We start from the raw sequence: 48,490 nt of genomic DNA, 5'->3' as shown, positions 1-48,490 counted from the left end.
CCTGCGACGTCTATGTGCAGCCGATCAATTATCCGACGGTCGCCAAGAAGACGGAGCGGCTGCGCATCACGCCGACGCCGCTGCATACCGATGCCGATATCGAGCACCTCGTCTCGTCCCTCCACCAACTCTGGTCCCGATGCGCACTGGCAAGACAGGTCGCTTGAGCAGGGTTTACCGTAAGATCCTCATCCCTGTGCTTGTCACAGGGATCCAGTAGCGACGCGTCTGCGGCGCGAAAGGCTCTTGTCAGCCCAAAGACTTGGGCTGGCTGGATTCCTGTGACAAGCACAGGGAATGAGGATGGAGTGGGTAGCTCAAGCCGCCATTTCCCTTCGCGCGATGGTCTCGGCGGCGCGGCGCCGCGCTTCGGCATCGGCGGCGAAGACGTCGTCCATGGTGGTGGCTGCATCAAAGCCCACCATATCCTCCATGACCTGTTCGGCAATGTCTGCCATGTCCAGGAAGCCTATGCGTCCGGCACAAAAGGCATGGAAGGCGATTTCTTCCGCCGCATTCATGACCGCGCCCTGAACCCCGCCTCTTTCAAGCGCGGTGCGCGCCAATCGAAGGGCAGGGAAGCGCACCTCGTCCGGTGCTTCAAAATCGAGCCGGGCCAGTTTTGCAAAGTCCAGACGCTCGACATTCAGCTTCGGCCGGTCCGGGTAGGTCAGCGCATAGCCGATGGCAGTGCGCATGTCGGGGCAACCCAGCTGCGCCAGGACCGATCCGTCCTGATACCCCACCATGGAGTGGATCACCGATTGCGGGTGCACGATGACTTCGATCTGATCGGGCTTCAGGTTGAAGAGGTGCTTAGCCTCGATCATTTCCAGCGCCTTGTTGAACATGGATGCACTGCCAATGGAGATCTTCAGCCCCATGGACCAGTTGGGATGCGCACGGGCAATTTCGGCCGTCACGCCCGCCATCTGTTCACGGGTCCAGGTGCGGAAAGGCCCTCCCGATGCCGTCAGCACGATCCGCTCGACCGCATGATGCTGGTCGTCTTCGAGCGATTGGAAGATCGCGCTGTGCTCGCTGTCCACCGGGATGAGCCTTCCGCCGCCTTCCGCGATAGCCTTTAGAAACAGCTCGCCAGCCGACACCAGGCATTCCTTGTTGGCCAGAGCGATATCTGCACCGCGCCTCGCGGCGGCAAGCGTGGGGGCGAGGCCTGCTGTGCCGACAATCGCGGCCATGACCCAGTCCGCATCGCGCGATGCCGCCTCGATCAGGGCCTCGCGCCCCGCGGCTACCTCGATGCCACTGCCTGCCAGTGCCTGCGTGAGCATGCCATAGGCCGCCTCATCAGCGGTCACGGCAAGTTTGGCACCGCAGGCCTTTGCCTGCTCAGCCAGCAACTCGACATTGGCATTGCCTGTCACGGCGACGACATCGAAAGCGTCCCGGCCTCCGAGTTGCTGCACCACATCCAGCGTGTTGACGCCGATCGATCCCGTGGACCCGAGGATGCTGATGCGACGTCCGGCGGTTTCGGCCATGGTATTTTCCGTTTCCTCAATCTCGGCATGATCTACTCGCGAAAACTTCGCCTCACAAGCATGCGGTTGATTTCGGACGGCTGCGACCAAGTGCAGCTTGCATCCGATACCGTCTCACAGGCACATAGGGCGATGAACCAGATCAGCGACATCACAACCACTTGCGTGATCGCCGGTGCCGGGCCAGGCGGCCTTATGTTGGGCCTCCTCCTGGCGCGGGCCGGTGTGGACGTCACGGTGGTCGAAAAGCATGGCAACTTCCTGCGCGACTTTCGCGGCGATACCATTCATCCCTCGACCCTGGAAGTGATGGGGGAGCTCGGGCTTGTCGATGAGTTTCTGCGGCTTCCACACACTCGCGCTGCCAAACTGACGGCGGAGATGGCCGGCCGAACCATCACCATGGCTGATTTTTCTCGCCTGCCGGTCAAGCACCGCTTCATTGCCTTTATGCCGCAATGGGATTTTCTTAATTTCCTGGCGGCACAGGCCGGTCGCTATCCGAACTTCCGGCTGATCATGAATGCCAGGGTCATCGAGTTGATCGAGGATCGGCAAACGGTCGGGGGTCTGGTCATCGAGACGCCCGAGGGCAGGTCAAGCATCCGTTCGGAGCTTGTGGTGGGCGCCGACGGGCGCAATTCCGTCGTGCGGGAAAAAGCCGGACTGGAGGTCGAAAGCTTTGGAGAACCAAGCGAAGTCGTCTGGATGAAGCTTTCCAAACAGCCGGGCGATCCGAACGAGGTGATGGGCCATGCCGGTCCCCGCCAGGGACTGGTGCTGATCGACCGGGGCGATTACTGGCAATGCGGCTATGTCGTGCGCAGGACGACCTTCCTTGAGATCCAGCAAAAAGGTATCGAAGCCTTCCGCAAGGCGGTGGCGGAGATTTCGCCCCTGCCTGTCGACCGGATGCAGGAAATCTGCTCCTTTGAAGACACAAGCCTCCTGGTCGTCAGGATCGACCGGCTGAAGCAGTGGTGGCGTCCGGGCCTCATCTGCATCGGGGACGCGGCCCATGCCATGTCGCCGATCGGGGGCGTGGGTGTGAACCTTGCCATTCAGGACGCGGTGGCAGCGGCCAATATCGTGGCGGTCCCGCTTCGGGAAGGGCGTCTGTCCAACGCGGATCTCGCCGCCGTGGAAAAGCGCCGGATGTTTCCAACCAAGGCAACGCAAAAGCTGCAGTTGATGATGCGCAGCAGCCGCCGCACGGACGAAGGCAACGACCAGCGTCGCAAAGGCCCTCCGGCCTTCATCCGCGGCATTGCCCGCTGGCCGGTCCTCGCGCATATCGCCGGCAGACTGATGGGGCTGGGGTTCCGCATGGAGCATGTGTGCGCCAGCCAACGGTAGGGCCGGGCTCTCCCATATTGGCAACTTTTGATTGCCTGGCTCGTTAACGCGGAAAAGGGGAGCAGGCCATGCTGATGATCGGACGAATGCTGACCATGGCGATGGCCATTCTCGGAGGGATCTTCTTTTCCCAGGCGCCGGAATTTGCGCAGCAATACCGTCAACGCATCGGCGGCGCTCTTGATGAGCTGCGGGCGGTCATTAGCCGTTTCGATAGCGAGGCGACCCGTAACGGTCTCGACCGGGATAAGGCTTTGGGACTTTATTCATCGTCAGGTGAGCAGTTCCTGCGGTCGCAGGGCGACTCCATGCGCTACAGCTTCGACCGCTACCAGGCGCTGGAACAGCAGAGCCGCGACCTCAGCCAGGCGTCGCCGCTTGGAAAACCCTTCGTCATTCTGCGCAATCCAGACCCTGATCTCGTCACTAGCGCCTGGGCCGACTTTAGCCCCGGCATACCTGTTACCATCGCTGGGCTTGCCTGGACGGGCATAGGCTTGGTGCTCGGCTGGCTTGCCGCTGCCCTTCTGGGGACGGCATCGCTGCGCGCCGCCCGGAAACGCCACCATGTTCCGAATTCGCGTCAAAGGCGCGTGCTGGAACAAGGTAAGGGCGCTCAATATATCGAGGAGGCACGGCCGCTTCGTCATCAGGAGGTTCCGGCGCACCCTCTGCCGGAGCCGGCTCCGGCGCGTAGAGAGGATGGGCGTCGGACCGTTTGACGGCGTCACCCCAACAGGTCTTGTAGATCGTCGAGCATGGGCTTCTGCCCCTTTAGGATCTTCACCGCGGCGGGGCCGAGATTGAACCAGCCCGCCTTGTCCACTTCGGGAAACTCCTGCATGCGTCCCGATTTCGGCGGGTATTCCATCGTGAAGCTGTTGCTGACGATGCGGGTGGCATCGATGTCGGCACCGTCTTCCACGCACCAGGCCAGCACGCGTTTGCCGCCCGGCTGACGGTACTCCCCCAGCCACTGGCATTCGCCATCGATCAGGATGCCCGTCTCCTCCTGCACCTCCCGCCTTGCAGCTTCCAGTTCGTCCTCGCCCTCTTCCACCAGGCCTTTGGGGATGGACCATGCGGCCTCGTCCCGGCGAGCCCAGAAAGGACCGCCGGGGTGGACGAGCAGAACCTGCAGGTCTTGCTCTACGCGCCGGAAGATCAGCAGGCCCGCACTGCGCTTTGCCGCCATTGCGGATCTCCCTACGCGTTAAACCGGGTCCGACCAGGTCCAATTCTGGATCTCCGGCATGTCTTCGCCGTGTACGCCCACATAGTGGCGGTGTTCCTGGAGCTTGCCGCGCAAGGCTTCCAGCACATGGACCACCTTGTCCTTCAAGCCAGGGATGCGTTCGATCGCTTCGATGGCCAGATGGAAGCGGTCGAGTTCGTTCAGCACCGTCATGTCGAAAGGCGTGGTCGTCGTCCCTTCCTCGATGAAACCGCGGACATGGATATTGCGGTGGTTGGTACGCTTATAGGTCAGCCGGTGGATGAGGTAGGGATAACCATGATAGGCGAAGATCACCGGCCTGTCGGTCGTGAACATCCGATCGAAATCCTCGTCGGATAGTCCGTGCGGATGCTGGTCCGTGGATTGCAGCGCCATGAGATCGACGACGTTGACGACGCGGATCTTGAGCTCGGGAATGGCCTCCCGCAGGACCATGACGGCGGCCAGCGTTTCCATCGTCGGCACGTCGCCGGCGCAGGCCATCACCACGTCCGGCGCCACGGCATCGCCTTCGGTGCCTGCCCAGTCCCAGATACCGGCGCCTATCTCGCAATGGGCGATTGCCTCATCCATGTTCAGCCATTGCGGCTCCGGCTGCTTGCCGGCGACGATGACATTGACGCGATCCCAGGTCTTCAGGCAGTGGTCGCCGACCCAGAGCAGCGTGTTGGCATCCGGCGGCAGGTAGACGCGCACGGTGTCGGCCCTCTTGTTGGCGACAAGATCCACGAAGCCCGGGTCCTGGTGCGAGAAGCCGTTATGATCCTGCCGCCAGACATGGGAGGTGAGGAGGTAGTTGAGAGACGAGATCGGCTTGCGCCATTCCAGTTCCCGGCTCACCTTCAGCCACTTGGCGTGCTGGTTGAACATGGAATCGATGATGTGGATGAAGGCTTCGTAGCAGGAGAACAGGCCGTGCCGGCCGGTCAGGAGATAGCCTTCCAGCCAGCCCTGGCAGAGATGTTCCGACAACACTTCCATGACGCGGCCGTTGCGGGACAGATGCACGTCATAGGGCTCGATCTTTTCCATCCAGACCCGGTCCGTCACCTCGAAGAGGCTTCCAAGGCGGTTTGATTCCGTTTCGTCCGGGCCGAAAATGCGGAAGTTGGCCTGATCCGCATTGAGGGTCATCGTGTCGCGCAGGTAGTGGCCCAGGATCTCCGTCGACTGAACCATGGCAGCGCCGCGCTTTTCGATCCGGACCTGGTAGTCGCGGATGGCCGGCGTTACGAGTTCCTTGCGCAACAGCCCGCCATTGGCATGGGGATTGGCGCCCATGCGGCGTTCGCCGCGAGGCGCAAGGTCGCGCAATTCCTGCTTCAGACGGCCATCGGCATCGAACAGATCTTCCGGGTCGTAGCTGCGCATCCAGTCATCGAGGATCTTGCGGTGTCCCTCGTCACCACGGCAATTGGACACCGGCACCTGATGCGCACGCCAGAAGCCCTCGACCCGTTTGCCGTCCACCTCCTTGGGACCGGTCCAGCCCTTGGGGCTGCGCAGCACGATCATCGGCCAGCGCGGAACGCCGTCCACCGTCGTGCCGTCGCGAGCTTCCTTTTGTATGGTGCGGATGCGCGCAACGACGACGTCCAGGGTTTCCGCCATTTGCCGGTGCATGGGCTCCGGGTCATGCCCCTCGACGAAGAAGGGCTCGTAGCCATAGCCTTCGAACAGTTTTTTCAGATCCTCGTCGCTGGTTCGTCCCAACAAGGTGGGACCGGCAATCTTGTAGCCGTTCAGGTGGAGGATCGGCAGAACCGCGCCGTCGCGGACGGGATCGAGGAATTTGTTGGAATGCCAACTGGCGGCTAGCGGGCCGGTTTCGGCCTCGCCGTCGCCTATCACGCAAGCGACAAGCAGATCGGGATTGTCGAAGGCGGCGCCATAGGCGTGCATGAGAGCGTAACCGAGTTCACCGCCTTCGTGGATGGACCCTGGCGTTTCCGGCGCCGCATGGCTCGGAATGCCGCCAGGGAAGGAGAACTGCTTGAACAGCTTCTGCATGCCTTGGGCGGATTCGCTGATATCCGGATAGATTTCGCTATAGGTGCCTTCAAGATAGGTGTTGGCGACCATTCCCGGTCCGCCGTGCCCGGGACCGCAGATATAGATGACATTGGCATCCTGCTCACGGATAATCCGGTTCATATGAGCGTAGATGAAGTTGAGACCCGGCGTGGTGCCCCAATGGCCTAGCAAGCGCGGCTTGATGTGCTCCGGCTTCAAGGGGTCGCGCAGGAGCGGGTTGTCGAGCAAGTAGATTTGGCCAACGGACAGGTAATTGGCGGCGCGCCAGTAGCGGTCGATGAGGGATAGCTCGTGAGCGGTCGTCCTGGTCGCGGACATCGAGGCATCTGATGGCATGACGTGATCCTTTGGAATTCGCGCCCACCTTAGCCAACCACCACTGCCCGTCTGTGACAAAGATCAAGGGAGCGACTTCATGCGCCGCAGGCGGGAATGCCGGGGCGAAAGGGACGAATAATCTGAAGGCGCGTTCGGCCCTTGAGCGCGCCCGACAAGGCAGCAGGCTGCACCAGCCCACAGCACCTCCAGCCTGGCTATGTACCGATTGACAGAGAATGCGGCCGCTTATTCGCGATGCCGACAGACAGCTGTCCGTCTCAGCTGGAGAACATAGCAGTTGCCGTCGCGACTTCCGTTCGCATTGCATCGAGCGATCCGCGCAGCACGCGAATATCGGCGCTCAAAGCGGGTGCCGCATCCTGTTCCTCCCAATAGAGAAGGGTATTGTGCCAACCGGTCGTCGTCTCGATCAGCCCGCGAACACGCTGCATGGTGCGTTCGTCAACGGGGACGGCGGCCCTTTCGGCGTTCCGGGCTAGTTCGACCAGGTCGTTCGCCTCTACACCCCATATGGGCAGAGCCGTGCGAAGCTTCAGGATTTGCTCGTTAATGTCGTCTATCTGGGTCTTTTCCATCGTGCTTATATGTCCGGGTAAGCGGACATATCAATGGGTCGCAAAAACTAAAGGTTGACTTTCAAAGCGATCCTCCTTATCTAGGGTTCATCGATCTTTTGCTTGCTGAGCTTTGGTTACCGCGCGATTAGCACCGCGCCTGAACGAACCTTCCTTTCAAAAATATCGTTATCACTATCTGCGTAGCTTCAAGCTGCGCGGTCCTTCACTTCTGCTTTGAAAGGGTTCATCATGACCACTGGCACAGTAAAATGGTTTAATTCCACCAAGGGCTTCGGCTTCATCCAGCCTGACAATGGCGGCGCTGACGCGTTCGTCCACATCTCGGCCGTCGAACGCGCCGGAATGCGCGAAATCGTCGAAGGCCAGAAGATCGGCTACGAACTCGAGCGCGACAACAAGTCGGGCAAGATGTCTGCTTGCAACCTGCAGGCTGCCTAATTCGAATTCTGCTTTCGCTTTGACCACGGATGTACTGGCACTGCTGGAAGCAAGTTGATTGAAAGGCCGGACCATGAGTCCGGCCTTTTTCGTTTGTGCTGGGGCATTGCCGTCTTACAATGCTTGAGAAGGTATGAGGGTAAAATGACCGCAGACCGCGAAGCCGAATATCCCGAATGGGGGCTCGAACAATTGCGCGATGCAATTCGCGCGGCGGGCGTGGCTTTGTGGTCCTGGAACGTAGACACCGATGGCCTCTCGATGGATGGGCACGGCTACACGCTTTGGGACGTGACCCGGGATGGCGAGCTCACATTCGAGCGTCTCTCGGAGAAGATTCATCCCGCCGACCGGGATCGGGTTCGGGCAGCCTTTGCCGCGACCCGGGCTGTGATCGGCCCCTATGAAATAGACTTTCGGATTCTTGTCGGGGAGGACGTTCGCTGGATTTCGGCGCGCGGACAGGGAAATGATTCAGGCATCAAGCAGCGTCTGATGACGGGTATCTTCCTGGACGTTACGGGCCGCAAACAGGCTGAGGAAAGCCATGAACTCATGGCAGGAGAAATGAGCCACAGGGTGAAAAACCTGCTGGCTATCGCATCCGGTCTGACCTTGATCACGTCCCGATCCTCCGCCTCCATCGAGGACATGACAAAGCAGCTGACCAATCGCCTCACGGCGCTCGGCCGCGCCCATGATCTCGTCCGGCCCTTGCCGAGCGGGCAAGGAAATGCGGCGTTGCTGGGAGACATTTTCACGGTGCTGCTTACCCCTTATGACGATGACGGCGCCTTCGCTGGAAGGATCAGGGTGGCGGTGCCGCGCCTGGGCGTCGGCGAGATGGCGGCGACAGGGCTGGCGCTGGTGATCCATGAACTGGCGACGAATTCGATGAAATACGGTGCGCTTTCGGTTCCGGAGGGAACGCTCGACGTGTCGGGCTCGATGGTCGGGGATGACGTCGAAATCCGCTGGACGGAGCAAGGCGGCCCCGAAGTCGCCAAGCCCGAGGGGGCGGGAGGGTATGGGAGCAAGCTGCTTCGTCGCACTCTGGCGGGCCATCTCAACGGAACTGTGGAACACAAATGGCCGGTTGAAGGTCTGCTTGTGAGGCTGCGAATAGACGGACGCCGCCTGTCCCGATAAGGAGACGGCAGAGCTCACATCTATGTGGCTGCGGTTCGGCAATCCGAATTTGCCGAATTATGGTGATCCCAATTGGATTCGAACCAATGGCCTCAGGATTAGGAATCCGCTACATCGGCTTATTTTGCAGAGTTTCAGGTGTCTCATGTCGCATCCATGTCGCGTCATGCCAGAAACGCGCGCTCGGCCTCGGCCATCTCTTCAGCGTCGTCGCCCCGCGGGAACAGGTGCCCGTACACATCCATGGTCATGGCGATCGTGCTATGCCCTAAGCGCTCTTGCACGACCTTTGGGGGCAGTTCCAGGCCACCGTCTTTGCGCCTGTTGATGCACCACGAGGCATAGAAGTGGCGCAACGCGTGCAAGCCCTTGTACTTCGCATCGAGGATCGGCTGACTGTCCTTGTCGACCTCGCCGGTGACGACCGTCACACCGGCCGCGATCCACGCTGGGTGCAGGCCGCGGCGGAGGTAGTTGTTGAGGGTTTCAACGTTGCCGGCGCCAGTCGGAAAGACGAGCTCGAGAACCTTGATTTTCTCACCGGCCGCATCCGTCTTCCCGGTGTCCCGCTTCGGGCAAACCAATTTCCATTGCTTCAGGGCGTTCATCACCATAGGCGGGGCAGGTAGCGACCTTTCGCCAGCAATCGACTTCGGCTTGCCGATATCGTTGTACCGATCGGCGCGCTGATGAACGCGTATCTCGTTCTTTCCGAGATCTACATCCTGCCAGCGCAGCCCGCGCAACTCCGACGAACGCAAGCCGCAGAAAATGGCCGTTAGAAAGAGCGGCCGATACCGTCCCTGCAGGACGCCTACGAGGGCTTTAGCTTCCTCGCGCGTCGGAATATCCACGCCAACCTTGAGGCGGCCCTTCTGGCGTCTCTCTTGGCGTTTCTCCCCTGATCCCCTCCTACCTTTTAAGTCGCGTACGATGTTCCGGGCCACGAGCCCGCGCTCCTGTGCGTCTGCGATGAGTGTTCCAAGGCTTACGACGACCTTCTTGATCATGATTGCCGTTCGGCCCGCTTCTCTCAGAGCATCCTCGAAGGCTCGTACCTTGGCTATCGATATTGAGGAAAGCTTGAGCGCACCGATGAACGGCACGATATGCAACCGTAGATGACGTTCGTATTGGTCGATCGTCGATCGTTCTAGGTTTGAAGCTTTGCATCCCGCGATCCACAGTTTGCCAGCCGCCTCGACAGTCGCGCTGGCGCTGTCGGCAACATGCACACCCTCGCGTACCTCGACCGACGCCGTTGCGGCAAAATGGTCGGCTTCCTTTTTCAGCCGAAACGTTTTCAGCCGTCGGGTACCGGTCATGTCGGTATAATCAACCACCCAAGCCGATTTTTGAGTGCCGTTCGGAGTGGTCCATTCGCGCTTCCGGACTGACATCGCTAGTCCCTCTTCGTGAGATCATCCGACTTGCTGATCAAGGCTTCAAGTTTTTTCAGCTCGCTCTTCGCCTGATCTAATGGTGTCTCTTGCGATAAGCGTTCCTTTGTTTCGGAAGCGGCTGCTTCTAGTCGCGTAGCCAAATCGATAGCATCCGGCGGCGGCGGTCCTTCAAGGTTCGTGATAATGCTTGCTAGTGACTTCACCAATCCGACGTACTGCAGGAGCTGTCCGCGCACCGTCGCTAGGATTGTCCGGTAGTTCATTGCTACATCGAAGGTGCCGTCATAAAGCCGTTCCATCCGACGGTACGCGTCTTGCTCTTCCGCAAAGCGGCGCTTCCAATCTTGGCCGACATCTCCGCCAGCCTCGTACGCTTCCAGTCGAGCTACGATCTCAGCATTTACGGAGCGGCCGTTCGCCTTCGCAGCTTCAGTGATCCGGCCCTTCATGTCCTCTGTCAGTCTCAGCTTTAGCTGCGGATCTTCTCTACCCATTACTCGCCCCATCCATTTTGTCCCCACATAGCACCACCGTGGTCTTGACAGCAAGTCACCACGGTGGTTACGTGATCACCGTGGTTACGAATGGTCCACTTACGAGAGGCTTGGTGAATGGCAGAGGCAGAAAACAAAATGGATTTGATATGGGGTGGAGAGGAGATCGCTAAGGTCATTGGCCGCTCGCCAAGGATAACCTTTCACCTGCTTGAGAAGGGCGAACTGCCGGCAAAGAAGGTAGGCGGGCGGTGGGTAGCGGAGCGCGGTCAGCTCGTAGCTTTTTTTAGGGAGGCTGCATGAGCGATCGTAGCCCCTCCGATATCCAACATTCCGCCTCCGTCGAGCGAGCCGCTATGTGGCTAGCCGATGAGCAAAGTCCGCCGCAACCGATTATCCCGGAACTTCGCCAGCGGTTCGCGCTGTCGGCCCTGGAGGCGAGCGAGGCGTGTGCCATGGCACAAAGGTTCCGGATCTATCGGGGGGCGCATGGATGACGGCTGAGCTATCCGAGAAAGAGGTTCAGAGCTTCACTTCTTGGAAGCTCGATATCCTCGACGCTATCTCGTGCGATCCATCTTTGCAGGACGTTGATGCTCGCGTTGCCTTCCGGCTTATGCAGCACATCAACGCCAGGACCCGGGACGCAAACCCATCTATCGAGCGCCTCGCTGCGCAGCTGGGTTGTCACCGCGACACAGTGCGCCGCAGCCTTGATCGCATGTCAGATCCGACTGGTAGCTGCCTATGGCTTTTTCGACAACGTGGCAGTCGGACAGAAACGTATCGGTACAGCTTCATTGCTGATCGGTGGTCCAGCGTGATTGACGGCAAAATCGACCGCGAGGACAGAGCACGAGAGGCTTCGAACGAACGTCGCCTAAGCCGTCTCGAAGTTGCACCTAAGCAACCTCGCGAAATGGCAGCGGTGCAGTCTCGCGACGTTGCAGCGCTGCAATCCTACGAAGTTGCAGGCGTGCAACCCAAACACCTACCTGAGAACTACCTTAAAATAACACCTTCAGATTCTTGCTCTGACGATGGTGAGATTCTCCATAGCTATTCTTCCGATCAAATCAGCGACGAAAGCAATATGCCATTGCCGAAGCCTGGAAGCGCAATCGAGGCCGATGCGATGATCGACGCAATTTGTGAGGGGCTGCCTGTCAACACTTCGACAAGGGACCTTTTGTTGCGGTTCCTCAACAAGGGAATCTTGACGCCGAACATGGCGATAAACCTCACGGCGCCAGCTAAGGAGGCAAGAGGTGAAGCAGCTTGATCTGTTCAAATGGGCCGAGAATAGGCCCACGAACGTGATCCCCGCTCAAGCACGTTTCCAGGATCGAGCGATTGCGTTCGTGAGGCAAGTGATGGCGTCGGGGGAGATGCCGGCGCCGATCGACGGCAAAGTCATCGAGCACGAATTTCGTCCCGAAAGGAATGTCGCATGACCTGCGAACAGGTAGTGAGAAAGCCGCTTATCGCGAGCACTTCGGCCGTTGATTACCGTCTATTCGAGATCATCGGATGGGCCATGACGCATGCGCCGACACGCGAGGCCTACCGCCGCTGCTCTGGCGAGGACATTGGGCCGGCGCTCGATCGGTATCAGGCATGGCTTAAGGAGAATATCCTTGGCACGGGTGAGGATGGCGATTGCTGATGCCAGCCAACCCCGAGCGCACCGGTGGCGTGCAGTCGTCGTTCCTTCGGGACGATGACTTGGCGCGCGGGCGTGACGGTGATCGGAAGGTGCCCGTGCCGATGATCGGGAGCGAGATCATCCATATCGAAAGCGCCTGCTGGTATGCGGATGTCTGTGACAAGACAATCCGCGAATGGGCGAAGCTGGACGGCATTGGCCGGCAGGCTGGGAAGAGCGCCACGTTGAAGGTCAGCTTGCCGGCGCTGCTGATGAAGGTGGATGGTCAACTGGAAACGCTGGAACGGCTCCGCTCGGGGGACCGGGATCATCCGTCCGTCGAATTCTACCTTCGCCGCGCCATCAGGCTCCAGGAAGAAGCGCGGGTTGGCGCCGAGCGCCGCAGGCTGGAGTCCGTTCGCGCCGAGATGCGCTTGAAAACCTCCACATAGTTCCACATTCTTCGAATACCGCGAGTGCCGTGGAAATGGTCTGATCCTCCTCAACAAAGGAGATCAGCATGGCCGCCGCCGCCAAAACCATTTCGATCCGGGAAGAAGTCCCAAGCCTTGACGATCGCATTGCCGATGCATTCGAGGCCTCGATGTCGTCTGGCGATCTCAAGGCGCTCCTCGATGAGGTCGAGCAGACCAACGTCGACGCTCAGGCTCAGAGCAAGGCCGCAGCGGCCCGGGCGCTTGATCCGAAGCTTCGCCCCGCCGATGTAGCTGCCGCTCGCCAGCAGATGCAGGACGCCGATTTTCGCAGCAAGCGGATGGAAGCAGCCGCCGAGCAGTTGAAGGGTCTCCACAGCAAGGCCATCTCCCGCGAAGCTAGGCAGCGAGCCGCCGAGGAGTATGCTGCCGCTAAGGCAGAGCGGGATCAACTCGTGAAGGACCTGGTAGCCTACGAGGAGCATGCCGCCGCTATCGTCCAACTTCTCGATCGCCTGTCCAGAAACACCATACGCATCCAGAGCGCGAACAGCGGCGCATCTGCCGAGACCTGGCTTTATTCGGCGCAGATGATCGCCCGGGGCGCCGACCATGAGTTCGGAATCCAGCACGACTCGTTGCTGCCGAACCTGATCGACGGCGTGAAGCTTCCCAACTTCCGGAAAAACCAGGCGCGCGCCCATGGCTACGTGTGGCCGCCGGCGTCGTACTGATCAGGAGAGAAACCATGTTTTTCAACCGAGATAAGAAAACGCCGGCTTCAGTGCGGCTTCAAGGTGAAAGCACAACGCCAGGTGTCCAGAACGATGTCTGGTCCTTCATCCGCAGACTGGCAGATGTCGTCGCCGGTTACGTCGAGGTGAGCGCGTTCGCCACAGCGCCTCTGCTCAATCTCTATACCCCCGAAGACGTCGCTTATTTCAAAGAGCAGGTCCAGCTAGGGATCGATGACATCGAGAGGGAGAAGATCGGCACCCGCGTCCAGGCTGAGGCCAAACTTGCGCAGATGATCGAGCTGATGGTTCCCGCCCTGCAGGATGGATCACCAAAGCCGAGCAGCAAGGACGGCACCCCCTTGGATGACGCGGAGATGACGCCCGGCCTCAAGGAGCAGATCGACGGAATCGTCCAAGGCTGGGGAGAGGTAACGCGGGGCCTTCGGGACGCACGCCCGACGCCAGATGAATCGCCGCTCAAGATTATTCGGAAGGCCGATGTCGCCTACTTCATGAAGGCGCTTGAGGACGAGGGCAATCGGATCGAGGGAGAGATTAAGGATCTGCTTTCCCGCCGCAATGCCGAGGTCGCTCAGAAAGACGCCGAGCGCGCCCATCTCCTACGGGAAAAGGACAGGCTGCTGGCAGACATGCAGACCAAAGCTGATGCGCAAGAGGCTGAGGTTCATCGCCGCGGTCATTCGTTATTTCTCTTGCACCGGACGGTTTCGAAGATCGATCCCAGGTTCGATGCTGGAGAAATGGTCGATGAGGCCGCCATCCGCCGGGAAGTTGTTCGCCGGAAGTTCGGTGACGCAGCCGTCAATGGCCGCTCGGAAGCCTATGTCGACGAGCGTTTCGAGAGCCTTGAAGCTCGAGCGAACGTCGATCCATTCGCGCAAGTTGTCGCTGATGGTTTGGCGCCGGTGCTGAGTGGCAACGACGCAGCCGAGAAGGCTTATCAGGACATGGTTCGAGGTCTCAGCGATGCCCACAAAACTCAACACTAGCGGCTGGTCGGTGATCCCGGCCGCAGGTGGGCGGGGGAGTTGTCTCCTTGGCTCTCCCGCCACAAACCAATGAGGAACAGGTCAATGCATCTTCACGACAAGCTCACGATCGACACCAAGCGCCGGACACGCGACGGCTACCTCACTGTCAATGCCCGCGTGGCCCGTGCCGACAACGTTCAGACTTATCTCGGTTCTGAGGTCGGCAAGCCTGATATGGCAAGCGTCCGCGTCTTTCGCCCGGCTGATGAAGTGTTCAGCAGCGACACCATGCAGAGCTTCGCGCACCGGCCTGTCACGCTTGGACATCCTAGCGCTGCCGTCTCCGCGACAAACTGGCGAGACGTAGCCAAGGGCTGGAGCGACGGGGAGGTGGCGCGCGATGGCGAGTTCGTTCGGGTGAGCATGCTCCTGGCAGATGCAGACACCATCAAGGCAGTCGAAGACGGCACGAGGGAGCTCTCGATGGGCTACGACTGCTCACTCGACTGGACGGCCGGCACGTCGCCCTCAGGCGAAGCCTACGATGCCGTTCAGCGGGGCATCCGCAGCAATCACATCGCCGTAGTTCAGCAGGCTCGTGGTGGGCCGGAGCTACGCTTCGGCGACAGCGCTACCCGGAAGGACCTTCCCATGATGACCGACGGCGAGAAGCAGACCATGCGGGACAGCGTTTGCGGCATGCCACTCGACCAGGCGGCCGCCCTACCAATTTACGACGATGTGCGCGGGATGGTCATGTCAGGCATGCCGGCGGAGCAGTATTGCGCGATCGGGCATGGTGCCGTTGTAGGCCAGCGGCAGATGGGAGATGCGGAAGCCAAGGCCGAAGCCGCCTATGACCAAATGGTCAGCGACCTCAGCAGCGCGCACCGTCAGGCGGTTTGATTGGTAGCGATAAACGGGTTTCTCGGGAGCGGCTATGGCCAACGACAAAATGACGCCAGAAGCGGTCGCGAACCTTGAATCCTATCGACGGCGGAAAGATGCCGAGCGAGCTGACAAGATCGATACCCGCTTCTTCAACATGAACCGGTCTCGGATCTTCCACATCCGGCCGTCCCTCCCGACGGAAGCTGTTCCAACGGTTGAAGGGCTGCCCGTCAACAACGCTTGCCTGATGATGATCGATCGGCAGCAGAAGAATGTCGAGCGTCACTGGATGCCTCTCAACCTCCTCAGTGTTCCAGATGAGGAGCAGTTTCTTGGATGGTTATGGGTAAAGTGGAAGCTCGCCAAAACCGAAGGAAACGATCTGGACATATCGGTGTCTGAACACAAGCAGGCTCTTGTCGAAACAGGCAACTGGAAGGAGCCTGTTGATGGCTGACATTGCAACACTAGGCATCGAAGTCAGAGCGCCAAATCTAGGCAAGGTCAAGAGCGATCTTGATGCTATGTCCGGCGCTGCCGCCCGAGCCGAGGCGGCAACAGAAGGTCTAGCCGGTGCAAACCGGGGTGCTACCGGAGCAGCAGCAGCGGCAGCCCATGCCTACGCGAACGAGGGAACCGCCGCGGCTTCTGCATCGAAGCAAATCGAGTTGATGAACCGGGCCGCCAATCAAAACCGTGGCGCCGGCGGGCGTGCCAACGTCGGCAACATCGCAGCTCAGTTCCAAGACATCGCCGTAACCGCAGCAATGTCGATGAACCCGCTTCAGATCGCGCTCCAGCAGGGCACTCAGCTTGTCGGGGTCCTTGGAGCGATGGAAAACCCGGTCAAGGGCTTGGCGACGGCCTTCCTATCTCTCCTGTCGCCGCTATCTCTGGTGACGATTGGGCTTGTTGCGGCCGCGGCTGCCGGTATTCAGATGGTCAACTGGCCAAAGGCGGCCGGAGCCGCGTTGCGTGGGCTCGCGGGGGTGCTCGGGACAATTGCCCCTTATGCGATCGGCGCGGCCGCTGCGCTCGCGCTGCTCTATTCTCCGGCAATCATCGGCGGAGTGATCCAGCTAATAGCTTTGCTTGGACGCTTGGTCGTCCAGCTAGCCGCCGTAACCATTGCGTTCGCGGCTGCGAACCCCGCTGTAGCGTTCGTTCTAGGGATCACTGCTGCCGTTGCTGCTGCAAACATCTTTCGCGATGAACTCGCTCAGATCTTCGGGCGCGATATTGTCGCAGATGCGAAGAGCGGGGTGAACGCGATTATCGGTGCGTTCATTGGGGGGTATCAAGGGATCAAGGCGGCTTGGTCCGCTCTGCCCAGTGCGCTCAGTGACGTGGTCTATTCGACTGCAACAGCTGTGATCAAAGGCATCGAGTCTATGGTCAACGCTGTAGCCTCAAAGATCAATGATTTCATCGCCGGCATAGAGGGCACCCTAAAACAACTCCCATTCGGCATGGGAGAAGGCGTCACCATGGGCCGACTGAATGACAAGATGGATTTTGGAGGTGTGACAAATCCAAACCCGGGAGCGGCGGCTGGACTGCAGGACGGCGTCATGTCCGCGATTAAAGGTGCTCAAGGCAAGGATTATCTTGGTTCGATTGTCGCCGGTATCGCCTCCGCTGCCGGGAAGGGGTCCGCGGCGCTGAAGGACCTGGCCGGGTGGATGACAAAGGTAGATGACAAAGGCAAAAAGAAGGGTGGCGCCGGCGGCAAATCCGAAACCGAGAAATACAGCGATATCGTAAACGGCGCGAACCGCCGGATCGCTTCTCTGAAGGCTGAAAGTGATGCCATCGGCATGACGGAAGAGGCCGCGGCCAAGCTTCAGTACCAACAGGACTTACTCAACGAGGCTCAGTCCAAGGGGATCACTCTTACCAGTTCACAACGTTCTGAGCTCAGCGAACTGGCCGGCAAGATGGCTGGCATCGAGAGTGAAACCCGGCGTGCCAAGGAAGCTCTTGATGACGCCAAGGACGCTACGAAGGGCTTCCTTGGCGATCTGCGGCAAGGACTGATGAACGGCGAGGGGTTCTGGAAGTCCTTTGGCAGCGCGGCGCTCAATGTATTGAACAAAATCTTGGATAAAATCGAAGGCCAGTTGGTCGACGCCCTTTTCTCCCTTGGGGGCAGCGGCTCATCTTCCAGGGGCAGCATATTCGGCTCCCTGCTGGGGGGCATCGGCAAACTTTTCGGTTTTGCCAACGGTACGCCATCCGCTCCAGGTGGCCTTGCGTGGGTAGGGGAACGCGGACCCGAGATAATCAACGTCCCGCGCGGTTCGCAGGTGGTTCCAAATCACCGGCTAGGTTCGGTTGCTCCGGCAAACAGCAACCACCCCGAAAAGGTAGATATCAACGTCAACGTGTCTGGAGCCCGCGGCAATCAGGAAATCCAGGAGATGGTATCTGCTGGCGTTCGCAATGGGATAGGCCAATACGACAAGGGCCTACCTACCCGCATAGGCGAGATCAATGAGCGGACAGGCTAAGAAAGGAAGGTCATGCCACAAATTGTAGGACTAGCGAGCTTGCTTGTCGCCATCGGCGTACCGGCCTCGATTGCTGGGCCCCTCGCGATGAGCCCGGGGGACACCTCAGTTGCGGAGGCGATTGAAGGGTTATGGTTGCGTCATGTCTGGCCGCATGACGTAAAAACCAGAAATGAACTCCTCTTGCGCCTATCGGGTCCAAATGGGGCCAGCGGCAAACTCACAAAGCACATCCGCGCCATAGCACTGCAGTTAGCAAAACGCAGTGGGGGGCCTCTACACTCTCGGAGAGGCCCGCTCTCGCCGTTGGACACCATCACGCCAGAGATGGCACTGGTGCGAGAAGAGATGGAAGGCGATAAACCAGGGCTGTTCATGCAGCTTCTGGGGGAGGGAAACTGGCCGCATCTAGCTCTTGGTCGATGCTTAGAGCCGATGGTTGTCGAGGGCTCACTTATGTTCACGGATAGCCGATTAGACATACGGAAGGGCGACCTTGTGGCTTACGCTTCACAAGGTCTGCCCGCACTTGGTTGCAAAGTCTTCTTGGGAGATGCGGCAGGAACGGTGTTCTTCTGGTCAAACCAGCCCGCCGCAGTCTACTGCTTTGATTACCGGCAGTTGGTTCACGTTGCGCGGGTTTCCTATGTCAAGACGCCTGGCAAACCGGTCGCTGATCCCCGTAACCTGGATTACGCTTCGCTGCTTCCGGAGCCCGCACGCGACGTGATCGCACGACTAGATGACCTACCTTTTCTAGGGCCAAAAGAAGCTGACCTCTTCAAGGCACTGGCGATTGTGCATGAAGGTATCGCAGATGCATTCTCGGCTTTGCCAAAGGAAAACCTGATGTTTTTCTCTAATCTGAGGTCGCGGAAATGACTAGTGATAATGGTCATTCTCGACAGCAGAAGATTGAGCGGCTTATTCGGCTGTCTGAGGGCAAGAAGCCCGCGGAGATCGACAAGGAGCTGGCTGTCGAATACGATCCTACACCGGATGAAGTCGAGGCCATAAAGGCGTTCCTCGCCGGCCGTCGGTTGCCTCAATACAAGGCCCTGAACGGGATCATCAAGTTGGTTATTGATCATCCTCGCCAGGAGATCGGGATGGCTGTCCTGATGCAGGCAATGGGCATCAGCGATGAACGTCTATTCTATGGCTTCATCGCCCAGCTCACCAATGCTGTCTCGAGCGATGGCGTAGCGGATATCACGGCACTCAACACCGCTATTGCGACCGTTGCTGGGATCGAGCCACGCGACAACCTGGAGGCCACGTTGGCTGTCCAGATGGCAACCGTCCACGTCGCGGCAATGCGGCACTCCCGGCTTATGCTAACTGCCGACACGGTGGAGCGCCTGGAGCTGCAGGAGCGTACCGTCAACAAACTCATGAGGACCTTCACGAGCCAAATGGAAGCTCTCCGCAAGCATCGCAATGGCGGTAGCCAGAAGGTCGTCGTCGAGCATGTCCACGTCCATGAAGGAGGCCAGGCCATCGTCGGAAATGTCACCCACGGGGGGGCGGGTAGAAAAGAAAAGGGTTCGCAATCCCATGAACAGCAAGATCTATCCGTATCAACTAGCGCCTCGGTGCTCAGCCACATCGAGGCGCACAGGATGCCCATGCCAAGCGCCAGCGGAGAGGGGAAAGCACGTGTGCCGCTTTCACGGGGCGAGGGCAGGGGCGCCAAAGGGTAAGCGTAACGGCGCCTACAAGCACGGTAGGTTCACCTGCGAAGCCTTGTCCGATCGGAAGCTGATTGCAGAGATCGGCCGTCGGCATCGCGAGATCCTGTCACTTATCAATGACAACTGAAATCGATTGGATTGCGCAAACCAATCAATATGGTTTATAGGTTCATCCTGCGACCACGGATGAACTGGCGCGAAAAATCGGGCCGGCCCTTCTGAGGGTTCGGCCTTTCTTTTTGCCTCGCGCCCGGAGATCCCCATGCTGCACATGAACATCATCGATCCCGTCTCGAAAGTGTCGATCGACGATCATCCAGAGCCTGAAAAGCTAAACACTGGGCGCGCTGCGCGGGTGAAAGCGGTCTGCGACGAGTTCGATATCGAGATCATCCCGGGCAACGATTATCCGAAGCCTGGACAGGTCCGCGCCACGGCGACGATCGACCGCATCATGGCGAAGTATGGGGAAGGCCATATGCGGCTTGTCCTGTCGACACTCAGCGAAACCAAGGGCAATCATGGCCTGATGACACAGACGTCGCTATGGGCAACCAGCGACCTCATACGGGCGTGTCAGGAATGGGTCGACGCCGATGTTTCCTCATGGCTTGCGGCATGGGACCAGATCCCAATGGGCTTCCTTCTCTGGCATTGCAATGAGCTTTCCGGCATTTCGCATCAGCGCCACGCCCTGGCCGGCGCCATGTACGTCATGCTCGTGCACTACAGCCGCGGACGGAAGGCAGGCAAGGATATCGACTACTCGTTTATGCGGCGGATCCAGAAGGCGGAAGGAATGCCGTCGCCGCGTGAGACAAACCAGCAAGAGGCCATCGCACTGGGTCTCGAGTTCATTCGCGTGAAGGAAAGCTTGCCAGCGGGAGAATGGCTCCCATGGCTGCGCGACAATGCCGGCGTGAGTTATGCAACGGCGCTAAAGTACATGAGCCTTGCGCGATCTGTCGCCGCTTGAATGGCCTGAGGCATCGGCCTAGTGGCCTGCGTAGTCGCGCGCCGCATTGCACTACTTGAAGAGAGACTTTACCCAATCGACCATCCCGGCAGGCTTGTCGGAAAAGACGACCGAAAAGCCGAATGTTTCCGTCTTATTGGTGAGCATTGAAGCGACTGGTAATGAGTAGGTGGCAGTCTTGCCGTCTTCCGAGAGCTTACCCGTCGTCTCGATGATCTGAGGGGCGGTGATCGTCCATTCAAGAACACGGCCTGACGTCGCCCCTAGGAGCATGGCCTGCATCCGTTCATCATCGCCGGCCTTCTTGGGCATCGGCGGAATAGCAAGCTCTAATCGCTTGTTGTCGCCCTCGTCGGTTAGCTTCATGGCAAGCTGTCCAGATTGCTTTCCGCTATCACCTGACAAGAGGTTTCCTTTGGCTAATGCCGCAAAGATCTTCTCGGTCGGTCCCTCAACCGATATCGTGCAGACCACATCTCCCTTTTCCGTGGAGCGTTGAGCGGATCCAGTAAAGCCTTCGGGCATCTTGCCGGGTCCAAGTTCAGCGCAGAATGTGTCCGCTTTGCCTTGAGAGGCCATTCCGATCAGCGCCGCGTCGACGCTCATCTCCCAGCGGAGCTTAGAGGTGCCGTCATCACCCACGATAATGTCCTGCTGCATCTCGAAGCAGCCAGGTAATACGAACAGCGCAGACAAGAGCGCAATAGTCTTGATTTTCATGAAATCCCCCAGGAACGCCCAAGCCTACTAAGGGCCGCAGGGACGTCTGTCGTCAAGGATCTTATCGTAGCGATAAAGACGGTTATCGCGAGCCATATGGTCGCTTGACCTTCACTTGCTGTTCGGCAAGTCTTACGCCAAGAGTTGGCTTCCGCACCAGCGTGTGGCCGCAGGGGGGGTGAATGTGCGTTTAAGGCGAACAGCAGTGGTCTGTGCAGCTATGATGCTGGTTGTTGCGTCTCAAGCACTCGCGGCTTCGGCCCCTAAGGGTGAGTGCCAGAACCTGGGGAAGATGTACGGGCTTTTCATGAGGGCATCGTTGCAATGCAACTTTCCAGAATCTGCCGCGATCCGGAAGACGATCAGTCGCCTTAAGAAGGTTTGCCCGAACGCTACAGAAAAACAGGCCCGCGGTTACGTGGCTTCTGGTTTCGCGGAATTTGACAATCAGCTGCGCAGGGATGGCGAGGCGAAAACCTGCCGTGAAGCCTACGTGTTCATGGAAGCGGTAGGGCGATGACAACATTTGAAGTGGTTCGAGACGTCCTGCTGTTGGGTCTCGGACTTTTTGGAACGGGCCTTTCCATCTTCAATTACATTGACGCGAAATCGAAGGACAAGCGACAGATCCGAGTGACCCTGTCGTCCGCCATCCCTACCTATCATGACGGGTCCCTCGGTCTCACGTACGCCAAGCTAGAAGCGACAAACGTAGGATCGCGAGACGTCGTCGTGAGCAGCATGTTTATTGAAGCGTCCCGTGGCGGCAGGCTCACATCATTTGAACAGGGCGTGTTCCCAGGCGTTGCCGATACGATCTTGCCTACCCCTCTAAGCGATGGCCACTCAGCGCACCGCTTCTATGCATACCGCGACATAGGCGAGGCATTGATCGGAAGTGGCCGCACTGGAAAGCAGACGATCACGCCGGTATGTGAGGATTCTTCAGGTGCTCAGCATCGCGGAGAGCCGTGGGAGGTAACGCCGGAGGAGCTTCTAGGGATGTGACTCCTAGAGGAAACCGTCGCCGGCATGGTCCTTGAAACGATCGGCCCGCCGCACGTATGTTTCCACCGTCCGCGGGTCGCGATGCCTGGTCACTTCCATGATGCGGCTGATCGATGCCCGGTTCTCGGCAGCCGACGTGACGAAGCCGGCGCGCAGCGAATGCCCAGATAGTTTCTCGAAGTCGAGCCCGGCCGCCTCCGCATACTTCTTCACGATCAGCGCCACCGACTGCGCAGACAAAGGCTCGTCCGTCAGGTGGTCGCCACGGTTGATGCGGCAGAAGATCGGGCCGGTGGTGATGCCGGCCGCACCAAGCCACTCAGCGAGCCTATCAGCGGGTTTCAGCGCCTTTCCATTCAGCACGGCCACCGACTGACCTTTCGCTTCCTGGTCGGTCTTGGACTTCAGCAGGAAGACATCCACACCCTCATCCGAGAAAGTCAGATCCTCGACGGTGATAGCCACCAGCTCCGACCTACGGAAAGCACCGGCAAAGCCTAGCAGCAGCAGAGCCCTGTCACGCTTGCCCTGGAGCGTCTCAGGCTTAATGCGCGCCATCAGCGCATGGATCACGTCAACAGTCGCTGGTGCCTTCTGGCGAGGCGCTGTGCCCACTGTGCGGCGGATGCCCTTGAGGATGGCGGACACGCCTGCATTGTCTGTCGGGTTCTCCTCGCCAGCGCCGCGGTGGAAGAACCGTATGGCGGCAAGCTTGCGGGCGATCGTCGGAACCTTCTTGCCGGAAGTCGCCAGCGTCGAGGCATAGTTCGCCACGGTGGCAGGTGAGGCCGGCAGGTGAGGGCGCTGCCGCGATGCGCACCAGCCTTCAAACTCCAGCCAGTCGCCGCGGTAGGCCCGCATGGTATTCACCGACAGTGCAGCGCGGCCGTAGTCGAGAGCATCGGCGCTGAGATCGGATGCAGCGTCCAAGCCAGGCTGCGGGCTCACCAACGTCAATGCGGACATATCATTCCCCTATAGTTAAACGCTCACAATGGTTGGGTATCGTCGCCCCAAAGATCAGGGTCGATGAGCCGATCAAAGTCGCTCTTGCGCCACACCCGGTATTTGCCTTTGCCGCTGCCATATTCCCGCCAAGGCAGCGGCCATTCTTTCCCAACGCGCTTCAGAAACGCCTCGACGGAGCTCTCTCCGACATAGGCAGCCGCGTACTCGTCTCGAAGCAACGCTGGCCACGCCCCTGTCGGAATAACTGTCTTTCTAGCCAATCTTGGATCCTTGATTGGTAGCGATAAGGGTTCTTCTCGCTACGGCTGATCGTCGTAGCTCTTGCGTATTTCATTGCGATAGTGAAGCCATTTTAACGGTTCACTGAACAGATCCGGCGCCACGGAATTAGGGTCACCCAATACCTGACGACCTATCTCTACTATCTCTTGCCGGTGCTTCTGTATGAGCATGAAAGCGTCGCGCCGCCTCAAGTTTGCAGTGGATGCGGTATTCTGCTGGAGAAGTGCAGAGATTTTGCTCTCTGTTTTGATCATCGCCTTGGCTACTTTATCGGGTAGGAGGAGGTAGGCAGTCGATATTGCCTGCTGGTAGCTGGTACGCGCGGCACTTAGTTCGTTCTCTGCTGCCTCACGGAGCTTCGCCTTTTCGAAATCGATGTAAGATTGAGGGCCTTCCTGCACTATTGTGAGAGCGCGCTCCATGCTGAGCAGGGCGTTCAGTATTTCACTGAAGGCAGCCTCTTTTCTCTCCCACGTCTTTTCAGTCTTGTGCCTACCGAGAGCCCAGCTGACAGTTAATCTTGCTACCAGGACGGCACCTACAAACTGGGTCCCAAGCTTGAGAACTTCAAAGCCTACATCATTCATTTGCTTGCCCTCGCGTCGACCTGCCAGCGATCTCTGCCATGGCCAAACGAAGTGCGACGACTGCAGTCTCGGGGGGCACCTTGAACCACTCGCCGAACACCCTCGCGCCCTTTAGCAGCTCCATCGTGCGGGCCTTGACCTTGTTGGCCGTGCCGACAGGAACTTGAACCGTCTCAATCACCGTAAGCGCGTAGTCGCTTACAAGCTGGAGGCTGTTCAGTTGCGCGCCAGGGCCAGTTGAGGCGCTTACGCGGCATATGCCGGCCTCGCTCGCCATCACATACAGGTACCGTTTGCCATAGATACCCATCGGTTCAATCCTTCGCCAGCTTGAGGCGTGCCCCTGTGTAGTCGCCGTTGGTGATCTCGACGTTATGAGCAGCGTAAGCGGCCTTGATCTTCTCCTTGGTGGCTCCTGTGGCTGTGCCGCTTGTCTCGAAACGGTGAACTGTCGAGAAGGCAATTCCAGCTTTTTCAGCGAGCTCACGCACCGACCATTTCAGGATCGCGCGTGCCGCTCTGTTCGCTTCTGGTGTGAGCTCAGCCATATAATTCCTCTTTTTGAATACAAGTGTATCTAATTCGCTTGACGATCACTACGCTTGTAGCTATGAATACACCTGTAGGCAAATCACAGCAAGGGAAAACATGCCATGACCCATAAGATCGTTAATGCTGCTTCGGCTCGCCTTTCCAGCCTCTTCACCCTCCCAGCCCTGAAGTCCGCATTCGAGCGTGCCGAGCGCGACAACGGCGCAGCACTTACAGTGCCGGCTCCTCGCCCGCCTCGGTTCATCGGTGGTGCTGGTGCCTCGATGCAATGGCGCCGCAACCTCGAAGCTCTTGAACTCGCATAAGCGCAAAGGTGCCTGTGTGATGCAGGTGCCTGACTGATCTCATCCTGACAATCTGGAGACCTATCATGCCGAACAATCCTGTTCAGGCCGCCGGCGAAGCTATGCCGGAAGGACCGTCATCTGCCTATGTCGAAGCTTGGGCGCTATGCCGCGCACTTGGCAACCAGCTTTCAGCCGCGCTCACCGAGGTCAACAAACACGGTAACAACGTCTTCGCCTACGTGCTTCCCTCAGGCCATGACCACACGCTGTGCTTCGGTGAAATTGACAGGCTGGACAGCTTTGTCGAACTTCCGGTCGATCGGGTTGAGCGGCTTTCCTTACAGCTCGCGACGGCTCTCGATCAGTGGAACGCGCAGACGAACACACCTTTCATGGCTCATGTGCCTCCGACGTCCAGCGGTCGGACCTTCTACTACGAGAACATGCATCGGGACCGGGAGCTGCCAAAAGGGTCTGAGGCGGCAACGCGCTTGGGGAAGATCCTTGCTGAGGCTGGCCGCATCATCCGTGACAATCCTCAGCTCACGATCGACCGCATCAACATTGATCGACACGGGGTTTACACAGCCCAGAAGGTCCCGGGCGTACCTCCTTTGACCGACGCGGAAGCGGAGGAGATGTTCAAATGACCAACCTAACCCGTCGCCAGTCGCTTGGCCTTCTTGCCGGCGCTACCATCCCTCCAACCGCTGCGCTCTCCGCTCCTATTGCGGCAGCCATACCGGTCGAGGAAAGCCCGGAACTCGTGCGCGCCTACGATGATGTGGTCGCTGCCAGATGCGAGCTGCAGGCCGCGCAGCAGGCCCTCGAATGGCTAGCTGATGAGTGGCGCCACCGTTGGCCATCGGCGCCCGAGCAAATTCTCGGGTTCGCCAATGCGGACAGAAGCAGTGGCAATGATTACGCTACGGCTGAAAAGGACATAGCTGGTCGGTTCATCTATAGGGACACCAGCGAGCTCACGTCCCGGATGCCGAAGAAAATGCGGCAGGAGATGCCGCGGACCTGCTTTGGCGTCGAAAGACCCGAGTATATCAGGGACATCATCGAGCTCTGGAAACGGCCGAACGTCGCGCGAACCGCTGCCGCATTAGCCAGGAGGGAAGCAGAGCAGAAGAAGGCAATAGCGAGACTTAGCGAAAAGCTTCGCTTGTCCGAGAGCTACTTTGCTGAGACTGCCCGCCTGCGCGAGACCTCTGGTGTCGATGCGGTACAGGAACGCATCTCCGCAGCGGAGAAGGCGGTTGAGGAAGCACTTGATAGGGTATCCCGTATCCCAGCGCTGACCCACTATGGCCTTCGTATAAAAGCCTGCGCCATCGGCAATGATCCGGACTTTGAACGCTGGCTGCGCATTCCTGGCACGATCGGAGAGCTCGCCCGCCTCCTGGACGCAATCCTCGCTATCTCCATGAGGCAATCAGCATGAACCAGCGTGTCATCATCACCACCCGCGAGCGGCTGGAAGCCAAGATCGAAGAACTGATCGGACTGCTCGATCTGCTAGACGGCGATCCGGACATCGAAGAAGAGAACGAACACGGCGGGAACATCCTCGACGTACCGCATGACGCGATCGACGAAGGAAACGATGAGCCTACCCTCGGCTGGGCAGAGAGGGACGGCCAAGGCCTTCGGATCGGGATAGACTGCGGGCCTGGTGATATCGCCCGCGATCCGAACGACACCGACGATATTGGCGTCACGGGGGAGCGGCGGGACCTTCGTTTCAACGGCGACGGCCACCACATCGGCCGAAAGCTGATTTGCGACAAGATCAAGGATCGGCGCAAGTTGGAAACTGCTTTGGATAAGACGCGGGTTTCGCCAGCCTACGGGAACTAGCTGTGACCATGGAAAGGTAACTGCTGGTTACCTTTTAGCTTTTCGCATTAAGGAGGGAATTCGTCACCTTTTACGACCGTCTCGGACTGGTCGCGAGAATACCATTTATCAACAGCTATCCAGCGATCGACCCAACGTTGCAAGCTCGCTTTTCCACTCGACAATGCTTTGATCTTCCACTTGGCTGTGTTCCCACAGCACCCCGAACGATTAGGGAAGACAGCACCGAAAGTGACCCTCACAACCTCAAAGAGGCAGTGACCTAAGTTTTGTCGTCCGCTTCATCGGCACTTCGTGCATCGACGGCGCTGCCAATATCTCAGTTAGCCTCTGCATTTCCGGCCAATGCCATAAGAGGTTTGACACCACCTGGTTATGCGGTGTCTTCTGATACCCCGGTGCGAGAATGAACCCATGAAGGCCAGCTGAGCGAAGCGCCGCTCGTTCGGCCGCATTTTTGAGAACACGCCCGTCGCCGGAAATGAAACTCCAGACTAGCCCAGAAGAACGAAGGTGATCAATCCATTCGAGGTCGGTTGAGCTCCGTCCTTTGGGGAGCTCCGCCAGGTCGCGGATGTGTACAGCTGAGTGACCATAATGGCTAACAAAGCCATGGAGCGTTGATGCGTACATTGGAGAGGTGCAATTGTCGAAAAGGACCTTCAATCTCCGCCACCGTCAGTTCAAGGAGTGCTCAAACTCTACAGCGCGACGAACCGAACTTTCCGGCACGTCGTAAGCAATAGAGGTCTCCTCGATCCCAAACTCACTAGCCGAGGTCGCGAGAACAGTTGTGGGGACACTTGTCACGCCGTCGATCGGCTGACCAAACGCTCGCAGCGGATCGATTATGATGTTGACACGCCGACCGGCCGGATACCAAAGCTTGGGTGAGCCGTGATCATCGAAATCTACGGTCTTGAGAAGGGGGTCTATGATCTCTTTGAATTCGTATTGACGCCGGAACAAGTTGAGCAACCGCTCGCGTTCAACTCCATCCGCATCCTTTTCAAAGACGCGCAGAAGAATGCTCCGACCATCAGTGCGGAAGCGCTCGGCTGACAGCGGGTATTGCTCACCTAAGATCTCCCGGGCATAATTGATCGCTGCCCGTACCTGAATGGAAGAAACACCAGCGCGAATAAATGCGTCTGCGACGCGGATTTCCATCAAGTCCCGAAATCCAAGAATAGTGCGGTCACTGTCATTCAGTTGGACGCTTGGCGTCCAGAGCGCAGGGTACTCCCGACCCTTTAGCGTATGGCCGTTTAGCCAGCGTGATATCTTCGCTGATGGCACATGCAGAAGCCTTCCAGCCTCTGCCGGCGTATACAGCCCAATTCCAATCAATCCATCCATCGAGCGACCTCGCAGAGCTTTAGTTCCAGTGCTACGGCGACATGTCAACTAGAGCCCGGTGCCGTATCGAAAATAATACGCGTTGTTGCGTATGCGAGACTGAGAGCGCTATCCCAAAAACGCGTCGAGCTCGTATTTGATTACCCCCACGCCTCTCATCAATGTCATCCGCTAAGTCCTGAAGGTGGACGTCCTTCGCGGGCCTTATGGCTGGGCTCGATCCGCACGACCGGCAACTTGATCTCCCCAACGCTCGCCTTGCGCGGGAAGCTTTCGACGGCGACGTGAGGGAAATAGTCCTTCACGACCGACACGACGGGAATGATTGCGGTGCCATTGTATGATGCCAATCAGCGGAAGCGTCGTGTTCAGGGTCCGCTCTACAAAAAAGATGTTGCATTTCATGTCGCATGGATTCGCCGGAACCCTCGGGAAGCCAAGGGAAATCAAGGGAAATGGACGCAACATCCTTGCGACATGCATAGCCGTGAAAATTCCACTAAGTGATTGATGATGCTGGTGATCCCAGATGGATTCGAACCATCGGCCTCAGGATTAGGAATCCTGCGCTCTATCCTGCTGAGCTATGGGACCACTCGGGCAGCATCCATACAAGACGCCGCCGATTTGGCCAAGCCCCTTTCCCGCTTACTCGGCAAGTCGTTGTTCGGCCAGCCGTATCCAGTAGGAGATGCCGTAGGCGAGAGCTTCGTCGTCGAAATCGTAGTTCGGATTGTGCAGCCCGGCCGTATCCCCATTGCCGATAAAGATGAAGGCGCCCGGCCTGCGCTTCAGCATGTAGGCGAAATCTTCACCCGCCATGCTGGGATCGACCTCCGTATCTACATTTGGCGCTCCAGCCACCTCGGTCGCCGCGGCGGCGGCATGCTGCATTTCGCGGTCGTGGTTGACGGTTACCGGGCAGTTGCGTTCGTATTCGATCGTCGCTTCGGCGCCATGGGCAGCGACCAAACCCGCGACCACCTGGCGGAGGCGGTTTTCGGCCAGGTCCCGCATCTCTTCGCTTAGCGTACGCACCGTTCCCATCAACATGGCCTTGTCGGGAATGACATTATGGGTGGTGCCGGCATCGAAGCGCGTCACCGACAGGACAACGGAGCGGACAGGGTCGGCATTGCGCGCCGCAATCGCCTGGAGGCTGCCGACAAGCTGGGAGCCGATGAAGATCGGGTCGATCGTCTTATGGGGTTGCGCCGCATGGCCGCCGCGGCCCTTGATGGTGATGGTGAACTTGTCGGGAGCTGCCATGATGCCGCCCTTGCGGATCGCGAACTGGCCGACCGGAATGCCGGGCATGTTGTGCATGCCGTAGACTTCATCGACCCCGAACCGCTCCATCAGCCCGTCTTCGATCATGGTCAGCGCGCCGCCTCCGCCTTCCTCTGCCGGCTGGAAAATCACGGCGACGTTGCCGTTGAAATTGCGCGTCTCGGCAAGATATTTGGCGGCGCCAAGCAGCATGGACATGTGTCCGTCATGACCGCAGGCGTGCATCCTGCCAGGAATTTTCGACGCCCAGGGTTTTTGCGTGAGTTCCGTCAGAGGCAGGGCGTCCATATCTGCCCGCAGGCCGATGGTGCGACCGCCGGTGCCGTTGCCGCGGATGATACCGACGACGCCGGTGCGGCCTATGCTTGTGGCAATCTCGTCCACACCGAATTCCTTCAGCTTCGCAGCGACGAAGGCCGCCGTGTTTTCAACGTCGTAAAGGATTTCGGGATTTTCATGGAGATATCGGCGCCATTCGGTGACTTCGCCCTGAAGTTCGGCGGCTCTGTTCAAAATCGGCATCAGTCTTTCCTGTCCTGCTCACGCACGCCCCAACCATCCTCCCGGAAAGATAGTGCCCGGCAAGATTGACGTAATCAATCTTCTTTGCCATTGCTTGGCCATATAGGCCGCTTATGCGCCACACTCGTTAAGCCATACAAACGAGGGACACCTTGCTCATCTCCCGCCTGCGACCTGTGTTCGCCCAGAGGCTTCTTTCGGCCGTTGCTGCGGCAAGCCTTTTCCTTTCAGCGCAAGCCGCTGCAGCCAATCCGCAAATCATCGTCGATGTGAAGACCGGTCGCGTCATCGCCCACCGGGATGCCTTCGTGAAATGGTATGGAGCATCGCTGACCAAGCTGATGACCGCCTATGTGGCGTTCGACGCATTGAAGAGCGGGCGCATCAAGCTCGACAGCATCGTAACGATGAGCAAGAAGGCGACCGACCAGCCGCCGAGCAAGATGGGTTTTACGCCGGGCACCACCATGACGCTCGACACGGCGCTCAAGATGATGCTGGTGAAATCGGCCAATGACATGGCCTATGCAGTGGGTGAGGCCGTTGGCGGCTCCATGGATCACTTCGTCGAGATGATGAACGCCGAGGCGATCAAGCTCGGCATGAATTCGACCAACTACATCAATCCGAACGGCCTTCCCGGCAAAGGCCAATATACGACGGCGCGGGACCTTGCGGTGCTGACGCTGCGGCTGAAGCGCGACTTCCCGGAATACCAGACCTATTTCGCGCTTGAGGGCATCGATACGGGCAAACGGCAATACCATAACTACAATACGCTGATCGGCCGGTTCGACGGTGCAGACGGCATGAAGACCGGGTTCATCTGCGCCTCCGGCTTCAACCAGATCGGTTCCGCAACGCGCGCCGGCCGCACCGTGATTGCCGTGGTGCTGGGCTCCGACAGCCTGGCTGGCCGCGCTGACGATACGGCAAACCTGCTGCAGCAGGGTTTGAGCGCATCCGCCACCGAGGGAGTGCCGCTGGTTTCGCTGCCTGCCTATGGCGACACCACCAATGTCAACGACGTCAGCGCCGACATCTGCAACCCCAAGGCTGCCAAGGTGCGCAGCGAAACCCGCGACGACGCGGGCCGGACGGTTCAGCACTCGCCCTATATTCACGAGATGGACCATCCGCCGCAGTATTCGATCGCCATGCCGCTGACCGGTGGCGAGCCTCCGCCGCCACCGCCCAAACCTCCGAAGAAAACCGTCGATAAAAAGTCGACGGACAAGAAGGCGGTCGACAAGAAACCGGCAGCGTCGCCGGCGGCTGAAAAGAAAAGTCAGACGGCTGCGGACGTGCCCTTGCCGAACGCCCGGCCGAACCTCTGACGCAGATTTGTTGATAGGGATCACATCATGCAAGCACCCGGTGAACGCATTCCGGTGTCGATCCTGACCGGCTTTCTCGGGGCAGGCAAATCGACACTTCTGAACCGGATCCTTCGGGATCCCGATCTCAGCGATACCGCCGTCATCATCAACGAGTTCGGCGAAGTCGGCATCGACAATCTCCTGGTGGAAACCTCGGGCGATTCGCTGGTGGAGCTTTCCAATGGCTGCCTTTGCTGCACGGTGCGCGGAGAACTGATCGACACGCTGGCGACATTGATGGACGGCGTCCAGACCGGCAGGCTGAAGCCGATCCGGCGCGTGGTCATCGAAACGACCGGATTGGCCGATCCGGCGCCAGTGATGCAGTCCGTCATGGGCAATCCGGTCATCGCGCAGAATTTCGAGCTCGATGGCGTGGTTACCGTGGTCGATGCGGTGCATGGCCTGTCGACACTGGAGCGCCATGGTGAGGCGGTGAAGCAGGTGGCTGTCGCGGATCGGCTGGTGCTCTCCAAGATTTCGCTTGCCGACCCGCAGCAACTGGCAGCGTTGAAATCCCGCCTGCAGGAGCTCAATCCACGCGCCTCCATGGTGGACGGCGACAGCGCGGAGGCCGGAACCGGCTCGATCATGGCCAATGGCCTCTACGATCCCGGCAGCAAGATCGCGGATGTCGATCGCTGGCTACGGGACGAACTGGCGCTGGATGCTGCGACCAGCCATGAGCATCACAGGCACGATCACGCTCAGCACGGCCATCATCACCATCACGACGTGAACCGGCACGGGGAAGACATCCGCTCCTTCTCCATCATTCACGACACGCCTATCGATCCGATGGCGGTTAACATGTTCGTGGACCTGCTGCGGTCCGCACATGGAGAAAAGCTGCTTCGCATGAAGGCGATCGTGGCGCTCTCCGACAATCCGGAGCGGCCTCTCGTGCTGCATGGGGTGCAGAGCATTTTCCACCCGCCGCAGCGGCTGCCGCACTGGCCGGAGGGTTCGGACCGGCGCACCCGCATGGTGCTGATCACGCAAGGATTGCCGGAAGCCTTCGTGCTGGACCTGTTTGCCGCCTTCACGGGGCAGCCGCGCATCGATCGCCCCGACCGGGCGGCGCTGGAGGACAATCCGCTCGCGGTTCCCGGCCTGCGAATGTAGGCACACGACCGTAACCCCCGGCGGTATCGGTCAGGCCTTGCGGACCACGAAGCGGTGGCCTGTCTCGGTGTGTTCCGACGACAGGAGCTGATGGCCTTCCTGATTGCAGAAATGGGGGATGTCGATGCCGGCCAGCGGGTCGCTGGTCTCGATCGTCAGTTCTGCTCCGGACGGCATGTTCTGGAGGCGGCGGCGTGTCTTCAGGACGGGGAGGGGGCATTTCAGCCCACGAAGATCATAGCTCTCCGCGAGCAAAACCCTAGGACCAATCGACATTCAGGTTTCGGGCGTGGCGCGAGCGGATTTTGTTTCTGAACAGGAGGGAAGGCTGCAGTGGAGCCTTTCCTCCACAAGGACTTTCCGACGTCTTCAGGGACAAAATCCGCCGCGTCCTGAAGGGATATGGTGGAAATCGCCCATTTCTGCGTCGCGAACCCTCGATGGATAGAGGATCCACCATCGGTTTCGCTCCTCGAACTGAACGATTTTCCCTCATACCGCGCTCCAAATCCTGAATGTCGATTGGTCCTAGTCCTTTGCCCAGAACTTCCAGAATGGCTTCTTGCCACTGTCCTCCGAGACCGGGGGTGCGGCATAGGCAAGCGGGTTCTGCTCGGGGATTGGCACAGTCGTCGTCTTGCCTTGCGCAGCCACGACGGTCGGGCCGGACGCAGCAGTCGCCGTCGCAGCTGGTGCAGGTCCGATGCTCCCCGTCATGGGCAGGCGATCCTGCTTCATCCGCTCGGTCGTGGTCGTCGGGCGGGGAGAAATTGCGGCGGAAGCGAGGATCGTATTGGCAGGCTTTGCTTCTGCCGCCGCCATCTTCTTTTCCATCCAGGTCTTGAACTCGGCCTGGCTCATCAGCTTGCCGGCCTCCAACGAGGTGCCGGTCGGCGCATAGGCAAGATCGTGGCCCTTGCGCTTCGCGGCGACGACGGCCTTGCGCTCTGCCTCGGTCGGCTCATACCAGACCTTGTCATTGAACTTGTCCAGCGCCTTAGCATAGGCAAGTTCGTAGGTCTTGGAGTAGGAGCTCAAGGCTGAAACCAGCGCCGGCGGCGTCGACATGGATGGGCAGGCAGCATTCGCTGCTACAATCTTGCCCTCTACCTGCTGGTTGAAGACGTATTTCTTGTCGCAGACTGCAACTTCCGGCGGGCGCTTCGTGACCTCGAAATTGTCGTAACCGGTCTTCAGCATCTTCCAGAAATCATAGTTCTGGTTGTCGCGATGCCGTGCCATGTTCTCTGGCGTCATACGGAAGGGCAGAGCCTGAAGCTGCACGGATGTCTGGCCGCCCTTGAAGGCGTCGCGTGCAAAGGCATAGATTTCCAAGATCTGCTCGTCGGTCATCGAGTAGCAGCCGGACGACGAGCAGGCGCCGTGGATCATCAGATTGGTGCCGTAGCGGCCGTTCGCCTGATCATAGCGGTTCGGAAAACCGGTGTTGATGGCGAGATAATACTTGGAATTCGGATTGAGATTGGCCGGCGAAAGATTGTAGAAGCCTTCCGGCGCCTGACGATCGCCTTCCTTCACCTTCGGACCCAGTTTTCCGGACCAGGCGCAGATGTCATAGCTCTTGATGACCTCGAAGCGGTTGTCTGCCTTGGCCTTCCAGATCTCCAGCTTTCCCTCTTCCTTGAGGATGCGGATCATGATCGGCGAGGTGCGCGGCATATCCCGCTTCTGCATTTCTGCAAGAATGGAATTCGGCAGCGGCTGCTGGACCTTGTTCTTGACGGACGAAAGATCGACCTTGGTCGTATCCAAAGTATCATTGCAGCCTGTCAGGGCTGTCGCGGTCAGCAAGGCGAAAGCGATGTGATAAAGGCGCATCGGGATGGACCGTATCCTAAAGACGAACGAGAGCATGCACTGGTTCAATAGGTAAAGCGGTAAGCTTTACATCTTCTTAACCGCTTATACGGGTCTGTCCAGTAAAACTGTCCTCATTCCACTGCCGCGCAATCATAGCGGCGAATCCGACATTTTGAAGGGCACAACCAGGCTTTAGAGATTGCGGCCGATGTCGAGGAATTTCTGGCGTCTGGCGGCTCTGACTTCATCGCCCGACAGCTTGCCAAGGTCCGCTAGGGCAGAGGCGATAATCTTGCCCGTTGCTTCGATCACTGCATCAGGCTCACGATGGGCGCCACCGAGCGGTTCGGGGATAATGTCGTCGATGATGCCGAGGCCCTTCAGGTCTTCGGCCGTGATCTTCATGTTCGTCGCCGCTTCGCGGGCGCGGGTCGAATCGCGCCAAAGGATCGACGCTGCACCTTCCGGCGAAATGACCGAATAGATCGCGTGTTCAAGCATATAGACACGGTTGCCGGTGGCGATTGCGATCGCACCGCCCGATCCGCCTTCGCCGATGATCACGGACACCAGCGGCACTTTGATGCCCAGGCACATTTCCGTCGAACGGGCGATAGCCTCGGCTTGTCCGCGTTCTTCGGCGCCGACGCCGGGATAGGCGCCCGCCGTGTCGATCAACGTGACGACCGGCAAATTGAAGCGGTCCGCCATCTCAAGGATGCGAATGGCCTTACGATAGCCTTCCGGGCGAGGGCTTCCGAAATTGTGCTTGAGCCGGCTTTTGGTATCGTGGCCTTTTTCTTGGCCGATAAGCGCGATAGGCGCGCCCTGGAAGCGGGCAAGTCCGGCCTGGATGGCTGCGTCTTCACCGAAGCTGCGGTCACCGGCGAGCGGCGTGAAATCCGTGAAGAGCTTGGCTGCGTAATCCAGAAAGTGCGGCCGCTGCGGATGGCGGGCCACTTGCGTCTTTTCCCAGGCGCCAAGCTTGGCATAGATCTCGCGGGTCGCTTCCTTCACGCGCGCTTCCAGACGACTGACTTCGTCGGACGTGTCGATGCTCTCGTTCTCGGTGGCGAGCTTCTTCAGCTCGTGGATCTTGCCCTCGAGGTCCGAGATTGGCTTTTCGAAATCGAGATAAGTCTGCATGAGATCCGCGTTCCGATCGTTTTGCCTTCAACGGCGGCTCTAATCCGGGTTTTTGGCCTGTTTTGCAAGAGGGTGATGTGTTTCCACTGTCTGCCGGAGCCGTTCTTCCAGTACATGGGTGTAGATTTGTGTCGTGGAAATGTCCGAATGGCCAAGCAGTTCCTGCACAACGCGTAGGTCTGCGCCGTTTTGCAGCAGATGACTTGCGAAGGCGTGGCGCATCACATGCGGCGAGATCGAAGCACTTTTCAAGCCTGCTCGGGCGGCTAATCCTTTGAGATCGCGCCCGAACACCTGCCGTGGCAGGTAGCCTTCCTTGGCGGAGGAGGGAAACAGCCATTTACTGTCCTCCGGCGTCTTGCGGACCTCGCGATAGGCATTCAACGCAACGATCGCCGCGCGCGACAGGGGCACAAGCCTCTCCTTGTTGCCCTTGCCGCGGATCATCAGGAAGCGCCCCTCCTGATCCAATACCTTTGCGGGGAGAGACACCAGTTCGCTGACGCGCATGCCGGTTGCGTAGAGGAGTTCGAGCAGGGCTAGCATACGCAGCTTCGACGCCTGCTCAGGACCAGGTTCGGCCGCTTCCTGCTGGGCTGTTTCCAGAAGGCGCGTGACCTCCTGCTCGCTCATGATCTTCGGCAGAGGGCGGCCCCTTTTTGGGGCGTCGAGGATCGTTGTCGGATTGGTGTCGCGCAATCCTTCCGCATACAGGAACTTGTAGAACTGCCGTATCGCCGAAAGGCGCCTTGCCTGGGAGGTTGCCGCGAATCCCTGGCGTTCCAGATGAGCGAGGTAGCGCTGGAGGTCTTCAACCTCCGCCGTTAGAGCGGTTTTCTTACCTGAGGCGAGGAAACCCTGCAGATCTTCGAGATCCCGTTCGTAGGAGATGAGCGTGTTTCCCGCCGATCCGCGTTCGGCGCTCATCATCTCCAGAAAGGCTTCCATATGGGCACGTGACAGATCGGCCATGGTCCTGCTCCCCAGCCTCACCTATGGCTGCTGTTTCGGCGCCGCAGGCGCGTTCAACCGCTCCGAAGGGACCCTGACCGTTACGCCACGCTCGCGGGGTTCGACAAACAAGACCAGGGCTACCATGCTTCCATAGATCACGCCGGCAACGACCGCCAGAATGAAGAGAAACCGAAACAGGGTAGGCATCAGGAACTCCGCAATATCATCATCACTATATCTGCGAAGCGTCGTGGAACGACAAGAACAAACTACCGCGCGCGTCGTTTGAAGATCGCTTCGGCTTGACGCTGGGCGTGCATTTGTCGATACCGTTTTGGAAACGGACGGCACCATGAACGAAGCTCTTACAGTTGCAAGTCAAACCTTGGCGGAACAGGCGCGCGCGGCCCTTGGCCAGCGCAACCTGATTTTTGTCGGCTTGATGGGAGCAGGTAAATCCGTGATCGGCCGGCTGGTCGCGCAGATGCTGGGTGTGCCCTTCCTCGACACGGACGGCGAGATCGAGCGGGTCTCGCGGATGAGTATCACGGAGCTGTTCAATGCGTATGGCGAGACCGAATTCCGGGCGCTCGAAACGCGCGTCATCGAACGATTGCTCAAGCAGGGGCCGCGGGTGATCTCTACGGGGGGTGGCGCCTTCATCAACGAGAGCACGCGCGGCCAGATCAAGACCGGCGGCGTTTCGGTGTGGCTGAAGGCGGATCTCGACGTGTTGTGGGAACGGGTGAACCGGCGCGACCATCGTCCTCTCTTGAAGACGGCGAACCCGAAGCAGAGCCTCGAAAACCTCATGACCCAGCGTTATCCGATCTATGCGGAAGCCGACCTGACCGTACTGTCGGAGAATGTACGCAAGGAGATCGTCGCCAATGACGTGCTGAAGGCCGTCGCCGGCCTCGCCAAGGAAGGTGAAAAGCAATGAATATGTCTTCCCGATCCCCGGAACGGCTGGTGCATGTGCCGCTCGGCGAGCGCGCCTATGACATCCTGATCGGGCCGGGCCTTATCGGCCGGGCCGGCGGCGAGATCACGGCTCGGCTGAAGGGCCGACGTGCCGCAATCGTGACCGACGAGCATGTGGCGCCGCATTATCTCGAAGCGCTGATGGACAGCCTCCAGACGGATGGGATCGAGGCGGTTTCGCTGACATTGCCTGCGGGGGAAAAGACCAAGAGCCTCGAGCACTTGGCAACCGTGACCGACATGGTTCTGTCGGCCCGTATCGAACGCAGCGACGCGGTGATCGCGCTGGGCGGCGGGGTCATCGGCGATCTGGCAGGTTTTGCCGCCGGCATCGTGCGCCGCGGCGTCCGCTTCGTGCAGATCCCGACGACACTTCTGTCACAGGTGGATTCCTCCGTCGGCGGCAAGACCGGCATCAACACGCGGCATGGAAAGAACCTGCTCGGCGTTTTCCATCAGCCGGACCTTGTGCTTGCCGATACGGCAGTGCTGGATACCTTGTCGAAGCGGGAGTTCCGCGCCGGCTATGCCGAATTGGCGAAATACGGGCTGATCGACAAGCCCGATTTTTTCGAGTGGCTGGAGAAGAACTGGACCCAAGTCTTCGCCGGCGGTCCGGAGAGGATCGAGGCCATCGCCGTCAGTTGTCAGGCCAAGGCCGATGTGGTGGTGGAAGACGAGCGGGAAACCGGCCGTCGGGCGCTCCTCAATCTGGGTCATACATTCGGGCACGCATTGGAAGCGGCGACGAATTATGACAGCGCCCGTCTCGTGCATGGCGAGGGCGTGTCGATCGGCATGGTGCTGGCCTATCAGTTTTCGGCTCGGATGAACCTTGCAAGCCCCGATGACGCGGCGCGTGTGGAAGCGCATTTGAAGGCGGTGGGGCTACCAACCAAGATCGGCGATATCCCGGGCGAACTGCCGCCTACGGAAAGACTGCTCGACGCGATCGGGCAAGACAAGAAGGTCAGGAGTGGCAAGCTGACCTTCATTCTGACCCGCGGGGTCGGTGAAGCCTTCATCGCCGACGACGTGCCGCCGTCCGAAGTGCTGGCCTTCCTCGAGGACAAGCGGCTGAAATGACCACTAAAGCGGGTCCGCTGTCGCGCATCGTCAACGCCTTGATCCGGGGCCTCCTCCGGGCAAGCGGCGTCGCACTGTCTGCGGATACACTGGCTGCCGCCGATCACGAGGTGTTGCATGCGGCACTCGACGCCAAGCATCGCATAGGCAATTCCGACGGCCAGAGCCGGGATCGGCTGAGCGGACTTTTCGAGCTGGAAGAGCTGGAAGTGTCCGACGTCATGAAGCACCGCACGGTGATGCGGGCGATCAATGCCGACGAGCCGCCAGACGTGATCGTCCGAACGGTGCTGGAGAGCCCTTACACGCGCATGCCGCTCTGGCGGCACTCGACCGAGAACATCATTGGTGTGGTTCACGCCAAGGACCTGCTGCGGGCGCTGGCAGAGCCGATGGCGGAGGCGCAGACGATCGACGTCACAAGGATTGCCCAGAAGCCATGGTTCGTGCCTGACAGCACCAGCCTCAAGGACCAGCTCAACGCGTTTCTGCGCCGCAAGGTGCATTTCGCGGTCGTGGTCGATGAATATGGCGAAGTGCAGGGCATCGTGACGCTGGAGGACATTCTGGAGGAGATCGTCGGGGACATTGCCGACGAACACGATATCGAGATCCGCGGCGTCAGGCAGGAGGCCGACGGCTCTATCGTCGTGGACGGGTCCGTGCCGATCCGCGACCTCAACCGGGCGCTCGACTGGAGCCTGCCGGATGATGAAGCGACCACAATTGCGGGCCTGGTCATCCACGAATCGAAACTGATCCCCGAAGAACGGCAGGCCTTCACCTTCTACGGGAAGCGCTTCATCGTCATGAAGCGGGAGAAGAACCGGATCACCCGGTTGCGTATCCGTCCCGCTGAGGACGTGGCTGCACTGCCGGCCGAGTAGGCCCTTCACCGTTGTGTGATTGGCAATGGTTGCTGGGGGGCAGATAGTCCACGAAGCGCGACCGACTTCCACCTAGACGTCGCCATTGCCTTTGACAGGCAGTTTGAGGGAAAGAACATGAATTGCAGTATCTTTGCAAAAGCAACGTTATCTCTTGCGGCGGGCACGGTCGTCCTGTTGACGGCAATGCAGGCCGCCGATGCTGCCGATAGGGTCCGCATCAGCGGGACTGTCGAGAGCCTGAACGGTGACACGCTCATGATCAAGAACCTGGATAGCAAAGAGATCAAGGTCATGCTGAAACCCGGCATGAATGTCATGGGCATCAAAAAAGCCTCCGCGGCCGATATCAAGCCTGGTGATTTTGTCGGAATCGGATCGCAGCCCACGCCAAGCGGCATCAACGGCGCTGTCCAGGTGGTGATTTTTCCGGCCTCGATGAAAGGGACAGGCGAAGGGGATCGTGCGTGGAATGTCACGCCTAACGGCACCATGACCAACGCAACGGTTGCCGACGCCGTCGAGGACGTGAACGGTCCGGTACTGACCCTTGCCTATCAGGGAGGGCAGCGGAAGATCAGCATTCCCGACGACACTACGATCGTCGCAATCTCACCCGCCACAAAGGAGGATCTGAAAGCCGGTGCCGCCGTTTCGGTCCAGGGTGTCAGCAGCGGTAACCATATGATGGATGCAGATGCCGTCCGTGTCGGACTAGCGGGTGCCACGCCCCCCAGATGAGATGATGTGCTGTCTGGCGGCCTTGTACCGCCGGACATAGATAGGCCTTGGCCAAAAGCCCGGCACTCCCCATATATCCTGCTACCAGCGCGTCGCTTCGCCCGGTGCCGCCGCTTCCACCGCCAAAGCGTGAAGGCCTGCATCGAGTTCAGGTTTCAGCAGCGAATTGACTTCTCGATGTCGGTCCAGCCGGCTCATGCCCGAAAATTTCTCCGATACCACGCGGACCCTCATATGGGTTTCGCCGGTTCCGGTTATGTCGGGCTGGTGTCCGGCATGGTGATGGCTCTCGTCGATGACGACCAGGCGCTGGGGGTGGAGATGTTCTTGCAGTACGGCTTCTATCCGGGCTTTGACCGACATGTGCGAACTCCTTGGAGAGGCGCGAAGGGGTATTCAGAAACCAGCAACAAACCGCTTTGTCAATTCTTGTTCGGCCAAGCTGCCCGTCCCATAATAAGTGCCTCATGAAACTCGACTCCAAATATTTCGACCGCATCCGGACGCACCGGAACAGGCAGCAGGAAGCGTCACCGCAGGCGCCTGCCTGCCAGTGGGACGGCTGCGACAAGCCCGGCGTTCATCGCGCGCCTGTGGGCCGGAACGCGGAAGGCCAGTTCTTCTTGTTCTGCTTCGAGCACGTGAAGGAGTACAACAAGGGCTACAACTATTTTTCCGGCCTGTCGGACACCGAGATCGCGCGTTACCAGAAGGAAGCGATCACCGGCCACCGGCCGACCTGGACTGTCGGCGTCAACAAGGCAGCCAAGGATGCCCCTTTGCATTCCACCGCGCGCTCCGGATCGCCGGGCGCCCAGCAGCGGTTCAAGGATCCGTTCGGGTTCGTTTCGCAGGCGCGGGCCAACGGCACGTCGCGCTTCGAGACTCAAGGGCGCAAGCTGAAGACGCTTGAGGCGAAGGCCTTCGAGACGATGGGCTTGGCTGCAAATGCGTCAGCGATCGAAATCAAGAAACGCTACAAGGAGCTGGTGAAGAAGCACCATCCCGACGCAAATGGCGGCGACCGTGGTTCGGAAGAACGTTTTCGGGCCGTCATTCAAGCATATCAGTTGTTGAAGCAGGCGGGTTTCTGCTAAGCCGTAGCCATTATGGCAGCATGGACGATGGCCGGGCGGCGGCTCGCGCCTTGGAGAGATAATGAGCAAGATTGATCTGGATATCGCCAACCTTCCCGACACCACCGTTTCTGTGCGTGAAGCCTTCGGCATCGATAGCGACCTGAGAGTTCCGGCCTACAGCAGCGGCGACCCTTATGTACCGGATTTCGATCCGGATTACCTGTTCGACCGCGACACGACGCTCGCCATCCTTGCAGGCTTTGCCCATAACCGCCGCGTCATGGTATCCGGCTTCCACGGCACGGGCAAATCGACCCATATCGAACAGGTCGCCGCGCGCCTCAACTGGCCCTGCGTGCGTATCAATCTGGACAGCCATGTCAGCCGTATCGACCTCGTCGGCAAGGACGCGATCGTGCTGAAGGACGGCAAGCAGATCACGGAATTCAAGGACGGCATCCTGCCCTGGGCCTACCAGCACAATGTCGCGCTCGTGTTCGACGAATATGATGCGGGCCGCCCGGACGTCATGTTCGTCATCCAGCGCGTGCTGGAATCCTCGGGCCGCCTGACGCTTCTCGACCAGAGCCGCGTCATTCGGCCTCACCCCGCTTTCCGTCTGTTCGCGACGGCCAACACTGTCGGTCTCGGCGACACGACCGGCCTCTATCACGGCACGCAGCAGATCAACCAGGCGCAGATGGACCGCTGGTCCATCGTCACGACGCTGAACTACCTTCCGCACGAGAAGGAAGTCGATATCGTCGCTGCCAAGGTCAAGAGCTTCGGTTCGACCGCCCAAGGCCGCGAAACCGTCTCCAAGATGGTTCGCGTGGCGGATCTTACCCGCTCCGCCTTCATCAACGGCGACCTGTCGACCGTCATGAGCCCGCGCACAGTGATCACCTGGGCGGAAAATGCCGAAATCTTCGGCGATATTGCCTTCGCCTTCCGCATTACCTTCCTCAACAAGTGCGACGAGCTTGAGCGTGCGCTGGTTGCCGAACAGTACCAGCGTGCCTTCGGCGTGGAGCTGAAGGAAAGCGCTGCCAACATCGTGCTGGGAGCGTAGGCGCGAGGAGGCAGGATCATGGCAGGTCACGGAGACAATTCGAAAAGCAAGGCGAGCGGCCCGGTCGATATCGAGCCGTTGCGCCAAGCGATCACCGGCTGCGTGCGCTCGATTGCCGGTAGCGGCGAAGTCGAGGTCTCGTTTGCGAACGAACGCCCAGGTCTCGCGGGCGACCGTATCCGGCTGCCGGAAATCTCCAAGCGTCCCACGGCGCATGAGCTTGCGGTAACCCGGGGGCTCGGCGATTCCATGGCGCTGCGCATTGCCTGCCATGATGCCAAGGTGCATGCCAACATGGCGCCGCAGGGCACGGATGCCCGCAGTGTGTTCGATGCAGTGGAACAGGCCCGTGTCGAATCGATCGGCGCGCTGCGGATGGCCGGCATGGCTGCCAACCTGAACTCGATGCACACGGAAAAATATGCCAAAGCGAACTTTTCCGGTGTCGAACGCCAGGAAGATGCGCCGCTTGCAGAGGCGATCGCCATGTTGGTGCGGGAGCGGCTGACGGGAACGAAGCCGCCTGAGTCGGCAGGCAAAGTGCTCGACCTGTGGCGGCCTTTCATCGAAGACAAGGCGCGGGGCGACCTCGACAATCTCGGCACCGTGCTTGAGGACCAGCAGGCCTTCAGCAAGGTCGTGCGGCGCATGTTGTCTTCCATGCAGATGGCGGAGGATCTGGCGAGCGACGACAACGAGCCGGAAGAGATCGACAACCCCAGCGATGAGGATCAGCCGCGCAGCGGCGAGACCGAGACCGAGGAAGTCGAGGAAGAGGCCGGCACGGATGCGGCTCCCGCTGAGCAGAGCGAGGCGGCCGACGAGGAACTCGACGAAGGAGAGATGGACGGCGCGGAAATGTCGGACGACGACATGTCCGAGGATGCCGACGACCATTCCGAGACGCCCGGAGAAACGAAGCGCCCGCAAAGCCCGTTCGACGACTTCAACGAGAAGGTCGATTACAATATCTTCACGCAGGAATTCGACGAGGAGATCCTTGCCGAGGAGCTGTGCGACGAATCGGAACTCGACCGGTTGCGCGCTTTCCTGGACAAACAGCTTGCCCATCTGCAGGGCGCGGTCGGGCGGCTTGCCAACCGCCTGCAGCGCCGCCTGATGGCGCAGCAGAACCGATCCTGGGATTTCGATCTGGAAGAGGGTTATCTCGACCCGGCCCGCCTGGTGCGTTTGGTCATCGATCCGATGCAGCCACTTTCCTTCAAGCGGGAGAGGGACACGCAGTTCCGCGATACGGTCGTGTCGCTGGTGATCGACAATTCCGGCTCCATGCGCGGTCGTCCGATCACGGTCGCGGCGACCTGCGCCGATATTCTTGCCCGCACGCTGGAGCGCTCCGGCGTGAAGGTGGAAATCCTGGGCTTTACCACCAAGGCGTGGAAGGGTGGCCAGGCTCGCGAGAGGTGGCTGGCGAGCGGCAAGCCTGCGACGCCCGGGCGCCTCAACGATCTTCGCCATATCGTCTATAAGAGTGCCGATGCGCCCTGGCGCCGTTCGCGCCGCAATCTCGGCCTGATGATGCGCGAGGGCCTACTAAAGGAAAATATCGACGGTGAGGCGCTGATGTGGGCGCATAACCGGCTGATCGGACGTCCGGAGCAACGCAAGATCATGATGATGATCTCGGATGGGGCACCGGTGGACGACTCGACGCTTTCGGTCAATCCGGGCAATTATCTGGAACGGCATCTGCGCGCCGTGATCGAGCAGATCGAGACGCGGTCTCCCGTGGAGCTGCTGGCGATCGGCATCGGCCACGACGTTACCCGCTATTACCGCAAGGCCGTGACCATTGTCGATGCGGACGAGCTTGCCGGCGCGATGACCGAGCAGCTGGCTGCACTGTTCGAGGAGAAGACGGGCAGGACCGGCGGCCGCGCGCGGCGGGCCGGGCGAGGTTGAAGCTGAAGTCCCTGAAGCCGATCAGACCGGTGCTTGCGGCAGCTGCTATATTTGCCGCGGCCTTGCCGGTTGCGCCGGCATCGGAAAGCATTTCCATCACCGCCCGCAGCATCACGCAGTTCAAGACGGGCTCCAGCGAAAGCCGGTTCGGGATGCTCGACTTCATCGGCGGCATCGAGTTCTCCTCGCCGGATGCTCGGCTCCAATCGCTGTCGAGCATACGCTTCCGCAGCGACGGCCGGAGTTTCGTGTCCGTGCTGGATACGGGCGACTGGCTGACCGGGCAAATCGACCGCGATCCCGAAGGGCGCATCAACGGCCTGTCGAAGGCGACCATCCATCCCATCCTATTGGCCAACGGGCGGCCGGGCTCCAAGATGAGTTCGGACGCGGAGGGTCTGGCGCTCCGGAGCGGTCAGGCCGTTGTCAGCTTCGAGCAGCAGCATCGCGTCGATGTCTATCCAGACCCGGGCTTCGAGATGGCAAAGCCGCTCAAGAGCCTCGATTTCCTGATCCCCAGGGTGGAGCTACGGCGGAATGCGGGCATGGAAACGGTTGTCGCTTCGCCGCCATCCAGTCCGCTCAAAGGCGCACTGCTCGTTATCTCCGAGAGAAGCCTCGATCCTGAGGGCAATATGTTGGCCGCCGTTTTGGAGGGGCCTCTCAAGGGGCGCTTTACGGTGGTACGGCACGACCCTTATGACGCGACCGACGGTGCCTTCCTGCCGAATGGGGACTTCCTGCTCCTGGAACGGCGGTTCAGCTTCCTCGGCGGTCTCGGCATGCGCATCCGGCGCATAAAAGGGGATAGCATTCGCCCCGGTGCCACCGTGGACGGCGAGATCCTGATCGATGCGGATATGAGCTATGCCATCGACAATATGGAAGGTCTCGACGTCGTGCCCGGTTCTGAAGGCAAGCCGCACCTGATCCTCGTTTCGGACGATAACGGCAATCTCTTCCAGCGCAATGTGATGCTGGAGTTCCGGCTCGAAGAGTAAACGAGAGACGCCAAGCAAACTGTTGTCACAGTGCCAGGCTATGTTGTCCTGCCTATAAAAGAGCAAAGCCATGCCTCGTATTCATGTCATGGGAGCATCTGGCTCCGGCACCACCTCGCTCGGACTCGCCTTGTCGCATGCGCTAGCAATCCGGCATCTGGATACGGATGACATTTACTGGATGCCCACCGACCCGCCCTTCACGACGCCGCGCGCTCTGGAGGAGAGGGTGGCCATGCTTAAAAAGGAGGCTCAGGGGGATAAGGCCTGGGTGCTTTCGGGGTCTGCTCTGAAGTGGGGATCAGTCGCTGAACCGCTGTACGATCTCATCGTCTTCCTGAGGCTGGATCCGGTTTTGCGCATGGCCCGCATCCGTCGGCGCGAAGTCCAGCGATATGGCCCCCGGCTCGATCCGGGCGGCGACATGGCGGCAAAGAGCCGCGAATTTTTGGAATGGGCGGAAAGCTATGACACGGCAGGCCCGGAGAGGCGCAGTCTGATCGCTCATGAAGCATGGCTGGCCGGTCAGGCGGCGCCGATACTCCGGCTTGATTCGACAAGCCCGATTGTCGAACTGGTGGATTGCGTTGTCCGGCACCCTGCCGTGGGTGGCGGCAGGGTCTAATCCGGTTCAAGCTGTCCTGGCGGGCACTTGCGGCATGGGCTTCAGCACGTTCATGAGGGCGCCATAAGGCAGCAGCAGCACGATACCCACGACGATCTTGACCGCGAGGTCACCCAGCGCCCATGAAACCCACCGTGGGGCTTCGGTCGCCAGTACGCCGAGGATCGGAGCCTGGCCGATCGCGAAGTCGTCATTGGCGCCGATGAAGGCAAAGACGGGCGCGAAGGCCAGCGAGAAGAACAGGGCCGTATCGATGATGGTGCCCACAAGTGAGGCTGCCAGCGGCGCCTTCCACCAAGCCTTGCGGCGCAGTTCGTTGAAGACAGAGATGTCCAGCAACTGGCCGATCAGGAAGGCCGTGCCAGAGGCAATGGCGATACGAGGGGCAGAGAACCAGAAGGACAGGGCGACGCCGACCACGAAGCCAACGAAGACGACACGCCGCGCAATGGCTGGGCCGAACTGGCGATTGGTCAGGTCCGTGATCAGGAACGCGACAGGGTAGGTAAATGCGCCCCATGTCAGCAGATCGCTCAGGGAGATGCCCCAGAGCGTACCGGTGAGCGGGAACTGCACAAGGAAGTTCGAGGCAACGACGACTGCCGACATGAGCAGGGCGTAGACGAGGGTATAACGGGCCGCTAGCATTTTTTTATCCTGGGTGATGCCACCAGTTGGAGGGATCTGCGGTCAAGAGAAAAGGCTTGCCCAGCAGTGCCGGTCAAGCCTTCCTCATACCGAATGTAACGAGAGGCTGATGCCGATCAGGCAGCTTCAGCGGTCTTCTTGACGATCTGGCGGCGCAGCAGGCGAGCGCGCATCGACAGGTCGGTTTCGTCGGACTTCAGCAGGAAGGCGTCGAGGCCGCCACGATGCTCGACCGAGCGAAGGGCATGAGCCGAAACGCGCAGACGATAACGCTGGCCGAGAGAATCGGAAATCAGCGTGACCTGGCACAGGTTCGGCAGGAACCGGCGACGGGTCTTGTTGTTGGCATGGCTGACATTGTTGCCGGTCATGACGCCCTTGCCGGTCAGTTCGCATACACGAGACATGGGAAACACCTTTGTTCTTCTTCAATCAGGCGGTCTAATCCAGACAATGTCCGGCACACCGATCCAACTGGTCTTGATTGGAAAGTTGCGGTTCTATAGTCAGACAGGCTCGCCCCGTCAAGCCAAAACCTTGCCTCTTCCTCTTATGTGAAGGCGGGAAACCGTGACGAGCCGCTATTTTCTTGCCATCTTGCGCGCTCTATATGGCGAAAGTCTTTTGAAACTTTGCCTCCAGCTTCGCGGGCGGACCATGATTCCCCACATTCGCATTGTCACCGCCTCCATGCTTGCCTTTGTCCTTTCGGCAGCTTCCATGGCTGCTGCCGATGGGCAACATGTGAGCGAGTACGATATCTCGCTCGGCATATTGCCGATCGCCACGGCCCGGTTCACCAGCGATTTTCAGGATAAAGGCTACAAGATCACCGGCAGCTTCAAGTCGGCCGGCATCGCCGATATCATCAGCCGGGTCTCGGCGGAAACCAGCGTGTCCGGACATGTCGTTGGCGAGCGGCTTCAGGCGGACAACTACAACCTCGTCTACAAGACAGGCAAGCGGACCCGCGTTTATGACGTGGCTTACGCCAATGGAAATGTGAAGGAGACGACCATCGATCCGCCGCCGCGTCGCAACCCTGACAATTGGGTGCCCGTCAGCGACAAGGATCTCCAGTCTGTCCTCGATCCCTTGAGCGGACTGATCTTCCCCGGAAACGCAAAGGTGTGCCCCAGCCGCCTGCCGATCTATGACGGCGAGTCCCGCATGGATCTGGTGCTGACACCAGCCGGAACCAAGCCATTTTCAACCGATGGCTTCAAGGGAGACGCCATTGTCTGCTCCATCCGGTACGAACCGAAATCCGGCTTCCGCCGTGGTCGCAGCGACATCGAATATCTGAAGAAGACGCCGATGGAGATCTGGTTTGCCAAGGCACAGCCGGCGAATGTATATGCTCCCGTCTATGCCCGCATCCCGACGAGGATGGGGCAGCTTTACGTGACCGCCGTGAAGTACGGCGGCTAGACAGACGCCCCCATGGCGTCGAGGGGGCAGGGTGAAGACAAAGGGTACGCTGATCGGGTTTACGGCGATCCTGATGTGGTCGCTGCTGGCATTGATGACGGCGGCTTCCGGAAAAATGCCGCCCTTCCAGCTATCCGCCATCACCTTCGCCATCGGCAGCTTGCCGGGGCTGGTGCTTTTCGCCGTGAGGCCACGGCGAATCGCCTTGCTGAAGCAGCCGGCAAAGGTCTGGCTGACCGGCATCGGCGGGTTGTTCGGCTATCATTTCCTGTATTTCACCGCCTTGCGCAACGCTCCGGCCGTGGAAGCCGGGCTCATCGCCTATCTCTGGCCGCTCCTGATCGTGGTCGGTTCAGCTCTCCTGCCCGGAGAAAAGCTCCGCTGGCATCATCTGGTCGGGGCACTGGCCGGGCTGTGCGGCACGTTCGCCATCGTGTCGCGGAACGGCCTGGCTTTCGAAGCCGGCTATGCCCTGGGTTATGGTGCGGCTTTCCTCTGCGCCTTCACATGGGCCGGATACTCGCTCCTGACACGGCGGTTCGACCGGGTGTCCACCGATGTCGTCACGGGCTTCTGCCTTGCGACCGCGGCTCTCTCCTTCGTCTGTCATGTCATGCTGGAGCAGACGATCTGGCCGGTGGATGCCAGGGAGTGGGCAGCTGTCGTCGGTCTCGGCCTTCTGCCGGTCGGCGCTGCCTTCTACGCCTGGGACTACGGCGTCAAGAATGGCGACA

General features: G+C 59.5%; 59 protein-coding genes, 1 tRNA gene and 1 pseudogene (1 of these 61 running past the window's edge). 36 read left to right on the top strand and 25 right to left on the bottom strand.

Going from position 1 to position 48,490, the window contains the following annotated elements; all coding sequences use genetic code 11:
* Positions 1-167: aminotransferase class I/II-fold pyridoxal phosphate-dependent enzyme (locus EPK99_RS25090; protein WP_128442066.1), on the top strand; the 167-nt coding region annotated here is incomplete at its 5' end.
* 150 nt (positions 168-317) lie between these two features.
* Here the strand turns inward: EPK99_RS25090 and dxr are convergent.
* Positions 318-1,505, bottom strand: coding sequence for a 1-deoxy-D-xylulose-5-phosphate reductoisomerase (dxr, locus tag EPK99_RS25085; protein WP_128445830.1), 1,188 nt, complete (start codon positions 1,503-1,505; stop codon positions 318-320).
* A 132-nt stretch (positions 1,506-1,637) separates the two neighbouring features.
* Here dxr and EPK99_RS25080 point away from each other — a divergent pair, with 132 nt between their 5' ends.
* Both EPK99_RS25080 and EPK99_RS25075 read left to right on the top strand, forming a co-directional pair.
* Positions 1,638-2,861 (top strand): FAD-dependent oxidoreductase, encoded by a 1,224-nt coding sequence (locus EPK99_RS25080; protein WP_128445829.1) that lies wholly within the window; start codon positions 1,638-1,640, stop codon positions 2,859-2,861.
* Between the two features lie 68 nt (positions 2,862-2,929).
* Complete coding sequence (locus EPK99_RS25075; protein WP_128445828.1) at positions 2,930-3,583, top strand: DUF2937 family protein; 654 nt, start codon at positions 2,930-2,932, stop codon at positions 3,581-3,583.
* 5 nt (positions 3,584-3,588) lie between these two features.
* Here EPK99_RS25075 and EPK99_RS25070 read toward each other — a convergent pair whose 3' ends face one another.
* The 3 genes from EPK99_RS25070 to EPK99_RS25060 all read right to left on the bottom strand — a co-directional run bounded on the left by EPK99_RS25070 (position 3,589) and on the right by EPK99_RS25060 (position 7,046).
* Entirely contained in the window at positions 3,589-4,056 is a 468-nt protein-coding gene (locus tag EPK99_RS25070) for an NUDIX hydrolase (protein WP_128445827.1), read from the bottom strand.
* A gap of 18 nt (positions 4,057-4,074) precedes the next feature.
* Entirely contained in the window at positions 4,075-6,468 is a 2,394-nt protein-coding gene (locus EPK99_RS25065; RefSeq protein ID WP_245582567.1) for a phosphoketolase family protein, read from the bottom strand.
* 260 nt (positions 6,469-6,728) lie between these two features.
* A complete protein-coding gene (locus EPK99_RS25060; protein ID WP_128445826.1) occupies positions 6,729-7,046 on the bottom strand; it encodes a hypothetical protein in 318 nt (105 codons plus the stop codon).
* Between the two features lie 231 nt (positions 7,047-7,277).
* Here EPK99_RS25060 and EPK99_RS25055 point away from each other — a divergent pair, with 231 nt between their 5' ends.
* Positions 7,278-7,487 carry a cold-shock protein gene (locus EPK99_RS25055; RefSeq protein WP_037062590.1) on the top strand — a complete coding sequence of 70 codons (210 nt, stop codon included), beginning with the start codon at positions 7,278-7,280 and terminating at the stop codon, positions 7,485-7,487.
* Between the two features lie 144 nt (positions 7,488-7,631).
* Entirely contained in the window at positions 7,632-8,636 is a 1,005-nt protein-coding gene (locus tag EPK99_RS25050; protein WP_128445825.1) for a sensor histidine kinase, read from the top strand.
* 164 nt (positions 8,637-8,800) lie between these two features.
* Here EPK99_RS25050 and EPK99_RS25045 read toward each other — a convergent pair whose 3' ends face one another.
* Positions 8,801-10,036 (bottom strand): tyrosine-type recombinase/integrase, encoded by a 1,236-nt coding sequence (locus EPK99_RS25045; protein ID WP_128445824.1) that lies wholly within the window; start codon positions 10,034-10,036, stop codon positions 8,801-8,803.
* A 2-nt stretch (positions 10,037-10,038) separates the two neighbouring features.
* The gene (locus tag EPK99_RS25040; RefSeq protein WP_128445823.1) at positions 10,039-10,533 is read right to left on the bottom strand and encodes an Arc family DNA-binding protein; all 495 of its coding nucleotides are present in this window, start codon (positions 10,531-10,533) and stop codon (positions 10,039-10,041) included.
* A gap of 117 nt (positions 10,534-10,650) precedes the next feature.
* Here EPK99_RS25040 and EPK99_RS25035 point away from each other — a divergent pair, with 117 nt between their 5' ends.
* From EPK99_RS25035 to EPK99_RS24970, 13 genes are all read left to right on the top strand, one after another.
* A complete protein-coding gene (locus EPK99_RS25035; protein ID WP_128445822.1) occupies positions 10,651-10,836 on the top strand; it encodes a DNA-binding protein in 186 nt (61 codons plus the stop codon).
* A gap of 190 nt (positions 10,837-11,026) precedes the next feature.
* Entirely contained in the window at positions 11,027-11,815 is a 789-nt protein-coding gene (locus EPK99_RS25025) for a helix-turn-helix domain-containing protein (RefSeq protein WP_128445820.1), read from the top strand.
* A complete protein-coding gene (locus tag EPK99_RS25020; protein ID WP_128445819.1) occupies positions 11,802-11,987 on the top strand; it encodes a hypothetical protein in 186 nt (61 codons plus the stop codon). The genes EPK99_RS25025 and EPK99_RS25020 overlap by 14 nt, the downstream gene beginning before the upstream one ends.
* Complete coding sequence (locus EPK99_RS25015) at positions 11,984-12,199, top strand: hypothetical protein (RefSeq protein ID WP_128445818.1); 216 nt, start codon at positions 11,984-11,986, stop codon at positions 12,197-12,199. Before EPK99_RS25020 ends, EPK99_RS25015 begins: the two co-directional genes overlap by 4 nt.
* Positions 12,199-12,630, top strand: coding sequence for a hypothetical protein (locus tag EPK99_RS25010; protein WP_128445817.1), 432 nt, complete (start codon positions 12,199-12,201; stop codon positions 12,628-12,630). The genes EPK99_RS25015 and EPK99_RS25010 overlap by 1 nt, the downstream gene beginning before the upstream one ends.
* Before the next feature lie 68 nt (positions 12,631-12,698).
* Positions 12,699-13,346 carry a hypothetical protein gene (locus tag EPK99_RS25005; protein ID WP_128445816.1) on the top strand — a complete coding sequence of 216 codons (648 nt, stop codon included), beginning with the start codon at positions 12,699-12,701 and terminating at the stop codon, positions 13,344-13,346.
* A complete protein-coding gene (locus EPK99_RS25000) occupies positions 13,325-14,359 on the top strand; it encodes a hypothetical protein (RefSeq protein ID WP_128445815.1) in 1,035 nt (344 codons plus the stop codon). Before EPK99_RS25005 ends, EPK99_RS25000 begins: the two co-directional genes overlap by 22 nt.
* 84 nt (positions 14,360-14,443) lie before the next feature.
* Positions 14,444-15,247 (top strand): DUF2213 domain-containing protein, encoded by an 804-nt coding sequence (locus EPK99_RS24995; RefSeq protein ID WP_164901890.1) that lies wholly within the window; start codon positions 14,444-14,446, stop codon positions 15,245-15,247.
* Between the two features lie 34 nt (positions 15,248-15,281).
* Positions 15,282-15,689, top strand: coding sequence for a hypothetical protein (locus EPK99_RS24990; RefSeq protein ID WP_128445813.1), 408 nt, complete (start codon positions 15,282-15,284; stop codon positions 15,687-15,689).
* Positions 15,682-17,742: a phage tail length tape measure family protein gene (locus EPK99_RS24985; RefSeq protein WP_128445812.1), complete on the top strand. Its 2,061-nt coding sequence runs from the start codon at positions 15,682-15,684 to the stop codon at positions 17,740-17,742. The genes EPK99_RS24990 and EPK99_RS24985 overlap by 8 nt, the downstream gene beginning before the upstream one ends.
* A gap of 306 nt (positions 17,743-18,048) precedes the next feature.
* Positions 18,049-18,624, top strand: coding sequence for a hypothetical protein (locus tag EPK99_RS24980; RefSeq protein ID WP_128445811.1), 576 nt, complete (start codon positions 18,049-18,051; stop codon positions 18,622-18,624).
* Positions 18,621-19,445, top strand: a complete 825-nt coding sequence (locus EPK99_RS24975; protein WP_128445810.1) for a hypothetical protein — start codon at positions 18,621-18,623, stop codon at positions 19,443-19,445. Before EPK99_RS24980 ends, EPK99_RS24975 begins: the two co-directional genes overlap by 4 nt.
* 253 nt (positions 19,446-19,698) lie before the next feature.
* The gene (locus EPK99_RS24970) at positions 19,699-20,412 is read left to right on the top strand and encodes a hypothetical protein (protein ID WP_128445809.1); all 714 of its coding nucleotides are present in this window, start codon (positions 19,699-19,701) and stop codon (positions 20,410-20,412) included.
* A gap of 51 nt (positions 20,413-20,463) precedes the next feature.
* Here the strand turns inward: EPK99_RS24970 and EPK99_RS24965 are convergent, their stop codons facing one another.
* Positions 20,464-21,108: a hypothetical protein gene (locus tag EPK99_RS24965; protein WP_205909139.1), complete on the bottom strand. Its 645-nt coding sequence runs from the start codon at positions 21,106-21,108 to the stop codon at positions 20,464-20,466.
* 540 nt (positions 21,109-21,648) lie between these two features.
* Here EPK99_RS24965 and EPK99_RS24960 point away from each other — a divergent pair.
* Positions 21,649-22,140, top strand: coding sequence for a hypothetical protein (locus EPK99_RS24960; protein WP_128445807.1), 492 nt, complete (start codon positions 21,649-21,651; stop codon positions 22,138-22,140).
* Positions 22,141-22,143: 3 nt separating this feature from the next.
* Here the strand turns inward: EPK99_RS24960 and EPK99_RS24955 are convergent, their stop codons facing one another.
* Genes EPK99_RS24955 through EPK99_RS24935 form a run of 5 tightly spaced genes read right to left on the bottom strand, consistent with a single transcriptional unit; the run spans position 22,144 to position 24,526 of the window.
* Entirely contained in the window at positions 22,144-23,106 is a 963-nt protein-coding gene (locus EPK99_RS24955) for a site-specific integrase (RefSeq protein ID WP_128445806.1), read from the bottom strand.
* Positions 23,107-23,129: 23 nt separating this feature from the next.
* Entirely contained in the window at positions 23,130-23,369 is a 240-nt protein-coding gene (locus tag EPK99_RS24950; RefSeq protein WP_128445805.1) for a hypothetical protein, read from the bottom strand.
* 39 nt (positions 23,370-23,408) lie between these two features.
* Entirely contained in the window at positions 23,409-23,978 is a 570-nt protein-coding gene (locus EPK99_RS24945) for a hypothetical protein (protein ID WP_128445804.1), read from the bottom strand.
* On the bottom strand, positions 23,971-24,288 hold the full coding sequence (locus EPK99_RS24940) for a hypothetical protein (RefSeq protein WP_128445803.1): 318 nt from the start codon (positions 24,286-24,288) through the stop codon (positions 23,971-23,973). The genes EPK99_RS24945 and EPK99_RS24940 overlap by 8 nt, the downstream gene beginning before the upstream one ends.
* 4 nt (positions 24,289-24,292) lie before the next feature.
* Positions 24,293-24,526, bottom strand: a complete 234-nt coding sequence (locus EPK99_RS24935) for a helix-turn-helix domain-containing protein (RefSeq protein ID WP_128445802.1) — start codon at positions 24,524-24,526, stop codon at positions 24,293-24,295.
* A gap of 105 nt (positions 24,527-24,631) precedes the next feature.
* Here EPK99_RS24935 and EPK99_RS24930 point away from each other — a divergent pair, with 105 nt between their 5' ends.
* The 4 genes from EPK99_RS24930 (at position 24,632) to EPK99_RS24915 (ending at position 26,683) form a co-directional block, all read left to right on the top strand.
* Positions 24,632-24,835 (top strand): hypothetical protein, encoded by a 204-nt coding sequence (locus EPK99_RS24930; protein WP_128445801.1) that lies wholly within the window; start codon positions 24,632-24,634, stop codon positions 24,833-24,835.
* A gap of 65 nt (positions 24,836-24,900) precedes the next feature.
* Positions 24,901-25,467 (top strand): hypothetical protein, encoded by a 567-nt coding sequence (locus tag EPK99_RS24925; protein WP_128445800.1) that lies wholly within the window; start codon positions 24,901-24,903, stop codon positions 25,465-25,467.
* The gene (locus EPK99_RS24920; RefSeq protein WP_128445799.1) at positions 25,464-26,267 is read left to right on the top strand and encodes a hypothetical protein; all 804 of its coding nucleotides are present in this window, start codon (positions 25,464-25,466) and stop codon (positions 26,265-26,267) included. The genes EPK99_RS24925 and EPK99_RS24920 overlap by 4 nt, the downstream gene beginning before the upstream one ends.
* Complete coding sequence (locus EPK99_RS24915; RefSeq protein ID WP_128445798.1) at positions 26,264-26,683, top strand: hypothetical protein; 420 nt, start codon at positions 26,264-26,266, stop codon at positions 26,681-26,683. Before EPK99_RS24920 ends, EPK99_RS24915 begins: the two co-directional genes overlap by 4 nt.
* Positions 26,684-26,929: 246 nt before the next feature.
* Here EPK99_RS24915 and EPK99_RS24910 read toward each other — a convergent pair whose 3' ends face one another.
* From EPK99_RS24910 to EPK99_RS24890, 5 genes are all read right to left on the bottom strand, one after another.
* Complete coding sequence (locus tag EPK99_RS24910) at positions 26,930-27,349, bottom strand: PIN-like domain-containing protein (RefSeq protein ID WP_128445797.1); 420 nt, start codon at positions 27,347-27,349, stop codon at positions 26,930-26,932.
* Between the two features lie 12 nt (positions 27,350-27,361).
* Entirely contained in the window at positions 27,362-28,042 is a 681-nt protein-coding gene (locus EPK99_RS24905; protein WP_128445796.1) for a hypothetical protein, read from the bottom strand.
* 164 nt (positions 28,043-28,206) lie between these two features.
* Entirely contained in the window at positions 28,207-28,392 is a 186-nt protein-coding gene (locus EPK99_RS25855) for a pyocin activator PrtN family protein (RefSeq protein WP_245582566.1), read from the bottom strand.
* Positions 28,393-28,559: 167 nt separating this feature from the next.
* Positions 28,560-28,636, bottom strand: a tRNA-Arg gene (locus EPK99_RS24895).
* Between the two features lie 54 nt (positions 28,637-28,690).
* Positions 28,691-29,854 (bottom strand): M20 aminoacylase family protein, encoded by a 1,164-nt coding sequence (locus EPK99_RS24890; RefSeq protein WP_128445795.1) that lies wholly within the window; start codon positions 29,852-29,854, stop codon positions 28,691-28,693.
* Positions 29,855-30,006: 152 nt separating this feature from the next.
* Here EPK99_RS24890 and EPK99_RS24885 point away from each other — a divergent pair, with 152 nt between their 5' ends.
* Together EPK99_RS24885 and EPK99_RS24880 are read left to right on the top strand one after the other, a co-directional pair.
* On the top strand, positions 30,007-31,191 hold the full coding sequence (locus EPK99_RS24885) for a D-alanyl-D-alanine carboxypeptidase family protein (protein ID WP_128445794.1): 1,185 nt from the start codon (positions 30,007-30,009) through the stop codon (positions 31,189-31,191).
* 27 nt (positions 31,192-31,218) lie between these two features.
* Complete coding sequence (locus EPK99_RS24880; protein WP_128445793.1) at positions 31,219-32,358, top strand: CobW family GTP-binding protein; 1,140 nt, start codon at positions 31,219-31,221, stop codon at positions 32,356-32,358.
* Positions 32,359-32,388: 30 nt separating this feature from the next.
* On the opposite strand, the gene EPK99_RS24875 is transcribed toward EPK99_RS24880, so the two are convergent.
* The 5 genes from EPK99_RS24875 to EPK99_RS24855 all read right to left on the bottom strand — a co-directional run bounded on the left by EPK99_RS24875 (position 32,389) and on the right by EPK99_RS24855 (position 36,486).
* Positions 32,389-32,634: a sulfurtransferase TusA family protein gene (locus EPK99_RS24875; protein ID WP_128445792.1), complete on the bottom strand. Its 246-nt coding sequence runs from the start codon at positions 32,632-32,634 to the stop codon at positions 32,389-32,391.
* A 252-nt stretch (positions 32,635-32,886) separates the two neighbouring features.
* Positions 32,887-34,197: a L,D-transpeptidase family protein gene (locus EPK99_RS24870; RefSeq protein WP_128445791.1), complete on the bottom strand. Its 1,311-nt coding sequence runs from the start codon at positions 34,195-34,197 to the stop codon at positions 32,887-32,889.
* Positions 34,198-34,371: 174 nt separating this feature from the next.
* Positions 34,372-35,325 (bottom strand): acetyl-CoA carboxylase carboxyltransferase subunit alpha, encoded by a 954-nt coding sequence (locus tag EPK99_RS24865; RefSeq protein WP_128445790.1) that lies wholly within the window; start codon positions 35,323-35,325, stop codon positions 34,372-34,374.
* 39 nt (positions 35,326-35,364) lie between these two features.
* Positions 35,365-36,297 (bottom strand): site-specific tyrosine recombinase XerD, encoded by a 933-nt coding sequence (gene xerD / locus EPK99_RS24860; protein ID WP_128445789.1) that lies wholly within the window; start codon positions 36,295-36,297, stop codon positions 35,365-35,367.
* A 21-nt stretch (positions 36,298-36,318) separates the two neighbouring features.
* Positions 36,319-36,486 (bottom strand): hypothetical protein, encoded by a 168-nt coding sequence (locus EPK99_RS24855; RefSeq protein ID WP_128445788.1) that lies wholly within the window; start codon positions 36,484-36,486, stop codon positions 36,319-36,321.
* Between the two features lie 145 nt (positions 36,487-36,631).
* Between EPK99_RS24855 and EPK99_RS24850 the strand changes: the two genes are divergently transcribed.
* From EPK99_RS24850 to EPK99_RS24835, 4 genes and pseudogenes are all read left to right on the top strand, one after another.
* Entirely contained in the window at positions 36,632-37,222 is a 591-nt protein-coding gene (locus tag EPK99_RS24850; RefSeq protein ID WP_128445787.1) for a shikimate kinase, read from the top strand.
* Complete coding sequence (gene aroB / locus EPK99_RS24845; protein WP_128445786.1) at positions 37,219-38,349, top strand: 3-dehydroquinate synthase; 1,131 nt, start codon at positions 37,219-37,221, stop codon at positions 38,347-38,349. Before EPK99_RS24850 ends, aroB begins: the two co-directional genes overlap by 4 nt.
* A gap of 11 nt (positions 38,350-38,360) precedes the next feature.
* Positions 38,361-39,236, top strand: a pseudogene (locus tag EPK99_RS24840) (HlyC/CorC family transporter); the annotation flags it as partial.
* Between the two features lie 117 nt (positions 39,237-39,353).
* Positions 39,354-39,977 (top strand): hypothetical protein, encoded by a 624-nt coding sequence (locus tag EPK99_RS24835; protein ID WP_128445784.1) that lies wholly within the window; start codon positions 39,354-39,356, stop codon positions 39,975-39,977.
* 81 nt (positions 39,978-40,058) lie between these two features.
* Here EPK99_RS24835 and EPK99_RS24830 read toward each other — a convergent pair whose 3' ends face one another.
* Positions 40,059-40,340 carry a BolA family protein gene (locus EPK99_RS24830; RefSeq protein WP_128445783.1) on the bottom strand — a complete coding sequence of 94 codons (282 nt, stop codon included), beginning with the start codon at positions 40,338-40,340 and terminating at the stop codon, positions 40,059-40,061.
* Positions 40,341-40,444: 104 nt separating this feature from the next.
* On the opposite strand from EPK99_RS24830, the gene EPK99_RS24825 reads away from it, so the two are divergent.
* The 5 genes from EPK99_RS24825 (at position 40,445) to EPK99_RS24805 (ending at position 45,677) form a co-directional block, all read left to right on the top strand.
* The gene (locus tag EPK99_RS24825) at positions 40,445-41,074 is read left to right on the top strand and encodes a J domain-containing protein (protein ID WP_128445782.1); all 630 of its coding nucleotides are present in this window, start codon (positions 40,445-40,447) and stop codon (positions 41,072-41,074) included.
* 61 nt (positions 41,075-41,135) lie between these two features.
* Positions 41,136-42,128: a cobaltochelatase subunit CobS gene (gene cobS / locus EPK99_RS24820; protein WP_128445781.1), complete on the top strand. Its 993-nt coding sequence runs from the start codon at positions 41,136-41,138 to the stop codon at positions 42,126-42,128.
* A gap of 18 nt (positions 42,129-42,146) precedes the next feature.
* Positions 42,147-44,051, top strand: a complete 1,905-nt coding sequence (gene cobT, locus EPK99_RS24815) for a cobaltochelatase subunit CobT (RefSeq protein WP_128445780.1) — start codon at positions 42,147-42,149, stop codon at positions 44,049-44,051.
* Positions 44,048-45,052, top strand: a complete 1,005-nt coding sequence (locus EPK99_RS24810; RefSeq protein WP_245582565.1) for an esterase-like activity of phytase family protein — start codon at positions 44,048-44,050, stop codon at positions 45,050-45,052. The genes cobT and EPK99_RS24810 overlap by 4 nt, the downstream gene beginning before the upstream one ends.
* A gap of 70 nt (positions 45,053-45,122) precedes the next feature.
* Positions 45,123-45,677 carry an ATP-binding protein gene (locus tag EPK99_RS24805; protein ID WP_128445779.1) on the top strand — a complete coding sequence of 185 codons (555 nt, stop codon included), beginning with the start codon at positions 45,123-45,125 and terminating at the stop codon, positions 45,675-45,677.
* 6 nt (positions 45,678-45,683) lie between these two features.
* On the opposite strand, the gene EPK99_RS24800 is transcribed toward EPK99_RS24805, so the two are convergent.
* Positions 45,684-46,325 carry a queuosine precursor transporter gene (locus EPK99_RS24800; protein WP_128445778.1) on the bottom strand — a complete coding sequence of 214 codons (642 nt, stop codon included), beginning with the start codon at positions 46,323-46,325 and terminating at the stop codon, positions 45,684-45,686.
* Between the two features lie 116 nt (positions 46,326-46,441).
* Complete coding sequence (rpmB, locus tag EPK99_RS24795) at positions 46,442-46,732, bottom strand: 50S ribosomal protein L28 (RefSeq protein WP_128445777.1); 291 nt, start codon at positions 46,730-46,732, stop codon at positions 46,442-46,444.
* Positions 46,733-46,982: 250 nt separating this feature from the next.
* Here rpmB and EPK99_RS24790 point away from each other — a divergent pair, with 250 nt between their 5' ends.
* Together EPK99_RS24790 and yddG are read left to right on the top strand one after the other, a co-directional pair.
* A complete protein-coding gene (locus tag EPK99_RS24790) occupies positions 46,983-47,756 on the top strand; it encodes a DUF3108 domain-containing protein (protein ID WP_128445776.1) in 774 nt (257 codons plus the stop codon).
* Positions 47,757-47,787: 31 nt separating this feature from the next.
* Positions 47,788-48,490, top strand: partial view of an aromatic amino acid exporter YddG gene (gene yddG, locus EPK99_RS24785; RefSeq protein ID WP_128445775.1) — the 5' portion only. 182 nt of this gene lie beyond the right edge of the window; the window shows 703 of its 885 coding nt (coding positions 1-703); its start codon is at positions 47,788-47,790; its stop codon lies beyond the right edge, outside the window.

This window comes from Neorhizobium lilium, assembly GCF_004053875.1.
Taxonomy (GTDB): Bacteria; Pseudomonadota; Alphaproteobacteria; order Rhizobiales; family Rhizobiaceae; genus Neorhizobium; species Neorhizobium lilii.
Note: the sequence above shows the minus strand (reverse complement) of the source record. Positions and strands in the feature narration are given on the sequence as shown.

Bases quoted from the DNA above. Each gene is read 5' to 3' on its own strand.
- dxr (WP_128445830.1), bottom strand. From the start codon at position 1,505: ATGGCCGAAACCGCCGGACGTCGCATCAGCATCCTCGGGTCCACGGGA.
- EPK99_RS25080 (WP_128445829.1), top strand. From the start codon at position 1,638: ATGAACCAGATCAGCGACATCACAACCACTTGCGTGATCGCCGGTGCC.
- EPK99_RS25075 (WP_128445828.1), top strand. From the start codon at position 2,930: ATGCTGATGATCGGACGAATGCTGACCATGGCGATGGCCATTCTCGGA.
- EPK99_RS25070 (WP_128445827.1), bottom strand. From the start codon at position 4,056: ATGGCGGCAAAGCGCAGTGCGGGCCTGCTGATCTTCCGGCGCGTAGAG.
- EPK99_RS25065 (WP_245582567.1), bottom strand. From the start codon at position 6,468: ATGCCATCAGATGCCTCGATGTCCGCGACCAGGACGACCGCTCACGAG.
- EPK99_RS25060 (WP_128445826.1), bottom strand. From the start codon at position 7,046: ATGGAAAAGACCCAGATAGACGACATTAACGAGCAAATCCTGAAGCTT.
- EPK99_RS25055 (WP_037062590.1), top strand. From the start codon at position 7,278: ATGACCACTGGCACAGTAAAATGGTTTAATTCCACCAAGGGCTTCGGC.
- EPK99_RS25050 (WP_128445825.1), top strand. From the start codon at position 7,632: ATGACCGCAGACCGCGAAGCCGAATATCCCGAATGGGGGCTCGAACAA.
- EPK99_RS25045 (WP_128445824.1), bottom strand. From the start codon at position 10,036: ATGTCAGTCCGGAAGCGCGAATGGACCACTCCGAACGGCACTCAAAAA.
- EPK99_RS25040 (WP_128445823.1), bottom strand. From the start codon at position 10,533: ATGGGTAGAGAAGATCCGCAGCTAAAGCTGAGACTGACAGAGGACATG.
- EPK99_RS25035 (WP_128445822.1), top strand. From the start codon at position 10,651: ATGGCAGAGGCAGAAAACAAAATGGATTTGATATGGGGTGGAGAGGAG.
- EPK99_RS25025 (WP_128445820.1), top strand. From the start codon at position 11,027: ATGACGGCTGAGCTATCCGAGAAAGAGGTTCAGAGCTTCACTTCTTGG.
- EPK99_RS25015 (WP_128445818.1), top strand. From the start codon at position 11,984: ATGACCTGCGAACAGGTAGTGAGAAAGCCGCTTATCGCGAGCACTTCG.
- EPK99_RS25010 (WP_128445817.1), top strand. From the start codon at position 12,199: ATGCCAGCCAACCCCGAGCGCACCGGTGGCGTGCAGTCGTCGTTCCTT.
- EPK99_RS25005 (WP_128445816.1), top strand. From the start codon at position 12,699: ATGGCCGCCGCCGCCAAAACCATTTCGATCCGGGAAGAAGTCCCAAGC.
- EPK99_RS24995 (WP_164901890.1), top strand. From the start codon at position 14,444: ATGCATCTTCACGACAAGCTCACGATCGACACCAAGCGCCGGACACGC.
- EPK99_RS24990 (WP_128445813.1), top strand. From the start codon at position 15,282: ATGGCCAACGACAAAATGACGCCAGAAGCGGTCGCGAACCTTGAATCC.
- EPK99_RS24985 (WP_128445812.1), top strand. From the start codon at position 15,682: ATGGCTGACATTGCAACACTAGGCATCGAAGTCAGAGCGCCAAATCTA.
- EPK99_RS24975 (WP_128445810.1), top strand. From the start codon at position 18,621: ATGACTAGTGATAATGGTCATTCTCGACAGCAGAAGATTGAGCGGCTT.
- EPK99_RS24970 (WP_128445809.1), top strand. From the start codon at position 19,699: ATGCTGCACATGAACATCATCGATCCCGTCTCGAAAGTGTCGATCGAC.
- EPK99_RS24960 (WP_128445807.1), top strand. From the start codon at position 21,649: ATGACAACATTTGAAGTGGTTCGAGACGTCCTGCTGTTGGGTCTCGGA.
- EPK99_RS24955 (WP_128445806.1), bottom strand. From the start codon at position 23,106: ATGTCCGCATTGACGTTGGTGAGCCCGCAGCCTGGCTTGGACGCTGCA.
- EPK99_RS24945 (WP_128445804.1), bottom strand. From the start codon at position 23,978: ATGAATGATGTAGGCTTTGAAGTTCTCAAGCTTGGGACCCAGTTTGTA.
- EPK99_RS24940 (WP_128445803.1), bottom strand. From the start codon at position 24,288: ATGGGTATCTATGGCAAACGGTACCTGTATGTGATGGCGAGCGAGGCC.
- EPK99_RS24935 (WP_128445802.1), bottom strand. From the start codon at position 24,526: ATGGCTGAGCTCACACCAGAAGCGAACAGAGCGGCACGCGCGATCCTG.
- EPK99_RS24930 (WP_128445801.1), top strand. From the start codon at position 24,632: ATGACCCATAAGATCGTTAATGCTGCTTCGGCTCGCCTTTCCAGCCTC.
- EPK99_RS24925 (WP_128445800.1), top strand. From the start codon at position 24,901: ATGCCGAACAATCCTGTTCAGGCCGCCGGCGAAGCTATGCCGGAAGGA.
- EPK99_RS24920 (WP_128445799.1), top strand. From the start codon at position 25,464: ATGACCAACCTAACCCGTCGCCAGTCGCTTGGCCTTCTTGCCGGCGCT.
- EPK99_RS24915 (WP_128445798.1), top strand. From the start codon at position 26,264: ATGAACCAGCGTGTCATCATCACCACCCGCGAGCGGCTGGAAGCCAAG.
- EPK99_RS24905 (WP_128445796.1), bottom strand. From the start codon at position 28,042: ATGGATGGATTGATTGGAATTGGGCTGTATACGCCGGCAGAGGCTGGA.
- EPK99_RS24890 (WP_128445795.1), bottom strand. From the start codon at position 29,854: ATGCCGATTTTGAACAGAGCCGCCGAACTTCAGGGCGAAGTCACCGAA.
- EPK99_RS24880 (WP_128445793.1), top strand. From the start codon at position 31,219: ATGCAAGCACCCGGTGAACGCATTCCGGTGTCGATCCTGACCGGCTTT.
- EPK99_RS24875 (WP_128445792.1), bottom strand. From the start codon at position 32,634: ATGTCGATTGGTCCTAGGGTTTTGCTCGCGGAGAGCTATGATCTTCGT.
- EPK99_RS24870 (WP_128445791.1), bottom strand. From the start codon at position 34,197: ATGCGCCTTTATCACATCGCTTTCGCCTTGCTGACCGCGACAGCCCTG.
- EPK99_RS24865 (WP_128445790.1), bottom strand. From the start codon at position 35,325: ATGCAGACTTATCTCGATTTCGAAAAGCCAATCTCGGACCTCGAGGGC.
- xerD (WP_128445789.1), bottom strand. From the start codon at position 36,297: ATGGCCGATCTGTCACGTGCCCATATGGAAGCCTTTCTGGAGATGATG.
- EPK99_RS24855 (WP_128445788.1), bottom strand. From the start codon at position 36,486: ATGCCTACCCTGTTTCGGTTTCTCTTCATTCTGGCGGTCGTTGCCGGC.
- EPK99_RS24850 (WP_128445787.1), top strand. From the start codon at position 36,632: ATGAACGAAGCTCTTACAGTTGCAAGTCAAACCTTGGCGGAACAGGCG.
- aroB (WP_128445786.1), top strand. From the start codon at position 37,219: ATGAATATGTCTTCCCGATCCCCGGAACGGCTGGTGCATGTGCCGCTC.
- EPK99_RS24835 (WP_128445784.1), top strand. From the start codon at position 39,354: ATGAATTGCAGTATCTTTGCAAAAGCAACGTTATCTCTTGCGGCGGGC.
- EPK99_RS24830 (WP_128445783.1), bottom strand. From the start codon at position 40,340: ATGTCGGTCAAAGCCCGGATAGAAGCCGTACTGCAAGAACATCTCCAC.
- EPK99_RS24825 (WP_128445782.1), top strand. From the start codon at position 40,445: ATGAAACTCGACTCCAAATATTTCGACCGCATCCGGACGCACCGGAAC.
- cobS (WP_128445781.1), top strand. From the start codon at position 41,136: ATGAGCAAGATTGATCTGGATATCGCCAACCTTCCCGACACCACCGTT.
- cobT (WP_128445780.1), top strand. From the start codon at position 42,147: ATGGCAGGTCACGGAGACAATTCGAAAAGCAAGGCGAGCGGCCCGGTC.
- EPK99_RS24805 (WP_128445779.1), top strand. From the start codon at position 45,123: ATGCCTCGTATTCATGTCATGGGAGCATCTGGCTCCGGCACCACCTCG.
- EPK99_RS24800 (WP_128445778.1), bottom strand. From the start codon at position 46,325: ATGCTAGCGGCCCGTTATACCCTCGTCTACGCCCTGCTCATGTCGGCA.
- rpmB (WP_128445777.1), bottom strand. From the start codon at position 46,732: ATGTCTCGTGTATGCGAACTGACCGGCAAGGGCGTCATGACCGGCAAC.
- EPK99_RS24790 (WP_128445776.1), top strand. From the start codon at position 46,983: ATGATTCCCCACATTCGCATTGTCACCGCCTCCATGCTTGCCTTTGTC.